The organism is Pseudoduganella sp. OTU4001, assembly GCF_038440195.1.
GTDB lineage: Bacteria > Pseudomonadota > Gammaproteobacteria > Burkholderiales > Burkholderiaceae_D > Rugamonas.
In genome coordinates this window covers 1-55660 of the sequence record NZ_JASATG010000036.1, presented here as the reverse complement: position 1 = coordinate 55660, position 55660 = coordinate 1, and the positions used below count along the sequence as shown (strand labels likewise).

The window sequence follows — 55660 nt, the reverse complement described above, 5'->3', positions numbered from 1 at the left end:
GAAATGGCAGCTCAAAGCCGACGCTGGCGCCGGCCAGCACGCAGGCGCGCAGCACTTCCGCCAATTGGCCGGCGTGCGCCTGCAAGCCGGCGCCATCCAGTTCTTCTATGGTTCGCATAGTGTGATCAGGTAATGGGCCGCATCCGGGCCGGGACAGGAAAAGCGCGTCGCGCCGTACAGGTGGAAGCGCAGGCAGTCGCCTTCCTGCAGGCGGTGGGTGGCGCCGTCGATGGTGTAATCGAGGACGCCTGACAGCATCCACATATGCTGCTCCAGGCCGCGCACCGGCGGCTGGGCGTAGTCGATCACGGCGCCGGGCGGCAGGCGGCCCTCGACCAGCTCCGCCGCGAAGCCGCGCGCCGGCGGCGACACCATGCGGCGCACGAAACCGCTGGCCGGATCGTGCCACTCGGCCTGCTCGGCGCGGCGGATCAGCTGTACCGGCGCCTGCTCCACTTCGGCGATCAGGCGCGACATCGGCATGCCGTACACGGCGCACAGCTTGCCCAGCATTTCCGCCGTGGGGCTGGTTTCACCGCGCTCCAGGCGCGACAAGGTGGCGCGGCTGATGCCGCTTTGCGTGGCCAGTTCTTCCAGCGACAGCGCGCGCTCCTCGCGCAGGCCCGCCAGACGCCGCACCAGGCGGTCTTCGAATGAATTTCCCATAATTGGGAATATATCCCAATTTTGAGATTTGCGCGACGAAAAAAAACCCGGCCGCAGCCGGGTTTCGTATTACATGATGTGCCGACCAAGCCACCACGCCACCGCCGCCACGAAGGCAGAAGCAGGAATGGTAAAGATCCAGGCCCACACGATATTGCCCGCCACGCCCCAACGCACGGCCGACATCTTCTGTGCCGAACCCACGCCGACGATCGCGCCGGTGATGGTGTGGGTGGTCGAGACTGGGACGCCCCAGAAAGACGCCATCAGCAGGGTGATCGCACCGCCGGTTTCGGCGCAGAAGCCGCCCACCGGTTTCAGTTTGGTGATCTTCTGGCCCATGGTCTTGACGATACGCCAGCCGCCGAACAGGGTGCCGAACGCGATCGCGCCGTAGCAGGAGATGATGACCCAGTCAGGCGGCGCCTTGGCGTCCGGCGACACATGGCCGGAAGCGATCAGCAGCATCCAGATGATACCCATGGTCTTCTGCGCGTCGTTACCGCCGTGGCCCAGCGAGTAGCCGGCCGCGGAAGCCAGCTGCAGGCGGCGGAACCAGGTATCGACCTTGCGCGGCGTCGATTTGACGAAGACCCAGGACACGATCAGCATGATCAGCGAGCCAAGCACGAAGCCCAGCAGCGGCGCCACCACGATGAAGGTCACGGTCTTGATCAGGCCACCGGAGATCAGAGCGCCGGTACCGGACTTGGCCACCGCCGCGCCCACCAGGCCGCCGATCAGCGCGTGCGAGGACGAGGACGGGATGCCGTAGTACCAGGTGATCAGGTTCCACACCACGGCCCCGACCAGTGCCCCGAAGATCACATAATGGTCAATCACCGAGGGTTCGATCGTCCCCTTGCCGATGGTGGTAGCCACCTTTAGGCCGACGATGAAGATCGCGATAAAGTTGAAGAAGGCGGCCATGGCCACCGCGGACTGCGGTTTCAGCACGCCGGTGGACACCACCGTGGCGATCGCATTCGCGGCATCATGGAAGCCGTTCATGAAGTCGAATATCAGTGCGAGGCCGACCAGTGCGACCAGCGCATAGATGCTAATTTCGATGTGGCTCATGAGAGTCTGTTTTTTTAGTTATGCGTTTTCGACGATGATGCCTTCGATGATGTTGGCAACATCTTCGCAGCGGTCGGTGACGGTTTCCAGGATTTCGTAGATAGCCTTCATCTTGATCAGGTTACGCACGTCCGGTTCGTCGCGGAACAGCTTGGACATGGCGGCGCGCATCACGTGGTCGGCGTCCGATTCCAGGCGGTCGATCTCTTCGCAAATGCCGACGATCTTGGAGGCGTTGTCCATGTTCGACAGCAGGGCCACGGCTTCCTTCACCTTTTCGCAGCAAGCCAGCACCAGTTCGGCCAGGCGCTTGGCTTCCGGGGTCACGGAGTGCAGGTCGTACAGCGACACGGTCTGGGCGGCATCTTCCATCAGGTCCAGGATGTCGTCCATGCGGGTGATCAGCTTATGGATGTCGTCGCGGTCCAGCGGGGTAATGAAGGTCTTGTGCAGCAGGTCGACCGCGGTGTAAGTGATCTTGTCTGCCTGTTTTTCGATGCTCTCGATGGCGTGCACGCGGTTTTCCAGGTCGTCGAAGTTGGCCATCAGGCCCAGCATTTCTTTGGCGCCCTTCACGCACAGTTCGGCGTGCTGGTTAAACATGTCAAAGAATTTGCCCTCCTGGGGCATCAAGCGTCCAAACATTTTTGTTCTCCGTTGGTTGATTCGTAGATACTGCAGCAAGGCCACCCAGCGCGGCCAGCGTGATAATCAGTCGCCTTGGTAGATCGACAGGTTACCGGTGTAATTGCCAAACTTGGTATATGCACCGATCCAGGTCAGGCGCACTGCCCCGATTGGACCGTTTCGCTGCTTGCCGATAATGATCTCGGCGGTGCCTTTATCCGGCGAGTCAGGGTTATAGACTTCGTCGCGATACAGGAAAATGATCACGTCCGCATCCTGCTCGATAGCGCCGGATTCGCGCAGGTCGGACATGACGGGTCGTTTGTTGGGGCGTTGTTCCAGCGAGCGGTTCAGCTGGGACAGTGCAATGACGGGGCAATGCAGCTCTTTGGCCAGGCCCTTCAGGGAACGCGAGATCTCGGAAATCTCGGCCGAGCGGTTGTCGCCCGGCTGGCTGCCCTGCATCAGCTGCAGGTAGTCGACCACGATCAGGCCCAGCTTGCCGCACTGGCGGGCCAGGCGGCGCGCACGGGCGCGCATCTCGATCGGGTTCAGGGCCGGGGTCTCGTCGATATAGACCTGGGCTTCATTCATTTTCTGGATGGCGTGCGTCAGGCGCGGCCAATCCTCGTCGATCAGTTTGCCGGTACGCAGGCGGTGCTGGTCCAGCAGGCCGACCGAACCCAGCATACGCATGGCCAGCTGCACGCCGCCCATCTCCATCGAGAACACGGCGACCGGCAGGCCGGCTTCCACCGCCACGTTTTCGGCGATGTTCATGGAGAACGCGGTCTTGCCCATGGAAGGACGGCCGGCCACCACCACCATGTCGCCCGGCTGCAGGCCGGAAGTCATCTTGTCCAGGTCGGTCCAGCCGGTCGGCACGCCGGTGATTTCGGAGCCGGAATCGCGCGAATACAGTTCGTCGATGCGCTCCACCACCTGGGTCAGCAGCGGCTGCACCGGCAGCCAGCCGGCGGCGCCGCGCGAACCGGCTTCGGCGATGGCGAAAATCTTGGCTTCCGCCTCGTCCAGGATCTGCTTGACGTCCTTGCCTTGCGGGCTGAAGGCATTGCCAGACACTTCGTCGGCCACGGTGATCAGCTTGCGCAGCACGCCGCGGTCACGCACGATTTCCGCATAACGGCGGATATTGGCTGCCGATGGCGTGTTCTGCGCCATGGCGTTCAGGTAGGCCATGCCGCCCACCTCTTCCGCCTTGCCCAGCATGCTCAGGGCCTCGAACACGGTCACCACGTCGGCCGGCTTGCCCGAGTTGATCAGGCGCACCATCTGCTCGAAGATGATGCGGTGGTCGTAGCGGTAGAAGTCTTCCGCGTTCATGAAGTCCGCGATACGGTCCCATGCCGCGTTATCACGCAGCAAACCACCGATAACAGATTGCTCTGCCTCGATCGAGTGCGGCGGAATGCGGAGGGAATCGACTTGTGGGTCGGACTGGGGTGCGGCGTTCATGGCGCGCATTATACCTGCTTCGGCAAGCTGGGAATAAACTCTGGAAATAAAAAAAGCCGGGAGAACCCGGCTTTTTTGATGTAGATACGACGCTGTATTAAGCAGCTTCGCCAACCACGGCTACGGTCACTTCCGCCACCACGTCGGTGTGCAGGGACACGGCAACTGGGAACTCGCCGACGGTCTTCAGAGGACCGGTTGGCAGGCGCACAGCGGACTTCTCAACAGCGAAACCAGCTTTGCTCAGGGCTTCAGCGATGTCGAAGTTGGTCACGGAACCGAACAGACGGCCGTCAACGCCGGCTTTCTGGGATACGGTCACGGTCATGCCGTTCAGCTTTTCGCCTTGGGCTTGGGCAGCAGCCAGCTTGGCGGCCGCAGCTTTTTCCAGTTCGGCGCGCTTGGCTTCGAATTCAGCAACAGCAGCAGCGGTAGCGCGGCGTGCCAGTTTCTGAGGGATCAGGAAGTTACGGGCGTAGCCGTCTTTCACTTTAACCACGTCGCCCAGGTTGCCGACGTTGATAACTTTTTCCAGCAGGATGATTTGCATAGTTTTCTCCAGGTACTTAGATCTGAGCCGCTAATTAAGCGTGGTGCAGATCGGTGTATGGCAGCAGGGCCAGGTAGCGTGCGCGCTTGATCGCGGTGTCAACTTGACGCTGGTAGTGCGCCTTGGTACCGGTCAGGCGTGCTGGCATGATCTTGCCGTTTTCCTGGATGAAATCTTTCAGGGTATCTACGTCTTTGTAGTCCACTTGCTCAACGCCAGCGGCGGTGAAGCGGCAGAACTTCTTGCGCTTGAACAGAGGGTTTTGTTGCTTGCGCTTTTCTTTCAGCTTGAGCTTGTTTTTGTCGAACTTTTTACCGAATGCCATTTTTGGCTCCTGTATTTAAAAATTGCGCTGTTTAAACAGCACGAAAATCAATGATGTGAAACACCAGGGTTCTGCTATTGCGGTTCTTCTTGGCCAGGAAGCCGGTGAACTCGTACAAGCCTCCCAGGGGCGCCTGACTGAATCGTTTCGACAGCTCACCGGCGGCAACCGCGGGAACTTCAAATTCGGTCAGTCGGGCGATACCTGCCTCTGTCTGCTGCGAACTGTGCTGCAAGCTTGCATTCACAATCGGCAGGCCGGCCGGGGTGTAACGAATTTCATCCCGTTCGGCGATCAGGGCGGTAACCCGGAGCTGGTTGTACAGACCGTCTCCTGTTCAGGAATTAGGCCGCTGCAGGAGCTGCTGGAGCTTCGGCGCGATGGCTCTTGGCCGCGTCTTCACGCTGGACCGACTTCATCATCGGGGAAGGAGCGGTTTCCGCTTTCTTCATCTTGACGGTCAGGTGACGCAGCACGGCATCATTGAATTTGAATGCGGTTTCCAGCTCAACCAGGGTCTCGTTGTCGCATTCGATGTTCAGGCAGATGTAGTGTGCCTTGGCCAGTTTCTGGATCGAGTAAGCCATTTGACGGCGGCCCCAATCTTCAACACGGTGGACGTTACCGCCGCGCGAGGTCACGCTGGCTTTGTAACGTTCGATCATCGCGGGCACTTGCTCGCTTTGGTCCGGGTGGACGATAAATACGATTTCGTAGTGACGCATTAATAACTCCCTTAAGGACTGTGAAAATAGCCCACCCCGGCGTCAAGACGGGTGTGGGAAGAGGTAAGCCCGCAAATATAGCAGACTTTGGCCGCCGGCTCAAGCTTTACTGACGCCGCGCAAATCGCCCTGGCCCGGCCGCTGGCATGCTGGGCCAGGGACCGCCCCGACCTCGCCTGGAAGCTTGTCGCCAGCCGCTCCCCGGAGGCTTTTCTGCGCCTGTTCTTTCCCGATGTCGCCGAAGCCGTCGACTGGGTCCGGGGATATTGGCTTCCAGACCACGAACTAGCTCCCGACAACGTGGCAGCCCATCCACGCCACCCTGATGTGGTGATCCTGGCATTTGACAGCGCACCGGACGCATAAAGACCGAACGCAGCGGGAGCTCTCCAAGCAATGGCTATGGCATCTGATGCATAAAAAAGATGGCACCTGGACGAACTTTTTGTACTGCAGGTGGTCTTAGGTCACCGTTTCGCTTCCCTGCCTGAATCCGCACTTCACAGCCTGAACCGGGCAAGTCCTGCTCAACTGGACGCCCTCTCCCTCGCAATGCTTGATGCGCGGACTCTCGAGGAGGCGTTAGAGACAGCCGGCCTAAACGCCTGATGCCTCCCCCTGCGGCGCCATGGCGGCCTGGCGATCGCGGGCGGACTGCAAAATACCGATCAGGAATCCCAGACCGGCCGCCAGCCAGATGACGGAGGCAATGACGTCGAAAGTCCAGACGCGGTTGGGAAACTTGTACAAATACGGCAACACCAGCAAGCCGCGCAGCAGGCACACCGCGGCCACCGTGCCCTGCACCATCTGCGCAAACGGCAGCCAGCGCAGGTAGCCGGCACCTGCCAGCGCGTACATGGCGCACACCAGCATCAGCAAACCAATCACCACCGCGCCGGCCGGCGCCAGCAATCCGCCGGCCTCGGCGGAGGCCACCACCTTGGGCGGCGCCTGCAGGAAGGCATACCACTCCGACCCCAGTAAAGGCGCCGCAAAATGGATCAAAGCGCCAAACAAAGAAATCCCCGCCGCCAGCAAGAAAGCAAACCGTCCCATCCTGCCCTCCAATGGTTATCGAATCGACATTAAGCCGAATATTTTCTGTCGATGCAACAAATTTGCTTGCAATTCGTTCCACACTGTACAAAAATACAGACTGTCTATATTCACAGTTCACCATAGCGCCATGATCAAGCTCACAGCACGCCAAGAAGAGATCCTCAACCTGATCAAGGAAGCGATCGAAAACACCGGTTTTCCTCCGACCCGCGCCGAAATCGCAGCCGAGCTGGGCTTCAAATCGGCCAACGCGGCGGAAGAACACCTGAAAGCGCTGCAGCGCAAAGGCGCCATTGAAATCACTGCCGGCACCTCGCGCGGCATCCGCCTGACCGGCAACTTCGGCGGCACCGCCACCGGTACCGGCGCAGCGATCGCCAGCACCGGCGCACCGGCTGCGCGCGGGGCGGCGCGCGCCAAAGTCGAATTCGACGATATGCCAGCCGTCCCGGCCGGCATGCTGGTCTCCCTGCCCCTGATCGGCCGTGTCGCCGCCGGTTCGCCGATCCTGGCGCAGGAAAACCTGGAAACCACCTACAGCGTCGACCCCAAGCTGTTCTCCGCCAAGCCCGACTTCCTGCTGAAAGTACGCGGCGAATCGATGCGCGACATCGGCATCATGGATGGCGACCTGCTGGCCGTGAAGAAAACCGACACCGCCCGCAACGGCCAAGTGGTGGTAGCCCGCATCGGCAACGACGTCACGGTCAAGACCTACCGCAAGACCGGCAGCACCATCGAACTGCTGCCGGAGAACCCGGACTTCAAGGTCATCACCGTCACCCCGGAAGACGACTTCGCCCTGGAAGGCCTGGCCGTCGGCCTGATGCGGACCTGGCACTGATGATCAAACTGTATGGCAGCGCCGAATCCGGCCACACCTTCAAGGTGCGGCTGCTGCTGGAAGTAGCAGCGCTGCCATACGAATACGAAGAAGTCGACCTGCGCATCGACCGTGAGGCGCGCCCCGAACCTTTCCGCAGTCTCGCCAAATACGGCGAAGTCCCATTGCTGGTGCACGACGGCCAGCCCTACGTCCAATCCAACGCCATCCTGCTGCACCTGGCGCAGCACACGCAAGCCTTCGGCGGCGAAACGCCGGAGCGCCTGGCGCGCTGCCGCGAATGGCTGTTCTGGGAAGCCAACCGCATCGGCACCTGCCTGCCCCACCTGCGCTTCGGCCAGCGCTTCGACCCGCAAGGCTATCCGCCCGGCGTACTCGAATGGATGCGCACCCGCTTTGATGCCGACATCGCCCGCCTGGATGAAGAACTGTCCGACGGCCGTGCCTTCCTGCTTGGCGATTCGCCCAGCATCGCCGATTGCGCGATCTGCGGCTATATGTTCTGGCCCGAGCAGGCCGGCGTCAGCTACCCGCCGCAGGTGACGGCATGGCTGGAGCGCATCCGCGCCCTGCCCGGCTGGCGCCATCCCTACGACATGCCCGGCGTCATCCCGTTTTAAACGCCCTGCTCCCTTATTTTTGCAGCCTGTCGCAATCGCGTGCAGCGCGCGCGGCAACAACGTTACTCTTCTTGCATGACAAATAAGTAAGGAGATAGCATGTTCGTCCGCCGCATCGGTTCCATCCTCTGCACCCTCGCCTTCGCATCCTCGGCCGCCTACGCCGCCGCCCCGCAGCAGCAATTCGCCAGCATGGGCGACCTGCAGCTCGAAAACAAGACCACCATCAACGACTGCGCCATCGGCTACCGCACCATCGGCACCCTGAACGCCGACAAATCCAACGCCATCCTGTTCACCACCTGGCACACCGGCACCAGCCGCGATGCCGCCGGACTATTGGCCAGCGGCGCCCTGTTCGATCCATCGCCCTGGTACATCATTGTCGTCGACGCGCTTGGCAACGGCGTCTCCTGCTCCCCATCGAACAGCAAAACGCAACCCGGACCCGCCTTCCCGCAATTCTCGATGCGCGACATAGTCGCCAGCCAGCACAAGCTGCTGACCGAAAAACTCGGCATCCAGCATGTGCGCGCCGTCATGGGTTACTCGATGGGCGGCATGCAGGCATTCCAGTGGGCTGTCAGCTATCCCGGCTTCATGGATGTCGCCATCCCGATCGCCGGCACACCGCGCCTGACCGCTTCCGACATGCTGTTCCTGCGCATCGTTGAAAAGTCCGTGGTCGACGAACCGGCATATGCCGGCGGCCGCTACGCCAAGAATCCCGCACTGCCGATGTATAACCTGCTGTTCGCCATGAACTTCGACAGCCCCGCGCACCGTTCCGCACGCACCGCACCGAAGGATTTCGAAAAATTCTTCCGCGAGAGTGCAGCCTCCGACAATGGCGGCACCGACGCCAACAACTCCCTGTGGCAGATCCGCGCCGTGCTGGGCCACGACGTCGCGCAAGGCGGCCAACTCGAAGACGCGGCAGGCCTTGCCAGGGCGCGCATCCATGCGATCAACGCCGCCCAGGACCACGTGGTCAACCCGGCGCCGGCCCTCGCCTTCGCCAAGCAGCGCAAGGAAGACGTGACCGTGCTCGACACCGACTGCGGCCACGCCGCCCTGCGCTGCGCCATGCCCGCCATGAAAGCCGTTGTGGAAAAAGCGCTACGCTAAGCCTGCAGTCTGTTCCGCGAATCCTGCATTTCGTCGCAGCCATGTTCCCCGCATGGCTGCTTGCAACATAAAGTTACATAACACCAAAAACACCTACGGGGAGATTAGATGTTCAAGCCTTTATGCATCGCAGCCGCGATGCTGGCAGCGCAGTCTGCGTTCGCCTTCGACAACCAGACCAACCACTACCGCTTGAGCATCGACAAGGATGCCAAACGCGCCCACGTCGAAGCCGACGTCTGGGTGGAAGGCCGCGAGCTCGTGCTGTTCAACTGCATGCCGATCCCGCAGCTGAAGAACGGCCAGGCCGACCTGATCGAAAAGCTGACCGTGCGCGACATGGCCGGCAATGCCGTCCAGCTGCACGACAAGGGCGAAGGCGAATACGAAGTGGATGGCGACCGCCGCCTGCGCCTGTCCTACGACATCCGCCTGGAGCATGACAAATACCAGTGGCCGGGCGGGAACGAGGAAGTGTCCTACCACACCGACGAAGGCGTGATGTCGGTCGGCTATCCGCTGTTCATCGTGCCGGGCGTGAAGATGCCCGGCCAGACCGAAGTCACCTTCAACCTTCCGGCGGGCTGGAAAGCCAACGCCCCGTTGCGCAGCGCCGGCAAGCCTGGCGTCTTTATCGCCGAGTCCCGCCGCGAACTGGTGAACAACGCCTACTTCTTTGGCACCGCGCGCGCCGAAAGCTTCAAAGCCGGCGGCGTGGACATGACCCTGGTCATGGGCAAGCAGTACTGGAAGCGCCGCGACTCCTTCATCTCGATGATCGACAAACAGATGAACAGCTACCAGAAGCTGTACGGCCGCGGCCCGGTAGCCGACCGCTTCCTGATCGTGATCAACCAAGGCGACACCGGCGACGGCGGCGCCTTCTCCGGATCCTTCAGCCAATACCTGAAAGACGACGGCAGCGACGTCTCGCGCCCGATCTGGGGCAAGGTGATGGCGCACGAGCTGGCCCACTTCTGGGACGGCCACTCGCTGGTGCCGAAGAACGAAAGCGAAGAATGGTTCAAGGAAGGCGTAAACGACTACGTCACCGTCGTCACCATGGCGCGCAACAAGCTGATCGACCGCAGCATGGTGATCCAGCAGCTGGAAAACCTCGCACGCGGCCAGAACGTCGCCCGCAATGTGCAAGGCCTGACCGTCACCGTGCGTGAAGCCGTGAAAGACAAGCACCGCAACTGGCTGCTGGTCTACGGCGGCGGCACGATTGCCGGCCTGGCGATGGATGTCGAACTGCGCAAGGCCAGCAAGGGCAAAGTCAGCCTGGATGACCTGCTGAAGGAGATGTACAAGGAATTTGGCCACAAGGGCAAGACTTACGACCAGGCCGACATCGTCCGCATCGGCAAGGCGATCAGCGGCGTCGACCTTGATCCCCTGCTGAACAACATTGTCGCCACCAGCAAGGCCCCTGACCTGGGCCCGCTGTTCAAAGACATTGGCCTGCGCCTCGAGCAGTTCGGCATGCTGGAAACCTACCTGCTGCGCGACCCAGCCGCCACGGCCGAGCAGAAAGCCCGCTACACCGCCATCTTCGGCCAGCCCTACTAACCACAGTCCAGCCCGTGTCCCACCATGGGGTCACACCCCAACCGGGACACGAGCTGTTCCATCGCATGGTTGAACCCGTGTCTCACTTGGGGTGTGACCCCAGGGTGGGACACGGGCTGAGCTGTATTAGTTGAGGGCGTTTTGGAAGTCGGCGATCAGGTCGGCGGTGTCTTCGATGCCGACGGAGACGCGGATCAGGCTGTCGGCGATGCCCATCGAGGCGCGGCGCTCGGGGCCCATCTCGAAGAAGATGGTGTGCGAGACGGGAATCACCAAGGTGCGGGTGTCGCCCAGGTTGGAAGTCGGGATCGCCAGCTTCAGCTTGTTCAGGTAGTCGAAGCAGTCGATGCCGTCTTTCAGTTCAAAACTCAGCAGGGATCCGAAATCCTTGAACAGCTCGGACGCAATGCCGTGCTGCGGGTGCGATTTCAGGCCGGGGTAATACACTGCGGCTACGCGCTCGTCGGCTTCCAGCATCTCGGCCAGCGCTCGCGCGTTGGCGCAAGTGCGGTCCATGCGCAGCGCCAGCGTTTCCGCGCCGACGGCGATGTGGTGCGCCGCCTCCGGGCCCAGCGAGGCGCCGAAATCGCGCAGCGCCTTGGCGCGGATCTGCACCAGGCCCCACTGCACGGCCGGATTCTTCTTGTAGTTCTCGAAAATATTCGGGAACTTGGTCCAGTCGTACGCGCCGGTATCGGTCAGCGCGCCGCCCAGCGCATTGCCATGGCCGCCAATCGACTTGGTCAGCGCATTCACCACCAGGCCCGCGCCCACATCCTTCGGGCGGAACAGGTATGGCGAGGTCATGGTGTTGTCCACGATGTACAGGATGCCGCGTTCGGCGCACAGCTGGCCGATGCGCTTCAGGTCCGCGATCTGGGTGCGCGGGTTGGCGATGGTCTCTACGAACACCATACGCGTTTCCGGCTTCAGCGCAGCCGCGACGTTGGCTACGTCGGTGGCGTCGACAAAGTCCACGCCCACACCCTGCCCCGCCACGGTCTGCCACAGCGAATTGGTATTCCCAAACAGGAACGACGACGACACGACATGGTCGCCGGCACGCAGCAGCGCCTGGAACACGGCGCCGATGGCGCCCATGCCAGTGGCGAAGCAAATCGTGCCCACGCCCTGCTCCATCTTGCTGACCTTATCCTCCAGCGCGGCAACCGTCGGGTTGCCCTGGCGGCCGTAGCGGAAGCCCGGCTCCTTGCCCTGGAAGACCGACGCCAATTGGCGCGCGTCGGCATAGCCGAAAGTCACCGAAGTGTGGATCGGCTTGTGCAGCGAGCCGTGTTCGATGCCTTTCTGGCGGTCGTTATGCAGGATGGTGGTCGTGAAGCCGTAGTTCTTCATCAGGATTCCGTATTGGCGGTGTTCAGGTTCAGCTGCGTGCGGGCCGCATCCTCCGCGACCTTGGCCTTCTTCGGATTGTGGCGTGCCTGTTCGATGCGGTCCAGGTACTCGGCCGACACGTCGCCGGTAATGTACTTGCCGTCGAAGCAGGAAGCTTCGAACTCGGTCAGCGCCGGGTTCACGTCGGCGATGGCTTTCTTCAGGTCTTCCAGGTCCTGGTAGACCAGCGCATCGGCGGTGATTTCCTTGCACACTTCTTCCACGGTGCGGCCATGGGCGATCAGTTCGTCGCGGGTCGGCATGTCGATGCCGTATACGTTCGGATACAGCACCGGTGGCGCGGCGGATGCGAAGATCACTTTCTTGGCGCCGCCTTCGCGCGCCATCTGCACGATTTCGCGCGAGGTGGTGCCGCGCACGATGGAGTCGTCCACCAGCAGTACGACCTTGTCCTTGAATTCGTCGCCGATGGCGTTCAGCTTCTGGCGCACGGACTTCTTGCGCATCGCCTGGCCCGGCATGATGAAGGTGCGGCCGATGTAGCGGTTCTTGATGAAGCCTTCGCGGTAATCCACGCCCAGGCGCATCGCCAGCTGGATCGCGGCAGGACGCGAGGAGTCAGGGATTGGCATCACGACGTCGATATCGACGGCCAGGCCTTCGCGCTTGATCTTGTCGGCCAGGTACTCGCCCATCTTCAGGCGGGTGTTGTACACGGAGGCGCCGTCGATCACGGAGTCAGGACGCGCCAGGTACACGTATTCGAACACGCAAGGGTTCAGCTTTGGATTGTCGGCGCACACTTGCGAGTGCAGCTTGTTGTCCATGTCGATGAAGATCGCTTCGCCCGGCAGCACGTCGCGCACGAAGCGGAAGCCCATGCCTTCCAGCGCCACGGATTCGGAAGCCACCATGTACTCCACGCCTTCCGGGGTTTCGTTGATACCCAGGCACAGCGGACGGATGCCGAACGGATCGCGGAAGGCCAGCATGCCGCTGCCTGCGATCTGCGCTACCGCAGCGTAACCGCCGCGCACGCGCTTGATCAGCACCGTTACGGCCTGGAAGATATTGGCCGGGGTCAGGGTGACGTCGGTGGAGGCTTTCTGGATTTCATGCGCCAGCACATTCAACAGCACTTCCGAATCGGAGTCGGTGTTGATGTGGCGGCGGTCGTTCTTGAACATCTCGTCCTTGAGCTGTTCCCAGTTGGTCAGGTTGCCGTTGTGCGCCAGGGTGATGCCGAACGGTGCGTTGACGTAGAAAGGCTGCGCTTCTTCTTCGCTGGAGGAGCCGGCGGTCGGGTAGCGGCAGTGGCCGATACCGGAGGTGCCGTTCAGCGAACGCATATTACGGGTGCGGAACACGTCGCGCACCAGGCCATTGGCCTTGTGCATGGAGAACGTATTGCTTTGGTTGGTCGCGATGCCTGCTGCGTCCTGGCCGCGGTGCTGCAACAGCAGCAGCGCGTCATACAGCATCTGGTTGACTGGTTGGTGGGATACGACGCCGACGATGCCACACATGGTGTGCTCCTAAACTTGGTACTGCGGATTTAAAGAATTCTAAAAATGGACATGCTGCGCCATCGCGGCAGGCAGGAAGGGTTTCACCGTTCGCACGCCGGATTCCGCCATGGGACTCAACAGCGCGTTTCTCCAAAAATCCTGTTTGGGGATGGAAGTCATCCCACACAATATGACGCCGGCCAGCACAATCACAATACCCCGGCCGAGGCCAAACAAGCCTCCCAGGCCGCGGTCTGCCAGCGTCAAGCCGCCGGCGGTGACCAGCGCATCGACCGCCATGGCCAGCAGGGCCATGAGGATGCGCACACCGATGAACAATGCAATGAAAGCAACGATCAGCCGCACCACCACGCCGGGAATCGCATCCGGCAGCATGGTGGCCAGCGTGGCGCTGTAGGCGTTGGCGACGACGAAGGCGACAATCCAGCCGGCCAGCGACAGGATCTCCTTCACCAGGCCGCGCATGGTACTGATGACGATGGATGCGATCAGCACGAAAATAACCAGGTAATCGAAAATCGTCACGTCAGTACAGCCTCAATCGTCGTTGTCAGGCCGGGGTCAGGCTGCCGTTCAGGCCCAGTTTGCCCAGCTTGGCTTTGACCTTCTCGGCTTCTTCCTTGTTCGGGAATGGGCCGACTCGCACGCTGGTCAATTCGCCGTTGGCGGTACTGACCTTTTGCGCATAGGACTTGATGCCCGCTTCATTCAGCTTGCGCTGCAACTCGTCCACTTTCTCTTTCGCGGCGAAGGCGGCAACCTTGATCACATATTTGGTCGCAGGCGCTGCTTCGGCAGGCTTGCCTTCCAGGATAGCCATCGCGCGCGCATCGTCGGATTGCGCTGGCTTGGTTTCCGGCTTGGCTTCTTTCTTTGGCTCGGGCTTTGGCTCGGTGTGCTTAGGCTCGGTCTTGGCGACCTTCGGTTCCGCCGGCTTTGGCTCGGCCGCTTTTGGCGGCTTCGCAGGTTCAGTCACGGCCGGTTTGCTTGGCACCTGGACAATCTCTTCGCCCTTGTCCAGCGCCGCACCTGCGGCAACCGGAGCGACGGTGCGCGACGTTGGCGCAGGCGCCGCCGAGGAAGGCTGGGTGACCGGTGCCGGCGGCGTCGCCGGGAACGGCACGGTGGTATCCGGCGCCTGAGCGGGAACGCTTTGCGCCGGTGCCGGCACCGGGCCGCCATTCAGCGGCTCGCCCGGCTTGTCCTTGGACGGCATATTGATGGCGATATCCGAAACCGACGATTTAGGCTCGGAATCCAGCAGCATCGGCAGGCCGATGGCGACTGCCAGCGCCAGCGCAATAGCGCCCACCAGGCGGCGGCGCGCGCGCTTCTTCTCAGGCAGAACGGGATCGGGGGCGTCTTTGCGGTTGCCGCTGCGGCGCGGGGCTGCGTCGGCGCCGGCGCTGGAAGCGCGTTTGGAACGGGCTTTATCGCTCAGGGACCGGTCGTCCTGAGCGCGGTAGTAGCCGCTGTCTTCACCAGCGGCATCTTGCTTGTCTTTGCCAAATTTCGATAACAAGCCCATGCGTGCTCTTCTCAGTCGAGTGCTCAGTGGAGTGAGGATTTTTTCGCCGCCATAACGCCTGCGACGGTCAGGAATGATCCAAAGACCACAATTCTATCATTCTCGCCCGCCCGGCTCATCGCATTTGCGAATGCCTGGCCTGGATCATCGAAAATATTGGCAGTTTTTTCATCCATTTTTGGCTCGATCGCCTGCACTTTGGCCGCCAGCTCCGATGCTGTGGCCGCGCGCGGCGATGGCAGGTTGGTCAAACACCAATGATCCACGCAAGGCGCCATGGCGGCAATCACGCCATCGATATCCTTGTCATGCATGGAACCGAATACCGCGTAGGTGTACGGCGCAAAGCCCATATTGCCCACGTTCTGTGCCAATGCGGCGGCAGCGTGAGGGTTGTGCGCCACGTCGTAGATCACGGTCGGACGGCCCGGCAGCACCTGGAAGCGGCCTGGCAGTTCGACGGTCACCAGGCCGGTGCGCGCATCCTGCGCGCCGACCGGCAGTTCCATCTTCAGCGCTTCCAGTGCCGCCAGTGCCGCGCAGGCGTTCAGCAGCTGGTTGGCGCCGCGCAGGCCAGGGTAGGCCAGCGAATTGCGGCGCATCGAACGGCCGCCGTAATTCCACTGTTGCTTGTCGCCGGCGTAGTTGAAGTCGCGGCCCATCAGCCACAGGTCGGCGCCGATTTCGGTCGCATGGTCGATCAGCGATTGCGGCGGCACCGGGTCGCTGCAAATCGCCGTTTTGCCGGTGCGGAAAATGCCCGCCTTTTCAAAGCCGATCTGCTCGCGCGTGCCGCCCAGGTAATCGACATGGTCGATATCGACGCTGGTAACGATCGACACGTCGGCGTCGATCACGTTGACCGCATCCAGGCGGCCGCCCAGGCCCACTTCCAGGATGGCCACATCCAGCTCCACCTGCGTCATCAGGTGCATGATGGCCAGCGTGGTGAATTCGAAATAAGTCAGCGAAATATCGCCCCTCGCCTGCTCCACGAAATTGAAGCTCGCCACCAGCAGCTCGTCGCTGGCCATATCGCCATTGATGCGCGCCCGCTCATTGAAGTGCAGGAAGTGCGGCTTGATGTACAGGCCGACGCGGTAGCCGGCCTGCAGCAGGATCGATTCCAGCATGGCGCAGGTCGAACCCTTGCCATTGGTCCCCGCCACCATGATGACCGGGCACTTGAATTGCAAGGCCATGCGTTCCTTGACGGCGCGCACGCGGTCCAGGCCCATGTTGATGACGGTTTCGGCATGGCGCGACTCGATCAGCGCAAGCCATTCTGGGAGGGTGTTCGGGAGTTGGGACATGATCGCCAGGGAGGGATTTTGGGCGCGCAGCGCGGAAGGCTGCGCGCGCCAGGTGAAACTTAAAGCTTAGGCCAGCACTTCGGCGGCCTGGTTCTGCATCAGGGCCAGCAGGCGTGCGATTTCTTCGCGCATCTGGCGGCGGTCCACGATCATGTCGATCGCGCCTTTGGTCAGCAGGAACTCGGAACGCTGGAAGCCTTCCGGCAGCTTTTCACGCACGGTGTTTTCGATCACGCGTGGACCGGCAAAGCCGATCAGTGCCTTCGGCTCGGCCATCACCACGTCGCCCATGAAGGCGAACGATGCGGACACGCCGCCCATGGTCGGGTCGGTCAGCACGGAGATGAACGGCAGCTTCTTCTCGGCCAGCTTGGTCAGCATGGCGGTGGTTTTCGCCATCTGCATCAGCGACAGCAGGCCTTCCTGCATACGTGCACCGCCGGTGGCGGTAATGCAGATGAACGGCACTTTCTGTTCCAGCGCTACCTGGGCCGCACGGGCGAAACGCTCGCCCACCACGGAGCCCATGGAGCCGCCCATGAATTCGAATTCGAAGCAGGCCACCACAACCGGCAGGCTCATGATCGAGCCGCCCATCGCGATCAGGGCATCGGTTTCGCCGGTGGCTTCCATCGCCTGCTTCAGGCGATCCGGGTATTTCTTGCTGTCTTTGAACTTCAGCGTGTCGACTGGCAGGGTTTCCTGGCCAATTTCATAACGGCCGCCGGCGTCCAGCAGCGCGTCCAGGCGCTCGCGGGCGCGGATACGCATATGGTGGTCACACTTCGGGCAGACATGCAGGTTCGACTCGAGGTCGGTACGGTACAGCACTGCCTCGCAGGATGGGCACTTGACCCACAGGCCTTCAGGCATTGTCTTGCGAGCGGCAGCTTCCGAGCGCTGGATGCGCGGGGGCAGCAATTTTTCCAACCAGCTCATAATTTCTCCTCTTGCACTAACTTAGGCCGGAAGTGTAGCCGTTTCTGCCTGTCCTGTCGAACAAAACAGGCAGAAAATTGCTTGCAGATCAACGAATTTCGTCTAGAGCCTGGCGGATACCCGAAACGAACGATCGTACTGATTTTGCAGCGTTTTCCGGCCCGGCGGCCTCGATCTCCTGGATGATGCGGCTGCCGATCACCACGGCATCGGCCACGCTGGCCACGGCACGCGCGGTTTCAGCATCGCGGATACCGAAACCGACGCCCAGCGGAAGCTGGACATGCTTGCGGATCATGTCCAGGCGGCGGGCTACATCTTCGGTGTCGATGTGGCCGGCGCCGGTCACGCCTTTCAGGGACACATAATACGTGAATCCGCTGCCGACGCGCGCCACCTGCTGCACGCGCTGTTCGGTCGAGGTGGGGGCCAGCAGGAAGATCAGGTCCTGGCCGGCGGCACGCATCTTGGCGGCGAATTCCTCGCACTCTTCGGGCGGATAGTCGACGATGATGGCGCCGTCGGCACCAGCGGCGGTACTGGCGTCGATGTAGGCGTCCACCCCGAGGCGTTCGATCGGGTTGGCATAGCCCATCAGGATCACGGGGGTGGTCTGGTTGGTCTTGCGGAATTCGCGCACGAAGTCGAAGCAGTGGCGGATGCCGACGCCCTTGGCCAGCGCGCGTTCGCAGGCGCGCTGGATGACGGGGCCTTCGGCCATCGGGTCAGAGAATGGGACACCGAGTTCCAGGATGTCGGCGCCGCCCTCCACCAGGGCGTGCATCAGTTCGACGGTTCGGCCGGGGTCCGGGTCACCGGCGGTGATGAAGGTGACCAGGGCTTTCTTGTTTTGCGCTTTCAGGGCGGCGAAGGTTGCTGCGATACGAGTCATCTTGGCAGCCCTCCTTAGAACTGCAGCCCGGCGCGCTGGGCGACGGTGTGCATGTCCTTGTCGCCACGGCCCGACAGGTTGGCCAGGATGATCTTATCCTTCGGCAGGGTCGCCGCCAGCTTGGCCGCGTAGGCCAACGCATGCGACGACTCCAGCGCAGGAATAATCCCCTCGATATGGCAGCAATCGTGGAAGGCTTTCAGCGCCTCGTCATCGGTGATCGACACATACTGCGCGCGCCCCGAATCCTTCAGGTGCGCATGCTCCGGCCCCACGCCAGGATAGTCCAGGCCGGCTGACACCGAATGCGTCTCGATAATCTGGCCGCCCTCGTCCTGCAGCAGGTAGGTGCGGTTGCCGTGCAGGACGCCAGGGTAGCCGGCCGTCAGCGAAGCGGCATGCTTGCCAGTGTCAAGCCCCTCGCCTGCCGCCTCCACGCCGACCAGCGCGGTGGACGCCTGGTCGATGTACGGGTAGAAGATACCCATCGCATTCGAACCGCCGCCAATGCAGGCGACGACATAGTCCGGCTGGCGGCCAGTCATCTCAGGCAGCTGCCACAGGCATTCCTCGCCGATCACGGACTGGAAATCGCGCACCATCATCGGGTACGGGTGCGGGCCCGCCACAGTGCCGATGATATAGAAAGTGTTTTCAATATTGGTGACCCAGTCGCGCATCGCCTCGTTCAGCGCATCCTTCAGGGTCTTCGAGCCGGATTCCACCGGCACTACGGTCGCGCCCAGCAGCTTCATACGATAGACGTTCTGCGCCTGGCGCTTGACGTCTTCGCTGCCCATATACACCACGCACTCCAGGCCGAAGCGCGCGCAAATGGTGGCGGTGGCGACGCCGTGCTGGCCGGCGCCGGTTTCCGCGATGATGCGCGGCTTGCCCATGCGCTTGGCCAAGAGCGCCTGGCCGATCACATTGTTGATCTTGTGCGCGCCGGTATGGTTCAGGTCTTCGCGCTTGAAGTAGATCTGCGCGCCGCCCAGCTGGTCGGACCAGCGCTTGGCGTGGTACACGGGCGAAGGACGGCCGACGAAGTGCTTGAGTTCATAGCGGAACTCTTCGAGGAACAGTTCGTCCTTGCTGTACTTGGCATACGCTTCGCGCAGCTCGGCCAGCGCATAGCTCAGGGTTTCGGCAACGAAGGAGCCGCCGTAAGGGCCGAAATGGCCGGAGGCGTCAGGCAGGTGGTAGGTGGAAGCGTGGAACAGGTGCGCTGGTGGCGCATCAACTGGGGTTTTCATGGTGCGGATCTTTCTCAAACGTGGCATCTGCTGCCCGCACGCCGCGAATGAACTCCGCGATCAGGCGAGCATCTTTGATGCCCTTGGCGCGCTCGACGCCACTTGAGACGTCAACCGCGTAAGGGCGAACGCTGGCCACTGCGCCAGTCACATTTTGCACGCTCAAGCCACCACTCAAAACGGCCCGATGCGCGAGATCTTTTGGGATTAGAGACCAATCGAAAACCTTTCCTGCGCCGCCATATGCATCCACGAAGGTGTCGAGCAGGAGGCCCGAGAACAAGCCACTGGATGCGCGGCAAAGTCGCTCATATTCTAGCAGTTCAGCGCCGCTTGTGTCGGGTTTGACGCGGAATACCCGCATGAAGGCGCGCCCGGCGGCGCGCGCTGCCTCGGCGCACTCCCCGGCGGTCTCGTCGCCATGGAATTGCAACAATGACACCGGCGCCACCGCGACCGTCGCAGCCACAGCCTCGGCGCCCGTGTTGACGAACAGCCCGACCGGCGTGACGAACGGCGGCAGCAGCGCAATCAGCTCGGCGGCGCGCTGCGGCGTGACGTAGCGCGGGCTCTTCTCGTAGAACACAAAGCCCACCGCATCGGCGCCCGCCTCCACGGCGGCCAGAACGTCTTCTTCGCGGGTCAGGCCGCAGATCTTGATGCGGGTGCGTAGCATGGCTTGTTCTCTTAGAAAGCTGGCAGGATGCTGGGCTCTTCGTGTGGCAAGCCCCACTTCTCGTCGTATTCGATTTTGGACAGGTACAGGCCGTCCGGCATGAAGGTCGGCGCGGCCTTGGTGCGGTCCTTCCCCGCCAGCAGCTCGCCCAGCCAGTCGGTGTTCTCGCGGCCTTGGCCGACGTAGACCAGCGAGCCGACCAGGTTGCGCACCATATGGTGCAGGAAGGCGTTGGCGCGCAGCGTGAACAGGATCATGTCGCCGTGGCGTTCGATCTCGATCATCTGCATCTCCTTGACCGGGGTCTTGGCCTGGCACATCGAGGCGCGGAAAGCGGTGAAGTCGTGCGTGCCGATCAGCGGCTTGACCGCCTGGCGCATGCGTTCCACGTCCAGCTGCCAATGCGTAAAGCCGGCGCGGCCCGCCAGCAGCGGCGAACGCACCTGGTGGTTGTACAGCAGGTAATGGTAAGTACGGGAACGGGCGCTGAAGCGGGAGTGGAATTCCTGCTCCGGCGTCGGCGCCTCCGGCAGGTAGCGCGCCCAGCGTACGCCGATCGATTCGGGCAGGAAGGCGTTGATACCGCGCACCCAGGCGTGTTCGGCGCGATCCAGTTCGGTATCGAAGTGCACTACCTGGTTCAGCGCATGTACGCCGGCGTCGGTACGGCCGGCGCAGGTCGTGCCCAGCTTGACGCAGGCGAAGCGCTCAATGGCTTCCTCCAGCTTGTTCTGCACGGTCTGGCCGTGCGGCTGGATCTGGTAGCCAAGCCAGTCGGCGCCGTTGTACTGGACTCCTAATGCGATGCGTTTCAAAATAAAAAATGCCCGGTCAGATTGATCTGTGACCGGGCATTATACGGCGAAACGCCGGGCCGACTAAGGCTTAGCCAAGTTGGGCGCGCATGGCGCTGGCGCGCGCGACCTGGTCGTCGCTGCCGCCGCGGATCACTTCATCCAGCAGCTCGCGGGCGCCTTCCTTGTCGCCGATTTCCTGGTAGGCCACGGCCAGATCCAGCTTGGTGTCCATTTCCATATGCAGCGCGGACATCTCTTCCTCGTTCTTCGGTTCGGCCGTCTCCTGGCCTGCACCGCCCAGGTCCAGGTCGATGCCGGACAGGTCGAAGTCGGCCGGCGCGGCGGCAGCAGGTGCTGCGGCTGGCTCGCCTGGCAGGTCCAGCGCGAAGTCGGCAGCGGACAGCGCTGGCTCTTCGGCTGGCGCCGCTGCCGGTGCGGCTGGTGCGTCAGCGCCTGGCAGCGAGAAGTCCATCATATCCAGTTCGGCCAGCGGGTCGGCGGCCGGTGCTGCGGCTGGCGCTTCGGCCTTGGTCTCGGCGCCTGGCAGGTCCAGGTTGAAGTCCATGCCGATATCGGCCATCGCGTCGGCAGCTGGCGCGGCTTCCACGGTTTCCACCTTGGCTGGCGCCTCGTCCAGACCCAGGTCGAAGGACATGTCCGGTGCTGCTTCCGCTGCCGCTGGCGCGGCTTCGGCTGCAGGCGCGGCGGTGGCCGGTTCGTCGAAGCTCAGGCCGCCCAGGTCGAAGTCCAGCGAATTGCTGTCGGCGACCTTCGGCGCCGGCTTTTCCTCTTCCAGCGAAGGCAGCGCGGTTGCGTCGCGGTCCAGGTCGAAGTCCATCAGGTTGGCTTCTTCCGCTGCCGGGGCGGCTGCTTCGGCGCTCAGGTCCAGGTCCAGGCCGCCGGCGTCGGCTGCCGGTTCAGCCATCGCCGGCGCCGCAGGCGCTGGCTCGGCGAACATGGCGGCAAAGTCATTCAGCTCGCTCGACTCGCTGGCCACGAACGGAGCGGCAGCGGCGCCGGCGGCAGCGGCGCCACCCAGGCCGGCGGCGGCCTTGGCTTGCGCTGCGCTGACGTACAGCGGATTGTCAGGATCAATGCCTGAACCCAGCGCGGCGGCTTGCGCCCACTCGTCGCCCGAACCCTTGGTCATCGAATACAGCTCGCCGGCCTGGGCTTCAAACGCGCGCGCATCCTTGCGGCCGGCGTAGATTTCCAGCAGCTTCAGGCGCACTGGGTGGCGTTCCGGATGGACGCGCAGGGCTTCCTTCAGGATTTCCTCCGCCTGCGCATCGCGGCCGTAAGCAATATACACATCGGCTTCCGCCACCGGATCGACTTCATTGGTGTCGAGCTGGCTGGCCGAAGGAGCGAAGTTGGAGTTGAACACGCTATTGCTGGTGTCCACGCTCTGGCCGCCGGTTTCAGCGAACAGGGAATGCGCGGTGGTGCCAGGGTCGCCCAGCACGCTGCTGTTTTCCGCCTTCGGCAGCGACAGCTGTTCGGCGGCCTTGCGGCGGCGCATAACCAGCAGCGCGGCGCCACCCAGCAGGGCAGCCAGTGCGGCGCCGATCAGCTGGATATTGTCCATGATGGTGTCGACCAGGCTTGGCTCGACCGGTGCTGGCGGCGGGGTCACCACGGTGCGTTTTGGCTTGGCTGGCTTGGCTGGCGCCTCCGCCGGCGCGGCGGCAGCTGGTGCGGCAGCGGCAGGCGCCGACGCAGCCGGTGCGTCCTTGGCCGGGCTGGCGGCGGCTGCAGCGGCAGCTGGCTCGCTGGCCTTGGTCTGCGCGTTGGCGGCGGCCTTGTTCTTCACCTCCATCAACTTCTCGAGGTCGTTGACGTTCTTCTCCAGCTCCTTGACGCGCGCGCTGGCATCGGCCATCTGGCGGTCCTTGGCGATCTTGTCTTCCACCGCGCCGGTCTTGCCCGGCTTGCTGGCGGCGTCGGTGGCCTTGGACAGCTTCAGCTGGTCTTTCGATTCGCTGACGGCGGTCGGGCGCTCCTTCACCTGGGCGGTGATCTTGCCGGTCTGGCTTTGCTGCGCTTCCGGCTCCCTGGCCGGGGTGGCAGCGGCGACCTGCCCTGCCAGCTTGGCACGGTAGGCGTTGAAATCGTTGGCGTGCGCCACCACGACACCGTGAGCTTCGCCCTGGCCGGTGCCCTTGATGGTGTTCGCATCCGGTACCGACAGGATGGTGCCGGACTTCAGGCGGTTCATATTATTGCCGGCGAAAGCGTCCGGATTGGCGCGGTAAAGCGCCACCAGCATCATGTCCAGCGAAACGTCGGCGGGCTTCAGGCGGCCGGCGATGCGGCCCAGGGTGTCGCCCTTGCGGACTTCGTAGCTGTCGGCAGCCGGCGCATCCTGCGCGGCAGCGTGGCGCGGCTCGGCTGGCGACGGTGCGCGGCTCGGCGCAGCGGCCGGTGCCGGCGCCGGCGCCGGGGGAGCGGCGCTTGGGGCAACGCTTGGGGCGGTGGCCGGTGCCGGCGTGCGGCGCACTTCCACCGGCGCGGCGACTTGCGGCGACTGGGTGGTGCGCAGGTCGGCCGGGTCCAGCAGGAAGGTGTATTCACGCACCAGGCGGCCATTGGTCCAGGTCAGCTCCAGCAGCATGTCAACGAACGGCTCGTTGATCGCCTGCGAGGAGGAAACGCGGATGTACTGGCGCGCGCCGCGTGCTTCCACTTCGAAGCGCAGGCTCAGCAAGGCCGGGTTGAAGTCGATATTGGCGGCACGGAAGGCCTCCGGCGAGGCCAGCTTGGCCACCAGCTCGGATGCTTCTTCAGGCGAAACGGCGGTCAGTTCGATTTCGGCGCGCAGCGGCTGTCCCAGCGAGGACAGCACTGTGAGCTTGCCAAGACCGGCTGCGTTGACGGAAAGAGGAGCGAGCACAGCGCCGCTGAGCATGGCAGCGGTCAGTGTTTTCAACGCGAACGAAGCGACCTTGGAAGGTTTTTGTACTGGCATAGTGGGCGACGAAATATAGTTAACGTGGAAAAAAAGTTACTTTCCCAGACGTCCAAACATAACATCATCAAATGATGCATGCAAGCATTACCCCTCTTGAGCTGCCTTTACTGTTTCGTTCATGCCGAAAATATTTTTTGATTCAAAGAAAAAAGCCGGATTTCCCTTTGAAATCCGGCTTTTAGAAAATACTTCTTAACTTGTTTATTAATCAGCAGGTATTACCTGCTTAATAACAAATTTATTTATCGAGCACGATGCGCAGCATGCGGCGCAGCGGCTCGGCGGCGCCCCACAGCAGCTGGTCGCCAACCGTGAAGGCGGACAGGTATTCGCCGCCCATCGACATCTTGCGCACGCGGCCGACCGGGATGGTCAGGCTGCCGGTGACGGCGGCCGGGGTCAGCTCCTTCATCGACGCCTCGCGGGTGTTCGGCACGAACTTCACCCACTGGTTGTCGCTGGCGATGATGTCGTTGACTTCATCCAGCGGCACATCCTTGCGCAGCTTGATGATCAGCGCCTGGCTGTGGCAGCGCATCGCACCGATACGCACGCACAGGCCATCGACCGGGATCGCGGAGGAACCAAAGCCCTCGCCGCGGCCCAGGATCTTGTTGGTCTCGGCGCCGCCCTTCCACTCTTCCTTCGACTGGCCGTTGCCCAGGTCCTTGTCGATCCACGGGATCAGGTTGCCGCCCAGCGGTACGCCGAACTGCTTCACTTCTTCCGGCGAGAAGCCGTGCTGGGTGGCCAGCACCTGCTTGTCGATTTCCAGGATGGCGGAGGCCGGGTTATCCAGCAGGTGCTTGACGGAGGCGTTGATGGTGCCGTACTGGGTCAGCAGCTCGCGCATGTGCTGCGCGCCGCCGCCGGACGCCGCCTGGTAGGTCATGGAGGTCATCCACTCCACCAGGTCCTGCTTGAACAGGCCGCCCAGGCCCATCAGCATGCACGACACGGTGCAGTTACCGCCGATGAAGTTCTTCACGCCCTTGGACATGGCGTCCTTGATCACGTTCAGGTTGACCGGGTCCAGCACGATCACGGAATCCTTGTCCATGCGCAGAGTCGAAGCGGCGTCGATCCAGTAGCCATTCCAGCCGGCTGCGCGCAGCTTCGGGAATACCTCGGTGGTGTAGTCGCCGCCCTGGCAGGAAATAATGATTTCGCAGCGTTTCAGTTCGTCGATGTTGGTGGCGTCCTTCAGGGTAGTCTCGTTCTTCGCCATCTTCGGCGCAGCGCCGCCGGTGTTCGAAGTGGAGAAGAATACCGGCTCAATGTGGGCGAAATCGCCCTCTTCCTGCATGCGTTGCATCAGGACCGAACCGACCATACCGCGCCAACCAACCAGACCTACGAGTTTCATTTTGCTTTCCTTTGGGTGTGAATTCTTTAAAGTGCCGCGACGACCGCGTCGCCCATCTGTTCGGTGCCCACCTTGGTGGTGCCCTCTTCGTAGATGTCCGGCGTGCGCAGGCCCTGTGCCAGGACCTTCTTGACAGCGTTCTCGATACGGTCGGCCTGCTCCGCGCGGTTCAGCGAATAGCGCAGCATCATGGCAGCCGACAGGATCGTGGCCAGCGGGTTGGCAATGCCCTTGCCCGCGATATCAGGAGCCGAGCCGTGCGATGGTTCGTACAGGCCCTTGTTGTTTGCATCCAGCGAAGCCGATGGCAGCATGCCGATCGAACCGGTCAGCATGGCAGCGGCGTCGGACAGGATGTCGCCGAACATATTGCCGGTCACGATGACGTCGAACTTCTTCGGCGCGCGCACCAGCTGCATCGCCGCGTTGTCCACGTACATATGGTCCAGCGCCACGTCGGGATATTCCTTGTGCACGTCGGTCACGATGTCTTTCCAGAACTGGAAAGTCTCCAGCACGTTCGCCTTGTCGACCGAGGTCAATCGCTTGCCGCGCTTTTGCGCCGCCTGGAACGCCACGTGCGCGATGCGGCGTATTTCGCCTTCCGCATAGCGCATGGTGTCGAAGCCTTCACGCTGGCCCTTGAACGGTCCGTCCGGGCATTCGCGCACGCCGCGCGGCTGGCCGAAGTAGATGTCGCCGGTCAGTTCGCGCACGATCAGGATGTCCAGGCCGGACACGACTTCCGGTTTCAGCGTGGAAGCGCCGGCCAGTTCCGGGTACAGGATGGCCGGACGCAGGTTGCCGAACAGACCCAGGTTCTTGCGCAGGCCGAGGATGGCCTGTTCCGGGCGCAGCGGACGGTCCAGCGTGTCGTACTTCCAGTCGCCCACGGCGCCGAACAGCACGGCGTCGGCGGCCTTGGCCAACGCCAGGGTCTCTTCCGGCAGCGGATGGCCCTTGGCTTCATAGCCGGCGCCACCGACCGGCGCGGTTTCCATTTCAAATTTTTCGTCGAGGGCGTTCAGGACCTTCACGGCCTGGGCCACGATTTCCGGGCCAATGCCGTCGCCCGGCAGGATTGCGATTTTCATTGTTCGATCTGTCTGTTCTGTTAGATAACGTTGGCCAGCCAGGGCTGGTTGACCAGGCGGCGCTCTTCGAACGCACGGATCTCGTCGGCATGGCGCAGGGTCAGGCCAATATCGTCGAGACCATTCATCAGGCAGTATTTGCGGAAGGCATCGACCTCGAACGGGTAGGAGATGGAGCCATTGCTGGTGCTGACGCGCTGCTGCTCAAGGTCCACCACCAGGCGGTAACCCGGGAAGGCCTTGACTTCATTGAACAGATGATCGATCTGCGCTTCGGTGAGGACGACCGGCAGCAGGCCGTTCTTGAAGCAGTTATTGAAGAAGATGTCCGCAAAGCTCGGCGCCAGGATGGCGCGGAAGCCGTACTGGTCGAGCGCCCACGGCGCATGTTCGCGCGAGGAGCCGCAGCCGAAGTTCTTGCGGGTCAACAGGATGGAGGCGCCCTGGTAGCGCTCCTGGTTCAGCACGAAGTCCGGATTGACGGGACGCTTGCTGTTGTCCATGCCCGGCTCGCCGTGGTCGAGATAGCGCCACTCGTCGAACAGGTTGGGACCAAATCCGGTGCGGTGGATCGACTTCAGGAATTGTTTGGGGATGATCGCGTCGGTATCGACGTTGGCGCGGTCAAGCGGTGCTACTAAACCTTCATAGACGGTAAATTTTTCCATGATTCTCTGCGATGGCGACGGCAGGCCTGCGTCTGGCGCAACACCTGCCGTCCAGCTTTTATTTGCCGGCGCTTTCTACTACTTGCCCGGCCCTTTGGACGTCCTTGCCGATGCCTGCAATGGTGTTGCAGCCGGTCAGGATGATGGCGGAGATAGCGATAGCGAATAGTTTTTTCATGATTTTGGACTCTTACTAGTTATTGTTAGCGGATGGATCGAACATCCACAAAATGGCCGGCGATACCGGCAGCCGCCGCCATGGCGGGAGACACCAGGTGGGTGCGTCCGCCCTGGCCTTGACGGCCTTCAAAGTTGCGGTTGGAGGTAGAAGCGCAGCGCTCGCCTGGTTCCAGGCGGTCGGCGTTCATGGCCAGGCACATCGAGCAGCCCGGTTCGCGCCATTCAAAGCCGGCGGCCTTGAAGATCGCGTCCAGGCCCTCGCGTTCGGCCTGCTCTTTCACCAGGCCGGAGCCCGGCACCACCAGCGCCAGCTTGACATTCGAAGCGCGCTGCTTGCCGCGCACCACGGCGGCGGCGGCGCGCAGGTCTTCGATGCGCGAGTTGGTGCAGGAGCCGATGAATACCTTGTCGATGCGGATGTCTTCGATGCGGGTATTCGGCGTCAGGTTCATGTAGACCAGGGCCTTTTCCATGGCGTCGCGCTTGACCGGGTCTTTTTCCTGGTCAGGATCCGGCACGCGGCCGTCGATGGCGGTCACCTGCTCGGGCGAGGTGCCCCAGGTGACCTGCGGGCGGATTTCCGCCGCGTCCAGCGTCACCACGAAATCGAATTTCGCGCCCGGATCGGTATGCAGGGTGCGCCAATAGGCCACCGCCTGTTCCCACTGCGGACCCACCGGCGAGAACGGACGGCCCTTGACGTAGTTGATGGTGGTGTCGTCGACGGCGATCATGCCGGCGCGCGCGCCCGCCTCGATCGCCATATTGCAGACCGTCATGCGGCCTTCCATCGACAGCGAACGGATCGCCGAGCCGGCGAATTCGATCGCATAGCCGGTGCCGCCCGCGGTGCCGATCTTGCCGATGATAGCCAGCACGATGTCCTTGGCGGTCACGCCGGCCGGCAGCACGCCGTCCACCTGCACCAGCATGGACTTGGACTTCTTGGCCAGCAGGGTCTGGGTCGCCAGCACGTGCTCCACTTCCGAGGTGCCGATGCCGTGCGCCAGCGCGCCGAACGCGCCGTGGGTCGAAGTGTGCGAATCGCCGCACACCACGGTCATGCCCGGCAGGGTCGCACCCTGCTCCGGCCCGATCACGTGCACGATGCCCTGGCGCTTGTCGTTCATGTTGAAGTAGGTCATGCCGACCGACTTGGTGTTCTTGTCCAGGGTTTCCACCTGCAGGCGCGAGACCGGGTCTTCGATGCCGTGCGAACGGTCGGTGGTCGGGACGTTGTGGTCCGCTACCGCCAGGTTGGCCGACAGCCGCCAAGGCGCGCGGCCGGCGCTGCGCAAGCCGTCGAATGCCTGCGGGCTGGTGACTTCGTGTACCAGGTGGCGGTCGATGTACAGGAGGGCGGTACCGTCTTCCTCAGTGCGTACTACGTGGGATTCCCAGAGTTTGTCGTAAAGCGTTTTCATGATGCTGCCTGATAAGGTGATCCGTTTGATTATGCCATATTTTGTGCAATGCAATAGCAAGCCGGTTTTTCGCCTTATGAGCAATCCAACTTAACAAATGCGATACAGCGCCGAATAAAAAAAGCCTGCAGCCCCTTTTTGGGAGGCTGCAGGCTTGTGTTGTTACTTTTTGCTTTGGTGGCTTTAGGCCGCCATGCGTACACTTCCCCTGCAACCGTCCATCAGGAACGATAGGCCAACTACTAGGACCAGGTCGCCCTCGGCGGAACGCGCGGTGCCGGTAATACCGTCCACCGACAGCGCGGTCATCGGTTTAATGACCAGGTCGGCAGTACCGTCCACGGCTGCCACGGCCAGGATGTAAGGTTGCGGCGAGTTGATGACGATGCCCACGCGCTCCGAGCATGGCTCGTAGCCCAGCGCATCGGCCAGCGAACGCACCGGCAGCGGACGGCCCTGGTCCTTGAGGACCGGCGCGCCGCCTACTTCCATGAAGGTTTCCGGCAGCTCGACCACGCGCTCAACCACCGCCATCGGCAGCGCCAGCAGCGCGCCGGAGGTGGACACCAGCATGGTCGGCACGATCGACAGTTCGATCGGCAGGCGGATGGCGAACTTGGTGCCCTTGCCCAGCTGCGATTCGATGTGGATCGCACCGCGGTTCTTTTCCACGGCGGTCTTCACCACGTCCATGCCGACGCCGCGGCCGGACACCGAGGAAGCCACTTCCTTGGTCGAGAAGCCCGGCAGGAATACCAGCTGGTAGCACTCGTCGTCGGTCAGGTTGGCGGTCGGCGAGATCAGGCCTTTTTCGCCTGCCTTGCGCTTCAGCGCGGCCGGATCCATGCCCTTGCCATCGTCCTGCAGCACGATCATGACGGAGTTGGCCTCCTGCCATGCCTTCAGGGAGATGTAGGCTTTCGGCGGCTTGCCGATGGCCATGCGGGCTTCCGGCCCTTCCACGCCGTGGTCCAGCGCATTGCGCAGCATATGCACCAGCGGATCGTACAGGCTGTCCACCACTACGCGGTCGACTTCGGTCTCCGCACCTTCGATGGTCAGCTCGACTTCCTTGCCCAGGTCCTTCGCCAGTTCGCGCACCAGGCGCGGGAACTTCTGGAACAGGCGGCCGACCGGCTGCATGCGGGTCGCCAGGGTGGCGCGCTGCAGTTCGGTGGAGTAGCGCGACGCGCGTTCCAGGGTTTCGGTCAGGGCCGACATCAACGTCGCCGCCTGGCCTTCGAATTTGAATTGCTGCAGGCGTTCCAGCAGCACGGCAGCCTGGTTGGCGGCCTGCACCGATTCGCCTGCCACTTCCAGCAGCGCGTCCAGCTTGACGGCGTCGATACGGATCGATTCTTCCTTGGCCGGCGCGGAACTTGGCTTGGCTTCGCCGGCCGGGCGCTCGCGCGCTTCCGGTGCGGCGGCCGGCGCGGCTTGCGCCGGCGTGCCGGCAACTGCGGCGTGGGCTGCGGCGACGCCTTCGGCGCGCAGGTCCGCCACTTCGGCGGCCGAACGCACGTGGGTGCCAGGCGGCACTACGGCTTCATACATGCCTTCCCAATCCAGGCCGTCGGCCGATGGCGCGGCGGCGGGCGCAGCGCTGGCGGCCGGTGCGGCGGCAGCGGCTGGAGCGGCAGCAGCCGGCGCAGGTGCGGCGGCCGGCTTGGCCTTGCCCGCGGCGGAGCTGGCCTTGCCTTCGATCGCATCCTTCAGGATCGCTTCCAGGTCGGCCGGCATTGGCGCCAGCGCGTCCGGCGCGGTGCCGTTATTCAGGTCGGTCAGCTGGTCGGCCACGAAGCCGGAGGCCTGCAGTGCCGCCTCGATCGACAGCGGCGTGACCGGCGCGGCGCCGGTGCGCAGCGCGTCGAACAGGTTCTCAGTCAGGTGGCAGGCCGACACCAGCGCGCCCAGGTTCATGAAGCCCGCGCCACCCTTGATGGTGTGGAACGAGCGGAAAACTGCGTTCAGCGTTTCTTTGTTGTCGGGGTCACGTTCGAGGCGCAGCAAGTGCTCTTCGACGTTGACGGCCAGGTCCATGGCCTCGACAACGAACTCCTTGAGCATATCGTCCATTAGAACCCCAGGTCGGCAAGCAGGTCATCGACGCTGTCCTGATTCAGGGCTTCCGAAGGCACGGAAGGACCCGACATCAGCGACACCTCTTTCTGTGCGATCTTCTCGCGCACATCGGCCGGCGCATTGTCTTTCAGCAGCTGCGCCAGCTCGGTTTCGACCTTCTTGGTAATGGCTACGACCTTCTTGATCAGCTGGCCGGTGATGTCCTGGAAGTCCTGCGCCATCATGATTTCCAGCAGGCGCGCTTTTTCCGCTTCCGTTGCTTCCGACACCTTGGCGGCGAAGGCGCGCGAGTCGCCGGCCAGGGTCTTGAATTCTTCGATGCTCAGCTTGCCCGCGAACAGGGCTGCCCAGCGCTCTTCCATTTCTTTCGATTGCTTGGACAGCACTTCCTGTGCCGGCATGCCGTCGTCCAGCGTGTTCAGCACCTTGTTGGCGGCCTGCTCGGTCAGCGAGGCGACGTATTCCAGGCGGTCCTGGGCGTCCACGATCTGGGTCGACGCCTCGGTCAGCGCCTTGTCGTAGCCCAGTTCGCGCAGCGAATCGTGCAGCAGGCGCACGATGCCGCCCAGGCGCTCGAACATGCCGTGCTGGTCGCCGTCGGCGTGCTCGCCGCCTTCGGCCGGCGCCGCTGCGGCGGCCGGGGCTGCAGCGGCCGGAGCCTGTGCCTTATTGGCGGCCGCTACTTCGTTAAACAGGTCTTCCAGCTCGTCCGAATCATTGGTGTCGGGAGCTGCCGCCGGTGCTGCGGCTGGTGCAGGCGCACTGGCCCGTTGCGCGGATACTTCCTCAAATAATGCATCGAAATCATCAGCGGCGTCGGTCATAATTCCTGCTTCTCCATAATTTTCAAAAGTTCCTGCGGCCGAAAACCTGTCATATTTGACGCTCGGCAATAAATAACGCACTCACGCGAGTGTAACAGGGGCGATGCCCTCTGTTCAATCACTTAGGCGAAGCCTCCGGGTCTGGCAAGTGTACTGTTGTATTTGCGGACAGTGTGAAATACCTGCTGCAAGCCCCTGAAATCGCGGGTTTTTGCGTTACCTCAGATAACACCATGGCAGTTTCTTGATAAATATCAACTCTTTACACCAGAACAATACGGATAAACGGGGCTACAATGAAGGAAGGACAAGACTCTTTTAATAGTTAAAGGAGGCTGAGATGTACCGGAAAATCCTGATAACGACGGACGGCTCGGCCGTTTCCAGCAAGACCGCCTGTGCCGGGGTCGAGTTTGCCCAGCAGCTGGGCGCGGAAGTGCTGGCCTTGTTCGTGGCGCCGGAGTACCAGTACCCGATCTACGTGGAGATTATCCCGCCCAGCTATCCCAGCGAGGAAGAATACCGGGCGGCGATGCAGCGTGCCGGCAACGAGCACGTGCAATCCATCCTCGAGTCCTGCGCCCGGAAAGGGGTGCGCGCCGAAGGCATGACCGCCTTTGCCGAAAGTGCGGCGCTGAAGATCGTCGACGTGGCCAGCCAGTGCAGCTGCGACCTGATCTTCATCGGCTCGCACGGCCGCAGCGGCTGGGGCCAGCTGCTGCTGGGCAGCGTGACCAACAAGGTGCTGTCGCACGCCAAGATCCCGGTGCTGGTGCACCGGCTGATCAAAGACCCGCGCCCGGCGTGAGCTGCCTGGCGTAACCACTCGCGCCGGCGGTTTTGGCCGGCGTGGGGAGAGAAGTATTGTTAACTGTTTTGAGGAACTATGATTCGAATTGTCATCGCAGACGACCACACCATCATGCGCGAAGGCCTCAAGCGCATTCTCGACGGGGCCCCTGACATCGACATCGTAGGCGAAGCCATCGACGGCTTCGAAGTCCTCAGCCACATCCGCCAGGGCGGCTTTGACCTGCTGCTGCTTGACCTGTCCATGCCGGGCCGCAGCGGTGTCGACCTGATCCGCCAGATCAAGAGCGAATCCCCCAAGCTGTCCATCCTCATCCTCACCATGCACGAGGAAGAGCAGTATGCCGTGCGCGCCATCCGCGCCGGCGCCCAGGGCTACCTGACCAAGGAAAGCGCCGGCACCCAGCTGGTGGGCGCGATCCGCAAGGTGGCCTCCGGCCGCCCCTACATTTCCACCGAAGTGGCCGAGCAACTCGCGCTGAACATCATGCAGCCGGCGGAAACCCTGCTGCACAAACAGCTGTCGGACCGCGAATTCGAAGTGTTTTCGCTGCTGGTGTCGGGAAAATCCATCACCGAAATCGCCAACGGCCTGCACCTGAGCGTGAAAACCGTCAGCACCCACAAGACCCGCATCATGCAAAAGATGGGCATGGCCTCGCTCTCCGAAATGGTCCAGTACGCTGTGGCGCACAAGCTGTTGACGCCCTTCAAGGCCTGATTGGCAATATTAGCGTTAGGATAATTCCTACCCCTCCCCTCTCCCCTCCTACGGGCATATTCAGTAACGGCTGATATTTTTCCCACAACCACGTTGGCATACTGAAACCATTCCGTTTGGGAACCAGGAGATCAGCATGCTCTCAACGCAACCCGTGTCCCATGAGGCCGGCCGCCAGCGGCAAGGCCGCCTGTGGTCCAACCTGAAAGAAGTGTGCGACTTGCTGCACCTGCCGCCGATTTCGATCAATTCGGAAGAGCTGCTGTTCCAGCATGTGCAATTTAAGACCGGGCAGCGCGTGCACACCATCGGCCAGCCGTTCGACATGCTGTACGTGGTGAATTCCGGCTTCCTGAAAACCGTGCTGATCGATGAGTTCGGCAACGAACAGGTGCTGGCCTTCCCGATGAAGGGCGACCTGATGGGCGTGGACGGCATCCACAACAAAACCTACTCGTCGGAAGCGGTGGCCCTGTCCGATTGCGACCTGGTGCTGCTGCCGTTCAAGAAGCTGACCACGCTGGGCCGCACCCACGTGGAGCTGGAGAACATGATGTACGGCGTGATGAGCCGCGAGCTGGTGCGCGAGCAGGCCATGATCGGCATGCTCGGTGCGCTGAGCGCCGAGGCGCGCGTGGCGCGCTTCCTGGTCACGCTGTCGGACCGTTTTTCGCAGATGGGCTATTCGAGCAAGCTGTTCAACCTGCGCATGACGCGCCACGAGATCGGCAGCTATCTCGGCCTGACGCTGGAAACGGTCAGCCGCACCCTGTCGGCCTTTAATGAAATCGGCCTGATCAGCGTCGACCAGCGCACCATCGGCATCAAGGATGTCGACGCCCTGAAGTCGCTGCGCCGCCTGCCACCGTCGCGCACCCGCAGCAAGCTACCCGCGCGCGCCAAGGCTGCCGCCACCGAGGCCACCGTGCCTTTGCTGGCGACTTTGTAAAGAGTACTACTCACCCAGCTTTGGCCCGCTTCGGCGGGCCTTTTTTTATTTGACAAGTATTGGATGCGTGCGCATAATGCAAATGCGAATCATTCTTATTTAAGGAAAAAAACAATGCAAACATCCGCCGCCCTCAAACCTGACGCTGCACCCGCGCCGGCCGCGCCGCAAGCCAGCCAACCGGTGCGCCGCTTCACCACCGCCGGCCTGATGCAAGACCAGCGCGAAGTCGAAATTGAACACGCCGGCCGCATCTACCGTCTTCGCATCACGCAGTTGAACAAGCTGATCCTCACTGCCTGACGCCGTACCGCCCCCAATCGCCAGCCAGCCGCCCGACCTGCGGTAGCCAGCCACCCCGAACTCCTGGAGTGATTACATGGCTATCGACCACAACGACCCCATCTTCCGCACCGACACCGCCGCCGCGCGCCACCCGGAACTGATGCTGTCCGCCGTGCTGCACCTGATGTCGCACTACACCGCCAATGCAGCCGCCGACGGCGGCTGCGTCAAGCTGGCATCCGTCATCGAACGCCACCTGAAAGCACTATCCGCCCTGCCCGAACTCGCGCCCGTATTGCGCGCCACCTGCCAGCAGCTGTGCGAACAGTGGGCCGCCGTGGTCGAACAAGCCCGCCCGCCGCAGGAACGCGCCAGCTTCCTGGCCCGCCTGATAGGCCGCCCTCGTCCAACCCAGCTCGCCATCTGAGGCCGCCATGTGCGACAAGCACAGCGCCGCGTCTGAAGCGGCCGCCGAACCGGCGCGCCGCCGCCGCATCTGGGACCTGCCCCACACCTGCCACTGCCCGCTGGTTGGCGTCGGCCTGCCGCTGGGCGTGCTGCGCAAGATCGTCACCAAGGCCGTCGGTGGCAAGGTGCTGGCCGACGACTACGAAGTGCACGTCGGCGCCGTCAGCGAATGCGGCCAGCGCAACAAGATTTCCGAAGCGGTGCAGAAAGAGCTCGAGCGCCGCTACGCCGTGGTGATCCAGCGCTTCCGCAGCGCACGCGATGCCGCGGCGCTGGAAGCGCTGTGGGTTGCCGCCGTCGCCAGCGGCGACGTGCCGGGCCCCTTTTGGGCCGGCCTCAGCCACCCGCATTGCACGCCCGAACTGCAGGAACGCATGTGCCGCGACCTGCACATGATCCAGCACCAGGCCGGCGCCGCAACGCGCGCCGACATCCAGCGCCTGCAAGCGCTCGAGCAAGCCAACGCCGCCCTCGAACGCGAGCTAGCGCGCCTGCAACAGCGCAGCAGCGTGTGGCAAGCCGAACGCCACGCCGAGCAGCAGCAGCACGCCGCCACGGTCATGCAGCTGCGCGCCCAGCTGGTCGGCCGCGAAAGCGTGATCGCCTCGCAGCGCCAGCAGCTGGAAGAGCTGCACGCCGCCATCCCCGGCCTCGCCACGCGCGAACGGCTGGCGCGCCAGCTGGCCGATGCCGAACAGCGCGTGCACGAACTGCGCGCCGAAGCCAGCGCCGCACGTGCCGCGCTCGCCGCCGCCGAAGCACGCGCCGCAGCGGCTTTGCAACCCTCGCCCGCCATGCAGGCAGCCGCCAGCACCACGGCCCAGCGCATCACGTTGCACGGCGTGCTGGCCGAGCGCGTATTGTGCGTCGGCGGCCGCGCCGGCAATGTCGCCGGCTACCGCGCCGTGATTGAAGAAACCGGCGCCGAATTCCTGCACCATGACGGCGGCCTGGAAGACAACGTCGCCCGCCTGGAGAGCAGCATGGCCGCCGCCGACCTGGTGATTTGCCAGACCGCCTGCATCAGCCACAGCGCCTACTGGCGCGTAAAGGATTTCTGCAAGCGCCACCAAAAGCGCTGCATCTTCGTCGACAACCCCAGCATTACCACCCTCCAGCGCGAAATTCAGGGGCTTGCCTGACTGCAAAACAGGCAAGCCCCGAATCTCAATAGACATCGCGGCGGTAGCGGCCGGTGCTGGCCAGGTCGGCCATGAAGGCGCTGCCGAACACATGCGTCAGCACCCGGTCGACGCCGGCGGCCATGCCTTCCAGGCTGCCGCAGACGTAGATCGCGGCACCTTGCGCCACCCACTCGCGCAGCGCGTCGGCCTGGCGCAGCAGCACATCCTGCACATACTCCTTGCCCTGCGGGCCGCGCGACCATGCCAGGTCAAGGCGCGGCAGCAGGCCGGCGTGCTGCCAGGCTTCCAGCTCTTCGTGGTAGAAGGCGTCATGCGCCGGATCGCGTTCGCCGAACAGCAGCCAGTTGCGCGCCTGGCCGGCGGCGGCGCGCGCCTTGAGGTGGCCACGCAGGCCGGCAATGCCGCTGCCGTTGCCGATCAGGATCAGCGGGCGCTCGGCATTGTCCTCCAACCGGAAGCGGCGGTGCTCGCGCAGGCGCAGCCGTACCGTGGCGCCCTCTTCGGCTTGCTGGGTGAGCCAGCCGGATGCCAGGCCGTGGCTGCCGTCGCCATGCCGGTGCAGGCGCACCAGCAGGTGCACGCGGCCATCGGCCGGGATCGAGGCGATCGAGTATTCGCGCGGGCGCTCGGGATCGGCCGGGGCGGCAACCTGCACCAGGTCGCCCGATTGCCAGGCCGGCAATGCGACGCCTTGTACGGCGGGCTCCAGCTCGAGGTGGTAGATCGGCGCGCCGGGGCTGCCGGGATTCAGGTGGCGCCGTGCGGCTAGCCGCCATTCGTCGAAGGCTGGAGCATCCCAGTCGGGGGCGTCGCTGGTGCCGGCCAGGTGGCTCAGTTGCTGGCGCCAGGCGGCGATTGCCGGGGCGGCGCTGCGGTCCACCTCCACGCGCGGGAACAGGGCTTGGGCGCCGCGTGCGGCCAGCCAGGCGTCAAGCATGCGGCCAAAGCCGCAGAAGCTGCTGTAGGCGCTGTCGCCCAGCGCCAGCACGGCGTAGTGCAGCTGGTCCAGCGACAGGTCGCTGCGCGCCATCAGGCGCTGCGCAAAACGTGCTGCGGCGTCTGGTGGGTCGCCCTCGCCGTACGTCGAGGTGAGGAACAGGATGCGTTCGGACGTTTGCAGCGCGGCGGCATCGAGTTCGTCGAAGTCGCACAGGTGGTTGGCGATGCCGGCCACGCGCAGGGTTTCACTGGTCTGGCGCGCCAGCAATTCGGCATTGCCGGTCTGGCTGGCGTAAGCCACCAGCCATGGCGATTCGCCCGCCGCAGCGCGCGCTGCCCTGGCGTCGGCGCGCGCGCGGCGTGCGCGCAGCCAGGGCAGCAGGCATACGATGCCGTAACCGGCGAACATGGCGGCGGTCAGGGCGAGGCGGGTCGGGTCGTTCGTAACAATCATTCTTCTTCAAGCATTTTCTGGAAGCGGCTGCTTAGGATTTCGCGCAAGCCTTTCCCTTCGCGCAGCAGGAAGCGTGCGGCCAGCTGCTTGCGCTCGGCCAGTGCCGGCCCCTCCTGCGGGCCAAGCACCGTCAGTGCGGTGGACCAGGCATCGGCCGCCATGGCGCTTTCATGCACCACCGTCACCGATGCCAGGGCATTGGTGATCGGCATGCCGCTGCGGGGATCAATCGTGTGCGGGCGCCTTGTGGCGTCCTGCATAAAGTATTTGCGGTAGTCGCCGGAGGTGGCGACCGCCAGGCCGTGCAGGGCGACGGCAATCTCGCCGCCTGCCACGGCCAGCGGGTCTTCCAGCGAGACCCACCATGGCTGCCCATCGGGCTTGAATCCGGCGCCGCGCAGCTCTCCGCCCACTTCCACCAGGTAGTGCCGCAAGCCCTGCCCTTCCAGGTAGCGCGCCAACTGGTCGACGCCAAAGCCTTTGGCGACGGCGGACAGATCGAGCTGCACGCCGCCAGGCTGGAAGGCGCGGCGGCGCGGAATGTCCAACTCCACCACGCGGCCCGCCATGCCGGCGCGCACCGTGGCGACGTCGCGCGCGCTCGGTGGCACGAAGCCGGCTTCGTCGTGGCGGCCTGTGGGACCAAAGCCCCACAGGTTGACCAGCACGCCGGCGCAGGGATCGCAAGCGCCGCCGGTCTCGCGCGCGACGCCAAGCGCATATTGCAGGACTTCGAAGAAGGCGGCCGGCAGCGTGTGCCAGGTGCAGGCGCCGGCGCGGTTGAAGCGGCCCAGGTCGGAGCCGGGTTCCCAGTGGCTCATCTCGGCCACCACCCGGTCCAGCTCAAGCTGCAGGCCGGCCTGCAGGTCCGCCGCGCGCAGCGGGGGCGCAACGGCTACGCGCACCGACCAGCTCGTCCCCATCGTGGCGCCGCCGAAATCGAGCACCTGCATCCCCGCCGGCGGCGGGTCGGCGCTGATCGTCGGCGGCAGGAGGACGCGTCGCACTGCTTACTGCGGCAGGACTTCCACGGTCGCCGCGTAAGTCACGCGGCGCGGCGGCATCTGGCGCTGCTGCGGCGGCTGGCCGGGCTGCGGTGCGGCGGCGGCAGGCCAGCTGCTCGACACCAGGTACATGCCCGCTTCCGGGATCTTGAAGCTGATCTCGCCCTTGGCATCGGTGCTCAGGCGGATCTCGCCCAGCGTGCCGCGGTATTTCACGCCGCCCGGGATCAGGCTGAAGGCCTGGTTGGCGGCTGGTTTGCCGTCCAGCAGGAAGCGCCAGGTGGCTTGCTCGCCCGCGCGCATATCGTTCGGATGCGTCAGCGGCACCAGCTCCAGGCCAACGCCAGTTGGCTTGAACACCGCTTCATCAGTCTTGTTGGCGCTGACGAAAGTCTCCAGGCGGCTGGAGGTACGCGATACGGTCAGTTCATCGGCCTTGGCCGGCACATTGGCCGCCATCTCGGCTTCCAGGCCGCGCCAGCGCTTCACTTCACCATTGACCTTCCAGCTTGCCATCACGGACTGGTTCACCAGCGCGATCTTGTAGGTACCCGGCTTGGCCATCTTTACATCGAAGGTCGAACGCAGGCGGCCGGTCAGGGCGTTCTGCATGTCCACCCTGGCGCCGTCCGGGCCGGTGATGGTGATGCCTTCCAGCTTCAGCGGCTGGTGGTCGATATCGAACAGGCCTTCCGAAATGGCGGCATCCACGGTGACCCAAGGCTCCTTGGAATCCACCAGCGAGGAAGAAGGCAGCAGCCATGGCTTATGCGCCTGGGCGCTGAAGGCGGCGCCGGCCAGGGCCAGCGCGATCAGGGTTTTAGTCAGCTTCATCGCGTGTCCTTATGGTTTGACTTGAACTACCACATCGCCCAGTTCTTCCTTGCCCTTGGCGGACAGGGATTGCGCCGATTTCGGCGGCCATGCCATCGGCACTTTCACCAGTTCGCGGCCGCCCGCCTCGCGCGCAGCTTCGATCACCAGCTGGTAATTGCCGGCCGGGAGCTTGTTCAGCGCGTCCTTGGCAACCGGGAAGCTCAAGGTGTGCTCGCCCGGGCCACGCGTTGCGCCGCTCACGCCGTCCATCGGCATGGCCACATCGCGGCCGGACTTGCGCCACCACTGGCGCATATCCTTCAGCCACTTGGCGCCGCCATTGTCCTTTTTCTTCACGTCGTACAACACGGCCAGGTTGGTCACCACTTTCTGGTCGGCGTTTTCCAGCCAGGCGGCGACATATGGGCGGTGGTACTCGGCCACGTTCAGCTGCGGCAGGTCGAATTTCAGGGTCAGGTCGGCCGCCATCGCGGACACGCTCACCAGCGGCAAGCCGACGGCGATGGAATAACGAAGTTTCATAACAAGTCCTTAATGGATATAGAGCAAAGCAATAACGCAAGGAATTACCACACCCAGGCCCACCATCGGCCAGGTGAACGGCCGCTTGGCCGCATGGAATTTCAGGATCAGCAAACCGGTAATGCAGAACACCAGGCAGGCCACGGCGAAAATATCGATGAACCAGTTCCAGGCCGCGCCGGTATTGCGGCCCTTGTGCACATCGTTCAGCCAGGAGATCCAGCCACGGTCGGTGTTTTCGAATTCCGCCGCGCCGTCTTCCAGGCCGATACGCACCCACGCATCGCCGCCCGCTTTCGGCAGCGGCAGATACACTTCATCGGCCGACCATTCGGCTTCGCGCCCGCCGGCCTTGAGCGACCAGGTATCGCGCAGCCACTGCTCCCCCGCTTCCGGCAGCGGCGCCTTTTCGCCGTCATGCCGGGCGGCGAAGGCCTGCAGCTCGCCCACCAGTGCCGCCGGTGCGGTGGCCTGCTTGCGCACCACGCTGGGCTTGGCTTCGATCTGGCTGGCGTGGTTCAGCGTGATGCCGGTGATGGCGAACAGGAACATGCCGAGCAGGCACATGGCCGAACTGACCCAATGCCATTCGTGCAGGAGTTTGAGCCAGACGGCGCGTTTGGCTTGGGATTCGGGGCTGCTCAAAACTGTAACTTTCGATAAGTGAATTCCAAGATGATAATCCAGCGGCCTTGCAAACGCAATTGAGAATCGTTATCATTTACATTCTTATACATTCCGCTTCGCCAGCCAGCTCCAGTTTTGCAGGATGCAGCCAGCCGTAAATCATCAACTGCATCAACTGGAGAGAATTTTGACCATCCGTAGCCGCAAGCACCCGCTGGCCACCCAGCCCCTGCTGAAACAATCCCTGCTCGCCATGGCCGCCGTCGGCCTGCCGCTGTCCGCCGCCGCCCAGGCGCAAGAAAAGACCATGGCCGAAGTCAAGGTCGAAGCTAGCGCCGAAACATCCTACAAGGCCGAGCGTGCATCGTCGCCGAAACTGACCGCGCCGCTGCTGGACACCCCGCAAACCATTTCCGTGATCAAGAAGGAAGTGCTGCAGGAGCAAGGCGCCTCCTCCATCGTGGAAGCACTGCGCAACACCCCGGGCATCACCCTGCAGCTGGGCGAGAACGGCAACACCAGCGCCGGCGACACCTTCCAGATGCGCGGTTTCGCCGCCCAGAACGCGATCTTCGTCGACGGTATCCGCGACCTGGGCGCGGTCAGCCGTGAAGCCTTCAATATCGAGCAGGTCGAAGTGTCCAAGGGCCCGGCCGGCGCCGACATCGGCCGCGGCGCGGCCAGCGGCTACATCAACCTGGTGTCCAAGCTGCCGGTGCGTGAAGATTCCACCGCCGCCTCGCTGGCCTTCACCCAGGGCGGCGTCAAGCGCGGCAGCGCCGATGTGACGCGCAGCTTCGGCAGCAGCGGCGCCTTCCGCCTGAACGCCATGGTGCAGGACGGCAGCGTCAAGGGCAGCAATGCGCTGGACCGTGAAAGCAAGGCCATTGCGCCATCGATCGCCTGGGGCCTGGGTTCGCCAACCCGCCTGTACCTGTTCTCGCAGCACGTGCGCCAGAACAACGTACCGGACGGCGGTATCCCGAGCGTCGGCATGGAAGGCTTCTACAACGCCGGCGAGGCGCTGCGCACCGCACCGCGCGTGGACCGCAATAACTGGTACGGCATCAAGGGCGATTACGAAGACGTCGACGCCGACATGGTCACCGCCAGGATCGAACACGAACTGGCGCCGAAGACCACGCTGACCAACACCACCCGCTGGGGCAAGTCCAGGATGGACCGCATCCTGACCGGCATCAACACCCTGACCATGGTCACCCCTGCCCCGTCGACCTGGACCGTGAGCCGTTCGCGCCAGAGCGTGCTGCAAGAGAACAAGATCCTGGCCAACACCACCAATGTGGTCAGCGAATTCGAACTGGGCGGTCTGCAGCACACCATCTCGACCGGTCTGGAACTGCTGAGCGAGCAGCAATTCGTGCCGGCGCGCCTGGCCTCCAGCCTGGGCACCGCACCGGCAGCCAACCTGTATGCGCCGAACCCGAACGATGCGCTGACCGGTTTCAAGCCGGCCCTGAGCGGCGGCTTCTCCAAGGGCCAGACCGACACCATCGGCGCCTACCTGTTCGATACCATCAAGCTGAACGAGCAGTGGCAGGTGAACGGCGGCGTGCGCTACGAGCGCTACGAGACCGAAACCAATATCGGCAGCCACAACACCACCACCAATGTGGTGACCGCCACCCACTTCGAGAAATCCGGCAAGCTGTCCAGCTTCAAGGCTGGCGTGGTGTACAAGCCGACCGTGGACGGCAGCGTCTACCTGGCCTTCGCCAACTCGCAGACCCCGCCAGGCAGCGCCAACTTCTCGCTGGCCGCGCAGAACACCAACAGCATCAACAGCGCTTCGCTCGACCCGCAAAAAACCACCAACGTGGAACTGGGCACCAAGTGGGACGTGATCCAGAAGCAGCTGGCCCTGACCGCCGCCCTGTACCGCACCACCAACAAGAACGAGTTCCCGCTGCTGGTGGATGCGGCGACCAACACCTACGCGCAGCTGGGCAAGCGCCAGGTGCAGGGCATCGAGCTGGGCGCGGTCGGCCAGATCACCAAAAACTGGAGCGTGACCGCCGGCCTGGCCACCATGGACACCGAGATCAAGGAAGGCCTGACCGGCGGCAATGCGCCGGGCGCGGTCAGCCGCTGGTCGCCGAAGTTCTCGGCCACCCTGTGGACCACCTACAAATTCGACGACAAGCTGAGCTTTGGCGGCGGTGCGCGCCACCAGGGCAAGCAGGTGCGCCTGATCGACGCGACCCAGGCGCCGGCCACCAGCAATATGCCGTCGATTCCGGCTTATACCGTGGTTGACCTGATGGGTTCGTACAAGCTGCAGAAGAACGTCAGCCTGCAGCTGAACGTGTACAACCTGTTCGACAAGTTCTACCTGAACTCGCTGAACAATAGCGGCGCCCGCGCTTCGCTCGGCGCGCCACGCTACGCGCAGCTGACCGCCAACTTCCAGTTCTAACGGTTGGTGGCGAAGAAATAGGCGGGCACGCAGCCCGCCTTTTTTTATTCAAACGCCGGAACTTGCATCCGGCCCCGGTGCACCGCCTTCGGTGCCCAGCGTACTTCCGCCCTGCCGCGACCCGCTTTCCGTGGCGCTTTGCCGGTTGCCCGGTAAAGGCCGGTCGGCGCGGCGGACCTGGCCTTCCGGAATCGTGCTGCTATTGATCTCCGGATGCTCAGTGTCGACCAGCACAAAATTTTGCTGGTTCTCCGTATCCTTGCTCGATTTGTCAGGCCGTCCCATGCTGGCCTCCTTGCTGCTTAGGAACTCAATACTTGTCACCGCCCTGCTTATTGCCCTGGTAGTCCTTACCCTGGTAGTCCTGGCTAGCCTGCTGGCCTTGCTCGGGCTGCTGCTCGGTGCGGCTGGCGTTGCCACGCGAACCGCTCTGGCGGTTGCCATCGTTCTTGTGGCTCATGCTGCCGGCGCGGCGTGCTTCCTCGGAAGTGAACTCGTGCGCCGTGCCCTTCTGGTGGGCGGCGCGGCCGCCTTCGGAAGCGATTTCGCGCTGGCGTTGCGGATCCATGGATGCAAAGCCGCGTGCGCTTTGTTTGCTGCCGGAAGGGCTGTCCTGCCGATTGCCCCGTTTATCGCCTTGGTTACTCGAAGCCATGATTCGTCCCCCTGCTTGGTTCGATGGAAAAGACTCCCACCCCTTGGTGTGTCGGCGCGGGAGAACTCATGTTAGTGCAAGCACTGTACAGGTAATATAGGACGTTCAGCGCGACAAATGTAGGATATCGCCTACCTAATTTCGATTGGGAAAATTTATACCTGCACAGTTGGCGGGCTAAGGCAGTTGTCACAGCAGCCGCAACGCTCTAGACCAGCCCCTTCATCGGCGAAATAATCGAGCAACAGCTTCCACCGGCAAAAGCCGCTTTGCGCGTAGGACACCATCCGGGTCAGGGCTTCCCGGTCACGCTCCTGCTTTTCGCGATAGTGTTCCGCTAGCCGTTCGAGGTCGAGCGGGCGCGGCGCCGCGCCATCGAGCCGGTATTGCAGCTTGCGGTCCTGGCGCAGCCACCCGCCTTCCTTCAGCAGCTTGAGCGCCACCTGGCTGCGTTTGTCGCGCGGCCGTTCGCCGCGCGCGGCAGCATCGTAGGCGGCGCGCAGCAAGGCGGCGTCCGGGTAATTCCGTGAAAGGAAGAACTGCTGCACGCGCTTGTCCTCGTGGAAGTAGAGCAAGGTGCAAGCTGCTGCGGCGCCATCGCGCCCAGCACGGCCGGCCTCCTGGTAATAGGCTTCCAGGCTGGCAGGCACCTGCAGGTGGGTCACGAAGCGGATGTCGGGCTTGTCGATGCCCATGCCGAAAGCATTGGTGGCCACCATCACGCGCCGCGCGCCGGACATGAACATTTCCTGGTTCTGGCGGCGTTCGGTGGCATGCAGCTTGCCGTGGTACAGCGCGACGCTTTCGCCGGCCTCCTCCAGCGCTGCCAGCAGGTCCTGCGCCGCCTTGACGGTGGCGGTGTAGATGATGCCGCTGCCCTGGTTTTCGCGCACCAGCCGCAGCGCCTCGGCCGCGCGCTCGCCGGCATTGGTTACCTGGCGCACGGCCAGGTGCAGGTTGGGCCGGTAGATGCCGGTGTTCACCACGCGCATGCCGGGCGCGCCCAGTTGCTGGCGGATATCGTCCACCACGTCGTCGGTGGCGGTGGCGGTCAGCGCCAGCACCGGCGGACGGCCCAGGGCGTCGAGCGCGGCGCCGATATCGAGGTAGGCCGGGCGGAAGTCGTGGCCCCAGCGCGAGATGCAATGCGATTCGTCGACCACCACCAGGCCGATGTCGGCCTTATGCAGCAGCGACATGAAGTCCGGCGTCGCCAGCCGTTCCGGCGTGCAGAACACGATGCGCTCTTGCCGCTCGCGCAAGCCTTGCAGCGCTTCTGCCTGCTCGCCGGCGGGGATTTTGCTGTTGAGCTGGTCGGCCGGCAAGCCGATATCGTCCAGTTTTTCCACCTGGTCCTTCATCAGCGAGATCAGGGGCGATACCACCACCGTGCTGCCCTTCAGCAGCGCCGCCGGGATCTGGTAGCACAGCGACTTGCCGCTGCCGGTCGGCATGATGGCCAGCGTATCGCGCCCCGCCAGCACGCTGTCGATCACTTGCTGCTGGCCCGGGCGCAGCTGTTCCATGCCGAACACGTCGCGCAACATTTTACGGATTTGAAGATGAGTAGCCATGCGGGGCACGGTAACCCGATTGCTGGTAAGATGTCGGCGTCCTAAGTAACATACCGAGCGGCAATATGTCCTTCTCCATCACTGAAACCACCTACAGCACCGATACCCCGGAAGCCAAGCGCGCCATGTACGAAGACCTGCGTTCGCAGCTGACCGGCCTGGTGCAAGGCGAGCATGACTGGATTGCCAACACGGCCAATGCCAGTTCGCTGGTGTTCAACACCATGCCGGGCCTGAACTGGGCCGGCTTCTACTTCATGCAGGGTCCGGATGAACTGGTGCTGGGCCCGTTCCAGGGCAAGCCAGCCTGCATCCGCATCAAGAAAGGCCGCGGCGTATGCGGCAGCACCGTTGAAAAGCGCACGACCATCGTGGTGGAAGACGTGCATGCCTTCCCTGGCCATATCGCCTGCGACGCCGCCTCGCGCTCGGAACTGGTGGTGCCGGTGTTCGGCCACGATGGCGAAGTGATCGGCGTGTTCGACCTCGACAGCCCGCGCCCGGGCCGCTTCGACGCGGTCGATGCGGAAGGCATCGAATCGCTGGTGCGCATCCTCGAACAATCGCGCCGCTGATCTGCCTCAAAAACCGTCCCGGTCGCGCTTGACTGGGGCGCGTGCCGGCGCCTAGCCTGTCCTTTAGGGAGGGCTAGCCATGAACCACACTGCCTACGAAGAAGATTTCATCCCCTGGGTCGAAACCCAGGCTGCCTTGCTGCGCGACCGCAAGTTCGAATTGCTCGACATCCCCAATCTTTACGAGGAGTTGACCAGCATGGCATCGCACATCCGCCACCAGCTTGCCAGCCGCCTGTGCGTGCTGGAAGTGCATCTGCTCAAATGCCGTTACCAACCGGTTCGCAAGTCGCGCAGCTGGCGCAAGACAATGCTGGAGCAACGCACGCGCATCGAATTGCTGATCAAACGCTACCCCAGCCTGCGGCAAGACCTCGCTGACGAGGCCGCAAGCGTATACCCGTCCGCTGCGCGCAAGGCGGCACGCGAAACTGGTCTGGCGCAGACCGTTTTGCCGGCCATCTTGCCTTTCGCGGTAGACGAACTATTGGATTTTGACTACGAGCCTTAAGCCAGCAACGCAGCGCCCATCGAACCCGCTTCGCTGGCGGCGCGTTCGAGCAGCGCGGCGAGGTCGGGGAAAGTTGCCAGGCAGTGCACCATGTCGGCGCGGCGCACCAGGTAATCGTCCTGCGGCGCCGGCAGCGGCGAGAGTACCGGGCTCAAGTGGCGGGCCAGCAGCAGCGTATCGCGCAGGCCGGACGGCGGCAGGCTGATTGCGCCATCGCGCAGGGAAATGATGGCCGCTGCGACCGGTTCCGGCACCTGCAGCTTGCGCAGCACTTCGCGCGCCACGATTTCCTGCACCGGGCCCATGCGCGGCCCCAGTTCCTCCAGCACGCCCGGCACCTGGTCGGCGCGCGACAGCAGGTAGAAATTCCCCGCCTCATGCACGATGCCGGCAAACAGCGCGGTATCGGGATCGGTGCGCGTGATATGGCGCGCCACCTGGTAGGCGATGGCAGCGACGTGGGCCGAATATTTCCATAACTGCTCGGCCTGCGCGCGCAGCTGCGGATCGCGCAGGCGCGCGCCGAACTGGCGCACCACCATGGCGGCCGCCAGCGAATACAGGTTGCGGTAGCCCAGGCGCAGTACGGCAGCGCGGGCGCTGGTGACCGGCTGGCCCTGGCGCTGGAACACCGCGCTATTGGCCAGCGCTACCGCGCGTGCGGCCAGCACCGGCTCGGCCAGTACCTTGCGGCTTATTTCGTCGTCGTGGCAATCAGAGTCGGCCAGCGCCAGCTGCAATGCCAGGGCGGCATTGACGCTGGTGGGGAACACCAGTTCCCCACGCTGCACTTCCGAAATGATGGTGGCAAGATCCCTGAGCTTTTCCATGCAGGAAATTATACCGAGGCGGCGCGCAATGCGCGCACATTGCCTCCCATGCGTCGCGCCGCCGAGGCCGTGCGCGCGGCCGGCGCCGCCACCCGCTCCTCATTACCCAGCGTGAAGATGCTGATCGATTTCACCAGCATTTGCGCCTGGTCCTGCAGGCTGGCCGAGGCTGCGGCGGTCTGTTCCACCAGCGCCGCGTTCTGCTGCGTGGTGTCGTCCATCTGCGTCACCGCCATATTGATCTGCTCGATGCCGTTGCCCTGCTCGGCCGAGGCGGTGGCGATTTCCTGCATGATGACGGTGATGCTTTGCACGCTGTTCAGCACTTCCTGCATGGCGTGCCCCGCCTCGCCCACCAGGCGGTTGCCCTGCTCGACCCGGTCCACGCTGTGGTTGATCAGGTCCTTGATCTCCTTGGCGGCCGAGGCCGAACGCTGCGCCAGGTTGCGCACTTCGGAAGCCACCACGGCGAAACCGCGGCCCTGCTCGCCCGCCCGCGCCGCTTCCACCGCCGCGTTCAGCGCCAGGATATTGGTCTGGAAGGCAATGCCATCGATCACGCCGATGATGTCGACAATCTTGCGCGAGCTGTCATTGATCTCTCCCATGGTCTGCACCACTTGCGACACCACCTCGCCGCCCTTGCTGGCGACATTGGAGGCGTTGTGCACCAGGTTGTTGGCCTGGCGCGCGTTGTCGGCGTTCTGCTTGACGGTGGAGGTCAGTTCCTCCATCGACGAGGCGGTCTCTTCCAGGTTGGACGCTTGCGATTCCAGGCGCGACGACACATCGGCATTACCGGTGGCAATATCGCGGCTGGCCGCATTGATCTGGTCGACGCTGGCGCGCACGTCGGACACGATGCCGCGCAGGCTTTCGCTCATGGTCTTGAGCGAGCGCAGCAACTGGCCCACTTCATTGGGCGGGCCCACGTCGAAATCGTTATCCAGCTTGCCTTTCGCCACTTCGTCGGCCACCGTGATGGCGTTCTGCAGCGGCACCGTCACCGAACGCGCGATCAGCAGGCAAATCCAGGCCGCCAGGACAAACAGGCCGACCATCGACACGATCATGATCCAGCGCTGGCGGGTGAAGCCGCTGACTTTATCCGTCAGCATCAGGTCCAGTTCCTTGGCCGCCGCTTCATTCAGGGCGAACTGCAGGTCGATGGCGGCCGTGGTTTTGGCCACCCACTCCTCGCCGGAGTAGCTTAGCGGATCGGCCTTGACGATCTGCTCCGTCCCAAGCTCGACGATCTTGCTCGCCGCATCCCCCGCATCACGCATACGCGCACCGAGCTTGGCTTCGATGTCCGGATTGGCGGCAGCGGCCTTGCTGAAGGCGGTCATGGTCTGGTCCAGGCGATCCGTCACGCGCGCCATGATGGAGGCGATCACCATGCGGTCTTCCGCCGTGGCTTCCTTTTTCGCCAGCAGGCCGGCCCCCTTGGCGCGGGTCTTGCCGGTTTCTTCGGTCAGCCACGGCAGCTGGTAGAACATAGCCTGGATCAGCTGGTAGCTGTCCTTGTCGGGATCGAGGCTGAGCCCGTAGGCATCGCCAATCAGCTCGTTAATCTTGAGCAGCTTGGGCATCAGGCCGGTGTGGCCCGCATAGCTTTGCGGTACGGTCAGCTTGCCCTCGGCCACTCCGCTGCGCAGCGTCTGCCACTCCTGCTTGGCGGCGCTGAAGGCGCCGATGATGGCCTTGTCGCCCAGTGCAGCCACAGCCTTCTCCAGCCGCTCATAGGCGGCATCGGCTTCCTGCTGTTTGGCGCGGCGTTTTTCCGCCGCCGCTTGCACCCCGCCCAGCACCAGCGCGGACAGGCCGCGATGCTGCTGGGTGTATTGCACGACCTTGAGGCCATCGACCACCACGGGCAAGCCTTCGTGTTCGCCCTGGTAAGCGTCGAGCACCTTGCCGGCCTCGTGCATATACAGGTAAGCCGGGATAATCGCCAGCAAGGCAGCGATCAGGCCGAGAATCATGAACTTGTGGCCCAGCTTGAGCTGGCCAAGAAGAGAGGTAGGATTCATGGCATTTTCCCAAAGTAAAGATCGGTAGAGGGGTGCGCACAGCACTGCGGCCCCCCTTGCTTTGATCATATGCCGAATTAATGCCGGGCGTTACAATTAGTGAGAATTGACTATAAAAATCTCTTTCCTGACCACCAGATCTGTTGCAGGCGCGCGAAACATTTGCCAATGAAGAATTTAACTTTCATGATGCTATCGCCACTGCTTTGCTATAGTGCGGCTATGAAATTTCTTTTGCCGCTCCTGTCGCTGCTTTTCGCGCTGCCGCCAGCGGCCAGGGCCGACACCATCACCGTCTACACCAGTGCCAATTTCGCGCCCCTGGTGATCGACGGCAGCCGCGGTATCTATCATGATGCAATTGACTATCTGAACAAGCAGGCGCCGCAGGGCACCAGCTTCCGCCTGGCCTACTTGCCGCGCAAACGCCTGCAAATGCGCCTGGAAGATGGCACGCTGGACGGCATTGTGATCGGCATGATGCCGCAGTGGTTCGACGATATAGCTCAGAAGAAATACCTGTGGACCATGCCGTTCGCGGTCGACCGTTTTGTCCTGGTGTCGCGCACGGAGCGGCCGCTGCAGCCCGACGTCCCCGGCTCACTCAGCGGCAAGTCAATCGGCCTCACCCTGGGCTATGTCTACCCCGGCATCGACGAGTGGATCCAGCGCCACGGCCTGGTGCGCCAGGACGCCATGAGCGAGGAAATCAACCTGGAAAAACTGCGCCGCGGGCGCATCGATTGCGTCGCCGTGTCGGAGTCGGTGGCGCGCTACTTCGTACGCCTGCATTCCCTGAACGGCAGCCTGACCTTCGTCGACCTGCCGGGCCGCGCCACCGAGCGCCGCTTCCTGGTGCCGCTGGGCCGCAACGACCTGTACGACACGCTGCTGCCGATCGTCAAACGCATGCGCGACGATCCGCAGTGGCTGCGCGCTACGGCCCGCTATCAGTAATTCAGGCGCAGCTGCACGCCGTAGGTGCGCGGCTCGTTCACCACGGCGGTGAAGTTGTTGAAGTCGATCGCATTCACCGCCACCACCTTGTTGGCCAGGTTGCGCACGAAGGCCGCCACCTCATAGCGGTCGCGCCCATCGCGGTAGCCCAGGCGCAGGCCGCCATCCACCAGGGGACGCGCCTTGTACTCCACCGCTTCGTAAATGAAGAAGTTATATTTGCCGCGGTAGGCCCAGTCGGTATAGGCATACAGCTCGCCGTCGCGCCAGGGCTGGCTGTAGCGCAGCGTGGCATTGGCGATCCAGCGCGGCGAGCGCGGCAGCGGGTTGCCATTGATGAACACGATATTGGCCGCCGTCGGGCGCGGGTCGAGCACCGTGCAGCCATTGCCGCAGGGGACCACGAACAGGCCCGGGTCGCGGATTTCGGTGTCGTTGAAGCTGGCGCCCAGGCTGGCGGTCCATTCGCTGCTGGGGCGCGCCAGCCATTCGAACTCGACGCCCTGCCCGCGCACCTTGGCCGCGTTCACCAGCCGGTTCTGGTTGACCGTGCCGCTGCCGGCCGTCAGCTGCATATCGTCCACCGTGTAGCGGAACAGCGCCACGCCGAGGCGCTGGCGGCGCTGGGCGAAGTCGAGCTTCCAGCCGGCTTCCCAGCTCAGGGCCTGCTCGGCGCGCGCCACGCTGATGCTGTTGCCGAACAGGATGCGGCCCTGGATCGATGGCGCGCGGTAGCCGGTCGCCACCCGCGCGTAAAGAGTGCTGTCGGGCGCCAGTTCCTTGGTGGCGCCCAGGTCCCAACTGAGGTCGTTGCCGCGCGGGTCGGCTGTCAGGCCCGGAATCGGCACGCCGCCCGGCGCCGGTTGCGGGCGCGTGGCGAAGAATTCCTTGCGGTCCCTGGTGTAGCGCAGGCCGGCCCGCAGCAGCAGGCCGGGCTGCGCGCGCCAGGTCATGGCGCCAAAGGCGGCAGCGGAGCGGCTGTCCTGGCGCTGCCAGGCGTAGCCATTCTGCACATTGCCATTGAAGGAATCGAAGTTGAAGCTGTCGATGCGGATCTTCTCGCGGAAGCCGTACACGCCGGCCAGCCAGCTCCAGGGCTGCGCCGGATCGGACTCCAGCCTTAGCTCCTGCGTCAGCTGCTTGTGCCCGGGCAGCGCATCGGCCGTCTCGGACGGGAAAGGGATGCGGCCCGGCCCCATCGGCGCATGGGCCAGCGAACCGTAGCCGGCGTCGACGTCGGCGCGGCTGAAGAAACGCGCCCGCTCCCAGGCTGAAATCGCATGCAGGCTGAGGCCATCGAACTGCCAGCGCAGGCGCAGGCTGGCGCCGCGCGTATTGAGGAACTGGTAGTTCATGCCGTCGGTCGGCAAGCTGGCGTAGTCGAAACCGGGCACCAGGGCATTGCTGCCCTTCTGCAGCACGTTGGCGCGGAACAGCGTGGCGCGGCCGGCCATGCGCCGCCCGTGGCCGTTCAGCAGTGCGCTGAAGGCAGCGCTGGGCTGGTACAGCAGCTGCAGCCGCGCCGCGTTGTCGTGGTAGCCCTCGAACTCTTTGGTCGGCGCACCGGGCCGGTCATTGAACACGCGGTTGTCGCGGTGCTGGCTTTGCAGCGAGACGCGCAGCGCCAGCGCCTCGCCCAGCGGCGTGTTATAGGCGCCGTCCATATTGCGCAGGCTGTCCTTGCCGTAGCCGGCGTTCAGGTAGCCCTCGCGCTTGAGCACCGGGCGCGCCGATTCGAACTTCACCACGCCGCCCGGCGCATTGCGCCCGAACAGGCTGCCCTGCGGGCCGCGCAGCACTTCCACCTGCTGCAGGTCGAACAGCGGGAAGGATTTCAGCAGCGGGCTTTCCTGCACCACCTCGTCGTACACCACGCTGACCGGCTGCGCGGCATTGAGGTCGAAGTCGGTGTTGCCCAGGCCGCGCAGGTAAAAGCGCGGGAAGGAGCGGCCGAAATCGGATTCGACATGCAGGCTGGGCAGGCGCGAGGCGAGGTAGCGCAGGTCGCGTCCGCTGGCGGCCAGTACGTCGAGCGCTTCGCCGCGCAGGATCGAGACATTGAACGGCACTTCCTGCACCGGTTCCGGCCGGCGCTGGGCCGTCACATATACGCTGGGCAAGCCGTCGCCGGGAGTGTCTTGCGCTCCTGCCTGCGCCGCCGCGGCCAGCCCGGCCATCACCATCGTCCACTTTGTGCGCATGCTGTCTCCCCGCGTGGCTGACTGTCTTGACTGATGCTAGCAGACAAGGCTCAGCATGGCATAATGCCAGTTCCCGATTTTCAATTTCCCGTAGGCAATGTTCGCTCCCCGTCCGCTGCTGCGCAGTGTCCTGTTCGCCTGCCTGTGCGCTGCCGGCACTATCGCATCGGCGCAACAGCGGCCCGGCTTGGTGTCGTTTGCGCGCATCGCGGTGCCGGACGACGTGCCGGCCCACCTCAGCACGGCCATGGTGCAGGACGGCCAGGGTTTGCTGTGGATCGGCACCCAGGACGGGCTGGTGCGCTACGACGGCTATGGCTACAAGGTGTTCCGCCCGCGCCCCGGCGATCCGCAGGCGCTGGGCGGCAGCTACATCCGCAGCCTGCACACGGCGCGCGACGGCCGGCTGTGGGCCGGCACCATCAGCAGCGGCCTGTCGGTATTCGACCCGCGCACCGAGCGCTTCACCCAGTACCGCCACGACCCGCAGCGCAAGGACAGCCTGGCCAACGACCGCGTCGAGAGCATCGCCGAACTGGCCGGCGGCACGCTGTGGCTGGCCACCGACGGCGGCCTGTCGGTGCTCGATCCGGCCAGCGGCAAATTCAGCCACTACCGCCATATCGAGGGCGACCGCAACAGCCTGGCCAACGACCAGTTGCGCGCCGTGCTGCTCGACCGCGAAGGCCGGCTGTGGGTGGCCGGCCAGGCCGGCCTGCAGCGCTGGCTCGGCGATGGCCGCTTTTCGGCGCCGGTCGGCCCGGCCAACGCGATCCGCCTGTTCCAGGACAGCCAGGGCCGCATCTGGATCGCCAGCGGGCGCGAAGGCGCCGCCGTCTACGACCCGGCCAGCGGCAGCGTGCGCGCGGTGCCGGGCCTGAGCCACTACTGGATCTACAGCATCGCCGAACCGGTGCCCGGTGAGATCTGGCTCGGCACCTTCGGTTACGGCATCGACGTGGTCGACAGCGCCAGCCTGGCCGTGGTGGAGCGCCTGCGCCACGACAGCACCGGCGTCTCCAGCATCGGCAACGACCGCATCGGCGCGCTGCTGGTGGACCGCTCCGGCATTGCCTGGGCCGGCACCTGGGGCGGCGGCCTGGCGCGCCACGACCCGGCCAGCCGCGCCTTCCTCAAGCTGCGCCACAGCCCCGCCAACCCGCACGGCCCGAGCCACCCCGCCATCGTGCGCGCGCTGGAAGCGGCCGACGGCCGCCTGTGGCTGGGTACCAACGGCAACGGCGTCGACGTGATGGATGGCGCGGGCAAGCTGGCGGCCGGCTTCCGGCCCGACGCCAAGCGCCCCGACGCGCTGGCCGACGGTGCGGTCACCTGCCTGGCGCAAGGACCGGACGGCAGCATGTGGGTCGCCACCCTGGACGGCACGCTGCACCGCCAGCGTCCGGGCCAGAGCGGCTTCCAGCGCTACGGCACCGCACAAGGCCTGCCGGGCGGGCCGATCCGCACCATGGTGTTCGGCGCCGACGGCGCGCTGTGGGCCGGCGCCCTGCATGGCCTGGCGCGCATCGGCGCCGACGGCGCCATCAGCGCCTGGCGCCACGACCCGGCCGACCACGGCACCCTGTCCGGCCGCGAGGTCGAGGCGCTGGCCTTCACGCCGGACGGCACGCTGTGGGTCGGCACCAACGACGGCCTCAACGCCTTCGACACGCGCAGCGGCCGCGCCCAGCGCATCCGGCGCGAGCCGGCGCGCGTCGACAGCCTGCCCGACAACTGGGTGCCCGACCTGATGGTCGACCGGGACGGCCAGCTCTGGCTGGCGACCCAGGCCGGCGTCGCCATCCTGCGCTCCTTCGACGGCCAGACCGCGCGCTTCGACCACCTGTCGGCGCGCCTCAAGCTGCCGGCCCACCCGCCCGAATCGCTGCTGCAGGATGCGCAAGGCCAGGTCTGGCTGGGCGGCCGCGTGCGCATCGATCCGCTGACCTGGCGCTGGCGCAGCTTCGACCGCGCCGACGGCAATGAATTCCGCACCCTGTACTTCGCCAGCCGCGCCCGCACGCGCGACGGCGACCTGCTGTTCGGTTCGCCGGAAGGCTTGCTGCGCGTGCGCCCGCAGCTGCTGCGGCGCTGGGAATACAAGCCGGCCGTCACCGCCACCGCGCTGTCGATCGACGGCGTCGAGCAGCCCGGCGCCGGCGTGCTCGGTGCGCGCACCCTGCTGCCGGGGCAGCGCGACCTGCGCCTGGAGTTCGCCGCGCCCGACTTCAGCGCGCCCGAGCAGCAGCAATACCGCTACCGCCTGGACGGCTACGACGCCGGCTGGGTCAATGTCGATGCGCGCCAGCGGGTGGCGGCCTACTCGCACCTGCCACCCGGCGACTACCAGCTGCGGGTGCAGGCCAGCAACCGCACCGGCCAGTGGAGCCCGCGGGAATGGCAGCTGCAGCTGCACGTGCAGCCGGCCTTCTATCAGAGCTGGTGGTTCCGCAGCGCCATGTGGCTGTTGGGCGCGCTGGGCGTATTCGGCCTGTTCCGCCTGCGCCTGCACCAGTTGCGCCGGCGCGGCAAGCTGCTGGAAAAACTGGTGGCCGAGCGCACCGCCGAACTGGAAGCGGCCTCGCGCCGCCTGGAACAGGCCAGCCTGACCGACCCGCTGACCGGCCTGCACAACCGGCGCTACCTGGAGCAGACCATCCAGGCCGACTTCGACCTGGCGGCGCGCCGCCACCGCAACCTGCCGCCCGAGCCGCATGCCGACTTGGTGCTGTTCATGCTCGACCTGGACCACTTCAAGCGCGTCAACGACGAATACGGCCACGCCGCCGGCGACGCCGTGCTGCAGCAGACCGCCAAGGTGCTGCGCCAGTGCATGCGCAGCTCCGACCACATCGTGCGCTGGGGCGGCGAGGAATTCCTGCTGGTGGCGCGCTTTATCGACCGCGACGACGCGCCGGCGCTGGCGGAAAAGATCCGCCAGGCCATCGCCGCCCATGACTTCGCCATTCCCGGCGGCCAGGTGCTGCGCAAGACGGTATCGATCGGCTTCGCCGCTTTCCCCGGCATGCCGGGCCGCCCCAGCGCACTGACGCCGGAATCGCTGCAGCGCCTGGCCGACGCCGCGCTGTATGCGGCCAAGCACACCTGGCGCGACGCCTGGGTCGGGGTGCAGGCGCGCAGCGGCGAAGCCGGCCTGTCGCGCTTCCTGGCCGATCCCACCAGCGCGGTGGAAGCTGGCGACGTCGAACTATTGGTGCCGCAGCAGCGCGGCCGTGTCGTGAACTGGCATTGAGCGCGCGCTCACAGGCTGGTGGCGCTCGCCACCAGCAAATCCAGCTTCAATTCGCTGCGCACCGCCTGCTGGCCGGAGCGCGCGGGATGAAAGCGCAAGTCCAGCAATGCGGCTTGCACCCTGCCGGTATCGGCCTCGCTTAGCCGGTGCGGCCCGGTCTCGGCGCGCTCCACCGCGCCTTGTTCATCGATCCAGAAATGCACCGTGAGATTGACGGGTGGGACGTCCGGCAGCAACAGGACGCGGCCACGCAATCCGTCGGCCACGCTGGCCGGTGTGGTAATCGGCGGCCCTGCTGCCGGC

General features: G+C 64.0%; 55 protein-coding genes (1 of these 55 cut by a window edge). 15 read left to right on the top strand and 40 right to left on the bottom strand.

Annotated features, from left to right (window positions below; genetic code table 11):
- From AAHE99_RS23035 to AAHE99_RS22990, 10 genes are all read right to left on the bottom strand, one after another.
- Positions 1-118 carry the beginning of a GNAT family N-acetyltransferase gene (locus AAHE99_RS23035; protein WP_342119733.1) on the bottom strand. 854 nt of this gene lie to the left of the window's left edge, so only the first 118 of its 972 coding nucleotides appear in the window; it begins with the start codon at positions 116-118; the stop codon falls past the left edge of the window.
- Positions 106-666 carry a helix-turn-helix domain-containing protein gene (locus AAHE99_RS23030; RefSeq protein ID WP_342119732.1) on the bottom strand — a complete coding sequence of 187 codons (561 nt, stop codon included), beginning with the start codon at positions 664-666 and terminating at the stop codon, positions 106-108. Before AAHE99_RS23030 ends, AAHE99_RS23035 begins: the two co-directional genes overlap by 13 nt.
- A 69-nt stretch (positions 667-735) precedes the next feature.
- The gene (locus tag AAHE99_RS23025; protein ID WP_342119731.1) at positions 736-1746 is read right to left on the bottom strand and encodes an inorganic phosphate transporter; all 1011 of its coding nucleotides are present in this window, start codon (positions 1744-1746) and stop codon (positions 736-738) included.
- Positions 1747-1764: 18 nt separating this feature from the next.
- Positions 1765-2391, bottom strand: coding sequence for a DUF47 domain-containing protein (locus AAHE99_RS23020; RefSeq protein WP_342119729.1), 627 nt, complete (start codon positions 2389-2391; stop codon positions 1765-1767).
- A 66-nt stretch (positions 2392-2457) separates the two neighbouring features.
- Positions 2458-3849: a replicative DNA helicase gene (locus AAHE99_RS23015; RefSeq protein ID WP_342119741.1), complete on the bottom strand. Its 1392-nt coding sequence runs from the start codon at positions 3847-3849 to the stop codon at positions 2458-2460.
- Between the two features lie 97 nt (positions 3850-3946).
- Entirely contained in the window at positions 3947-4399 is a 453-nt protein-coding gene (rplI, locus tag AAHE99_RS23010) for a 50S ribosomal protein L9 (RefSeq protein ID WP_342119728.1), read from the bottom strand.
- 34 nt (positions 4400-4433) lie between these two features.
- Positions 4434-4724, bottom strand: coding sequence for a 30S ribosomal protein S18 (gene rpsR, locus AAHE99_RS23005; RefSeq protein ID WP_057259638.1), 291 nt, complete (start codon positions 4722-4724; stop codon positions 4434-4436).
- A 31-nt stretch (positions 4725-4755) separates the two neighbouring features.
- A complete protein-coding gene (gene priB / locus AAHE99_RS23000) occupies positions 4756-5049 on the bottom strand; it encodes a primosomal replication protein N (RefSeq protein WP_028104934.1) in 294 nt (97 codons plus the stop codon).
- Between the two features lie 19 nt (positions 5050-5068).
- On the bottom strand, positions 5069-5449 hold the full coding sequence (rpsF, locus tag AAHE99_RS22995; protein ID WP_028104933.1) for a 30S ribosomal protein S6: 381 nt from the start codon (positions 5447-5449) through the stop codon (positions 5069-5071).
- Between the two features lie 597 nt (positions 5450-6046).
- Positions 6047-6508, bottom strand: coding sequence for a hypothetical protein (locus AAHE99_RS22990; protein ID WP_342119725.1), 462 nt, complete (start codon positions 6506-6508; stop codon positions 6047-6049).
- 130 nt (positions 6509-6638) lie between these two features.
- On the opposite strand from AAHE99_RS22990, the gene lexA reads away from it, so the two are divergent.
- The 4 genes from lexA to AAHE99_RS22970 all read left to right on the top strand — a co-directional run bounded on the left by lexA (position 6639) and on the right by AAHE99_RS22970 (position 10675).
- Positions 6639-7355, top strand: coding sequence for a transcriptional repressor LexA (lexA, locus tag AAHE99_RS22985; RefSeq protein WP_342119723.1), 717 nt, complete (start codon positions 6639-6641; stop codon positions 7353-7355).
- The gene (locus AAHE99_RS22980; protein ID WP_342119722.1) at positions 7355-7975 is read left to right on the top strand and encodes a glutathione S-transferase family protein; all 621 of its coding nucleotides are present in this window, start codon (positions 7355-7357) and stop codon (positions 7973-7975) included. Before lexA ends, AAHE99_RS22980 begins: the two co-directional genes overlap by 1 nt.
- Positions 7976-8074: 99 nt before the next feature.
- A complete protein-coding gene (locus AAHE99_RS22975) occupies positions 8075-9103 on the top strand; it encodes an alpha/beta fold hydrolase (protein WP_342119721.1) in 1029 nt (342 codons plus the stop codon).
- A gap of 108 nt (positions 9104-9211) precedes the next feature.
- Complete coding sequence (locus AAHE99_RS22970) at positions 9212-10675, top strand: M61 family metallopeptidase (protein WP_342119719.1); 1464 nt, start codon at positions 9212-9214, stop codon at positions 10673-10675.
- Positions 10676-10801: 126 nt separating this feature from the next.
- On the opposite strand, the gene AAHE99_RS22965 is transcribed toward AAHE99_RS22970, so the two are convergent.
- The 18 genes from AAHE99_RS22965 to AAHE99_RS22880 form a co-directional block, all read right to left on the bottom strand.
- The gene (locus AAHE99_RS22965) at positions 10802-12031 is read right to left on the bottom strand and encodes a cystathionine gamma-synthase family protein (RefSeq protein ID WP_342119717.1); all 1230 of its coding nucleotides are present in this window, start codon (positions 12029-12031) and stop codon (positions 10802-10804) included.
- Complete coding sequence (gene purF, locus AAHE99_RS22960) at positions 12031-13557, bottom strand: amidophosphoribosyltransferase (RefSeq protein ID WP_342119716.1); 1527 nt, start codon at positions 13555-13557, stop codon at positions 12031-12033. Before purF ends, AAHE99_RS22965 begins: the two co-directional genes overlap by 1 nt.
- Positions 13558-13596: 39 nt before the next feature.
- Positions 13597-14085: a CvpA family protein gene (locus AAHE99_RS22955; protein ID WP_342119715.1), complete on the bottom strand. Its 489-nt coding sequence runs from the start codon at positions 14083-14085 to the stop codon at positions 13597-13599.
- 25 nt (positions 14086-14110) lie between these two features.
- Entirely contained in the window at positions 14111-15088 is a 978-nt protein-coding gene (locus tag AAHE99_RS22950; protein ID WP_342119714.1) for an SPOR domain-containing protein, read from the bottom strand.
- 23 nt (positions 15089-15111) lie between these two features.
- Complete coding sequence (folC, locus tag AAHE99_RS22945; protein WP_342119713.1) at positions 15112-16401, bottom strand: bifunctional tetrahydrofolate synthase/dihydrofolate synthase; 1290 nt, start codon at positions 16399-16401, stop codon at positions 15112-15114.
- A 66-nt stretch (positions 16402-16467) separates the two neighbouring features.
- A complete protein-coding gene (accD, locus tag AAHE99_RS22940) occupies positions 16468-17340 on the bottom strand; it encodes an acetyl-CoA carboxylase, carboxyltransferase subunit beta (RefSeq protein ID WP_342119712.1) in 873 nt (290 codons plus the stop codon).
- A gap of 88 nt (positions 17341-17428) precedes the next feature.
- A complete protein-coding gene (gene trpA / locus AAHE99_RS22935) occupies positions 17429-18232 on the bottom strand; it encodes a tryptophan synthase subunit alpha (protein ID WP_342119711.1) in 804 nt (267 codons plus the stop codon).
- A gap of 14 nt (positions 18233-18246) precedes the next feature.
- Positions 18247-19488 (bottom strand): tryptophan synthase subunit beta, encoded by a 1242-nt coding sequence (trpB, locus tag AAHE99_RS22930; RefSeq protein ID WP_342119710.1) that lies wholly within the window; start codon positions 19486-19488, stop codon positions 18247-18249.
- Positions 19472-20164 (bottom strand): phosphoribosylanthranilate isomerase, encoded by a 693-nt coding sequence (locus AAHE99_RS22925; RefSeq protein WP_342119708.1) that lies wholly within the window; start codon positions 20162-20164, stop codon positions 19472-19474. The genes trpB and AAHE99_RS22925 overlap by 17 nt, the downstream gene beginning before the upstream one ends.
- An 11-nt stretch (positions 20165-20175) precedes the next feature.
- Positions 20176-20979, bottom strand: a complete 804-nt coding sequence (gene truA, locus AAHE99_RS22920) for a tRNA pseudouridine(38-40) synthase TruA (RefSeq protein ID WP_342119706.1) — start codon at positions 20977-20979, stop codon at positions 20176-20178.
- A gap of 70 nt (positions 20980-21049) precedes the next feature.
- On the bottom strand, positions 21050-23929 hold the full coding sequence (locus AAHE99_RS22915) for a FimV/HubP family polar landmark protein (protein ID WP_342119705.1): 2880 nt from the start codon (positions 23927-23929) through the stop codon (positions 21050-21052).
- A gap of 241 nt (positions 23930-24170) precedes the next feature.
- Positions 24171-25298, bottom strand: coding sequence for an aspartate-semialdehyde dehydrogenase (asd, locus tag AAHE99_RS22910; RefSeq protein ID WP_342119704.1), 1128 nt, complete (start codon positions 25296-25298; stop codon positions 24171-24173).
- Between the two features lie 26 nt (positions 25299-25324).
- Positions 25325-26392: a 3-isopropylmalate dehydrogenase gene (gene leuB / locus AAHE99_RS22905; protein WP_342119703.1), complete on the bottom strand. Its 1068-nt coding sequence runs from the start codon at positions 26390-26392 to the stop codon at positions 25325-25327.
- A 20-nt stretch (positions 26393-26412) separates the two neighbouring features.
- Positions 26413-27060, bottom strand: a complete 648-nt coding sequence (gene leuD / locus AAHE99_RS22900; RefSeq protein WP_342119702.1) for a 3-isopropylmalate dehydratase small subunit — start codon at positions 27058-27060, stop codon at positions 26413-26415.
- 58 nt (positions 27061-27118) lie between these two features.
- Entirely contained in the window at positions 27119-27238 is a 120-nt protein-coding gene (locus tag AAHE99_RS22895) for an entericidin A/B family lipoprotein (protein WP_342119701.1), read from the bottom strand.
- A 25-nt stretch (positions 27239-27263) separates the two neighbouring features.
- Entirely contained in the window at positions 27264-28667 is a 1404-nt protein-coding gene (leuC, locus tag AAHE99_RS22890; RefSeq protein ID WP_342119737.1) for a 3-isopropylmalate dehydratase large subunit, read from the bottom strand.
- 180 nt (positions 28668-28847) lie between these two features.
- Positions 28848-30740: a chemotaxis protein CheA gene (locus AAHE99_RS22885; RefSeq protein WP_342119700.1), complete on the bottom strand. Its 1893-nt coding sequence runs from the start codon at positions 30738-30740 to the stop codon at positions 28848-28850.
- A complete protein-coding gene (locus AAHE99_RS22880) occupies positions 30740-31570 on the bottom strand; it encodes a protein phosphatase CheZ (protein ID WP_342119698.1) in 831 nt (276 codons plus the stop codon). The genes AAHE99_RS22885 and AAHE99_RS22880 overlap by 1 nt, the downstream gene beginning before the upstream one ends.
- Positions 31571-31910: 340 nt before the next feature.
- On the opposite strand from AAHE99_RS22880, the gene AAHE99_RS22875 reads away from it, so the two are divergent.
- From AAHE99_RS22875 to AAHE99_RS22850, 6 genes are all read left to right on the top strand, one after another.
- Complete coding sequence (locus AAHE99_RS22875) at positions 31911-32378, top strand: universal stress protein (RefSeq protein WP_342119697.1); 468 nt, start codon at positions 31911-31913, stop codon at positions 32376-32378.
- A gap of 78 nt (positions 32379-32456) precedes the next feature.
- On the top strand, positions 32457-33101 hold the full coding sequence (locus AAHE99_RS22870) for a response regulator transcription factor (protein WP_342119696.1): 645 nt from the start codon (positions 32457-32459) through the stop codon (positions 33099-33101).
- A 136-nt stretch (positions 33102-33237) separates the two neighbouring features.
- On the top strand, positions 33238-34050 hold the full coding sequence (locus tag AAHE99_RS22865; RefSeq protein ID WP_342119695.1) for a Crp/Fnr family transcriptional regulator: 813 nt from the start codon (positions 33238-33240) through the stop codon (positions 34048-34050).
- A gap of 114 nt (positions 34051-34164) precedes the next feature.
- Positions 34165-34353 (top strand): hemin uptake protein HemP, encoded by a 189-nt coding sequence (gene hemP / locus AAHE99_RS22860; protein WP_342119694.1) that lies wholly within the window; start codon positions 34165-34167, stop codon positions 34351-34353.
- Between the two features lie 76 nt (positions 34354-34429).
- Positions 34430-34762, top strand: coding sequence for a hypothetical protein (locus AAHE99_RS22855; protein WP_342119693.1), 333 nt, complete (start codon positions 34430-34432; stop codon positions 34760-34762).
- Between the two features lie 7 nt (positions 34763-34769).
- Positions 34770-35945: a DUF2325 domain-containing protein gene (locus tag AAHE99_RS22850; RefSeq protein ID WP_342119692.1), complete on the top strand. Its 1176-nt coding sequence runs from the start codon at positions 34770-34772 to the stop codon at positions 35943-35945.
- Positions 35946-35970: 25 nt separating this feature from the next.
- On the opposite strand, the gene AAHE99_RS22845 is transcribed toward AAHE99_RS22850, so the two are convergent.
- Genes AAHE99_RS22845 through AAHE99_RS22825 form a run of 5 tightly spaced genes read right to left on the bottom strand, consistent with a single transcriptional unit; the run spans position 35971 to position 40349 of the window.
- Entirely contained in the window at positions 35971-37341 is a 1371-nt protein-coding gene (locus AAHE99_RS22845; RefSeq protein WP_342119691.1) for a sulfite reductase subunit alpha, read from the bottom strand.
- Positions 37338-38348 carry an FAD:protein FMN transferase gene (locus AAHE99_RS22840; RefSeq protein WP_342119689.1) on the bottom strand — a complete coding sequence of 337 codons (1011 nt, stop codon included), beginning with the start codon at positions 38346-38348 and terminating at the stop codon, positions 37338-37340. Before AAHE99_RS22840 ends, AAHE99_RS22845 begins: the two co-directional genes overlap by 4 nt.
- Before the next feature lie 3 nt (positions 38349-38351).
- Entirely contained in the window at positions 38352-39179 is an 828-nt protein-coding gene (locus AAHE99_RS22835) for a DUF4198 domain-containing protein (protein WP_342119688.1), read from the bottom strand.
- A 9-nt stretch (positions 39180-39188) separates the two neighbouring features.
- Positions 39189-39704, bottom strand: coding sequence for a DUF2271 domain-containing protein (locus tag AAHE99_RS22830; protein WP_342119687.1), 516 nt, complete (start codon positions 39702-39704; stop codon positions 39189-39191).
- Between the two features lie 9 nt (positions 39705-39713).
- Positions 39714-40349, bottom strand: a complete 636-nt coding sequence (locus AAHE99_RS22825; RefSeq protein ID WP_342119686.1) for a PepSY-associated TM helix domain-containing protein — start codon at positions 40347-40349, stop codon at positions 39714-39716.
- 169 nt (positions 40350-40518) lie between these two features.
- Between AAHE99_RS22825 and AAHE99_RS22820 the strand changes: the two genes are divergently transcribed.
- Positions 40519-42768, top strand: coding sequence for a catecholate siderophore receptor Fiu (locus AAHE99_RS22820; protein ID WP_342119684.1), 2250 nt, complete (start codon positions 40519-40521; stop codon positions 42766-42768).
- Between the two features lie 48 nt (positions 42769-42816).
- On the opposite strand, the gene AAHE99_RS22815 is transcribed toward AAHE99_RS22820, so the two are convergent.
- From AAHE99_RS22815 to AAHE99_RS22805, 3 genes are all read right to left on the bottom strand, one after another.
- On the bottom strand, positions 42817-43053 hold the full coding sequence (locus AAHE99_RS22815; protein ID WP_342119683.1) for a hypothetical protein: 237 nt from the start codon (positions 43051-43053) through the stop codon (positions 42817-42819).
- A gap of 25 nt (positions 43054-43078) precedes the next feature.
- A complete protein-coding gene (locus AAHE99_RS22810) occupies positions 43079-43423 on the bottom strand; it encodes a KGG domain-containing protein (protein WP_342119682.1) in 345 nt (114 codons plus the stop codon).
- A gap of 155 nt (positions 43424-43578) precedes the next feature.
- Positions 43579-44997 carry a RecQ family ATP-dependent DNA helicase gene (locus AAHE99_RS22805; RefSeq protein WP_342119681.1) on the bottom strand — a complete coding sequence of 473 codons (1419 nt, stop codon included), beginning with the start codon at positions 44995-44997 and terminating at the stop codon, positions 43579-43581.
- Positions 44998-45062: 65 nt separating this feature from the next.
- Between AAHE99_RS22805 and AAHE99_RS22800 the strand changes: the two genes are divergently transcribed.
- Together AAHE99_RS22800 and AAHE99_RS22795 are read left to right on the top strand one after the other, a co-directional pair.
- Positions 45063-45572 carry a GAF domain-containing protein gene (locus AAHE99_RS22800; protein ID WP_342119680.1) on the top strand — a complete coding sequence of 170 codons (510 nt, stop codon included), beginning with the start codon at positions 45063-45065 and terminating at the stop codon, positions 45570-45572.
- Between the two features lie 79 nt (positions 45573-45651).
- Positions 45652-46083 (top strand): DUF29 domain-containing protein, encoded by a 432-nt coding sequence (locus tag AAHE99_RS22795; protein ID WP_342119679.1) that lies wholly within the window; start codon positions 45652-45654, stop codon positions 46081-46083.
- Here AAHE99_RS22795 and AAHE99_RS22790 read toward each other — a convergent pair.
- Entirely contained in the window at positions 46080-46913 is an 834-nt protein-coding gene (locus AAHE99_RS22790) for an HDOD domain-containing protein (RefSeq protein ID WP_342119678.1), read from the bottom strand. The two genes, AAHE99_RS22795 and AAHE99_RS22790, sit on opposite strands and share 4 nt — an antisense overlap.
- Positions 46914-46921: 8 nt before the next feature.
- Entirely contained in the window at positions 46922-48946 is a 2025-nt protein-coding gene (locus tag AAHE99_RS22785) for a methyl-accepting chemotaxis protein (protein ID WP_342119677.1), read from the bottom strand.
- A gap of 222 nt (positions 48947-49168) precedes the next feature.
- Between AAHE99_RS22785 and AAHE99_RS22780 the strand changes: the two genes are divergently transcribed.
- Positions 49169-49903: a substrate-binding periplasmic protein gene (locus AAHE99_RS22780; RefSeq protein ID WP_342119676.1), complete on the top strand. Its 735-nt coding sequence runs from the start codon at positions 49169-49171 to the stop codon at positions 49901-49903.
- Here the strand turns inward: AAHE99_RS22780 and AAHE99_RS22775 are convergent.
- A complete protein-coding gene (locus AAHE99_RS22775; protein WP_342119675.1) occupies positions 49897-52104 on the bottom strand; it encodes a TonB-dependent receptor in 2208 nt (735 codons plus the stop codon). The genes AAHE99_RS22780 and AAHE99_RS22775 overlap by 7 nt on opposite strands.
- A gap of 97 nt (positions 52105-52201) precedes the next feature.
- Between AAHE99_RS22775 and AAHE99_RS22770 the strand changes: the two genes are divergently transcribed.
- Positions 52202-55357, top strand: a complete 3156-nt coding sequence (locus AAHE99_RS22770) for a ligand-binding sensor domain-containing diguanylate cyclase (RefSeq protein ID WP_342119674.1) — start codon at positions 52202-52204, stop codon at positions 55355-55357.
- A gap of 8 nt (positions 55358-55365) precedes the next feature.
- Here AAHE99_RS22770 and AAHE99_RS22765 read toward each other — a convergent pair.
- Positions 55366-55660: energy transducer TonB (locus tag AAHE99_RS22765; RefSeq protein ID WP_342119673.1), on the bottom strand; the 295-nt coding region annotated here is incomplete at its 5' end.

Excerpts from the sequence above, each read along its gene's own strand:
- AAHE99_RS22950 (WP_342119714.1), bottom strand. The coding sequence starts at position 15,088 with ATGGGCTTGTTATCGAAATTTGGCAAAGACAAGCAAGATGCCGCTGGT.
- trpB (WP_342119710.1), bottom strand. The coding sequence starts at position 19,488 with ATGAAAACCCCAGTTGATGCGCCACCAGCGCACCTGTTCCACGCTTCC.
- AAHE99_RS22880 (WP_342119698.1), bottom strand. The coding sequence starts at position 31,570 with ATGACCGACGCCGCTGATGATTTCGATGCATTATTTGAGGAAGTATCC.
- AAHE99_RS22895 (WP_342119701.1), bottom strand. The coding sequence starts at position 27,238 with ATGAAAAAACTATTCGCTATCGCTATCTCCGCCATCATCCTGACCGGC.
- AAHE99_RS22830 (WP_342119687.1), bottom strand. The coding sequence starts at position 39,704 with ATGAAACTTCGTTATTCCATCGCCGTCGGCTTGCCGCTGGTGAGCGTG.
- AAHE99_RS23025 (WP_342119731.1), bottom strand. The coding sequence starts at position 1,746 with ATGAGCCACATCGAAATTAGCATCTATGCGCTGGTCGCACTGGTCGGC.
- accD (WP_342119712.1), bottom strand. The coding sequence starts at position 17,340 with ATGAGCTGGTTGGAAAAATTGCTGCCCCCGCGCATCCAGCGCTCGGAA.
- AAHE99_RS22815 (WP_342119683.1), bottom strand. The coding sequence starts at position 43,053 with ATGGGACGGCCTGACAAATCGAGCAAGGATACGGAGAACCAGCAAAAT.
- AAHE99_RS22865 (WP_342119695.1), top strand. The coding sequence starts at position 33,238 with ATGCTCTCAACGCAACCCGTGTCCCATGAGGCCGGCCGCCAGCGGCAA.
- AAHE99_RS22980 (WP_342119722.1), top strand. The coding sequence starts at position 7,355 with ATGATCAAACTGTATGGCAGCGCCGAATCCGGCCACACCTTCAAGGTG.
- lexA (WP_342119723.1), top strand. The coding sequence starts at position 6,639 with ATGATCAAGCTCACAGCACGCCAAGAAGAGATCCTCAACCTGATCAAG.
- AAHE99_RS22795 (WP_342119679.1), top strand. The coding sequence starts at position 45,652 with ATGAACCACACTGCCTACGAAGAAGATTTCATCCCCTGGGTCGAAACC.
- rplI (WP_342119728.1), bottom strand. The coding sequence starts at position 4,399 with ATGCAAATCATCCTGCTGGAAAAAGTTATCAACGTCGGCAACCTGGGC.
- folC (WP_342119713.1), bottom strand. The coding sequence starts at position 16,401 with ATGTCCCAACTCCCGAACACCCTCCCAGAATGGCTTGCGCTGATCGAG.
- rpsF (WP_028104933.1), bottom strand. The coding sequence starts at position 5,449 with ATGCGTCACTACGAAATCGTATTTATCGTCCACCCGGACCAAAGCGAG.
- trpA (WP_342119711.1), bottom strand. The coding sequence starts at position 18,232 with ATGACTCGTATCGCAGCAACCTTCGCCGCCCTGAAAGCGCAAAACAAG.
- AAHE99_RS22990 (WP_342119725.1), bottom strand. The coding sequence starts at position 6,508 with ATGGGACGGTTTGCTTTCTTGCTGGCGGCGGGGATTTCTTTGTTTGGC.
- AAHE99_RS22775 (WP_342119675.1), bottom strand. The coding sequence starts at position 52,104 with ATGCGCACAAAGTGGACGATGGTGATGGCCGGGCTGGCCGCGGCGGCG.
- AAHE99_RS22805 (WP_342119681.1), bottom strand. The coding sequence starts at position 44,997 with ATGGCTACTCATCTTCAAATCCGTAAAATGTTGCGCGACGTGTTCGGC.
- AAHE99_RS22785 (WP_342119677.1), bottom strand. The coding sequence starts at position 48,946 with ATGAATCCTACCTCTCTTCTTGGCCAGCTCAAGCTGGGCCACAAGTTC.
- AAHE99_RS22915 (WP_342119705.1), bottom strand. The coding sequence starts at position 23,929 with ATGCCAGTACAAAAACCTTCCAAGGTCGCTTCGTTCGCGTTGAAAACA.
- AAHE99_RS22975 (WP_342119721.1), top strand. The coding sequence starts at position 8,075 with ATGTTCGTCCGCCGCATCGGTTCCATCCTCTGCACCCTCGCCTTCGCA.
- AAHE99_RS22970 (WP_342119719.1), top strand. The coding sequence starts at position 9,212 with ATGTTCAAGCCTTTATGCATCGCAGCCGCGATGCTGGCAGCGCAGTCT.
- AAHE99_RS22770 (WP_342119674.1), top strand. The coding sequence starts at position 52,202 with ATGTTCGCTCCCCGTCCGCTGCTGCGCAGTGTCCTGTTCGCCTGCCTG.
- leuB (WP_342119703.1), bottom strand. The coding sequence starts at position 26,392 with ATGAAAATCGCAATCCTGCCGGGCGACGGCATTGGCCCGGAAATCGTG.
- AAHE99_RS22965 (WP_342119717.1), bottom strand. The coding sequence starts at position 12,031 with ATGAAGAACTACGGCTTCACGACCACCATCCTGCATAACGACCGCCAG.
- AAHE99_RS22835 (WP_342119688.1), bottom strand. The coding sequence starts at position 39,179 with ATGAAGCTGACTAAAACCCTGATCGCGCTGGCCCTGGCCGGCGCCGCC.
- AAHE99_RS23020 (WP_342119729.1), bottom strand. The coding sequence starts at position 2,391 with ATGTTTGGACGCTTGATGCCCCAGGAGGGCAAATTCTTTGACATGTTT.
- AAHE99_RS22850 (WP_342119692.1), top strand. The coding sequence starts at position 34,770 with ATGTGCGACAAGCACAGCGCCGCGTCTGAAGCGGCCGCCGAACCGGCG.
- purF (WP_342119716.1), bottom strand. The coding sequence starts at position 13,557 with ATGTGTGGCATCGTCGGCGTCGTATCCCACCAACCAGTCAACCAGATG.
- AAHE99_RS22870 (WP_342119696.1), top strand. The coding sequence starts at position 32,457 with ATGATTCGAATTGTCATCGCAGACGACCACACCATCATGCGCGAAGGC.
- AAHE99_RS22810 (WP_342119682.1), bottom strand. The coding sequence starts at position 43,423 with ATGGCTTCGAGTAACCAAGGCGATAAACGGGGCAATCGGCAGGACAGC.
- AAHE99_RS22855 (WP_342119693.1), top strand. The coding sequence starts at position 34,430 with ATGGCTATCGACCACAACGACCCCATCTTCCGCACCGACACCGCCGCC.
- AAHE99_RS22800 (WP_342119680.1), top strand. The coding sequence starts at position 45,063 with ATGTCCTTCTCCATCACTGAAACCACCTACAGCACCGATACCCCGGAA.
- AAHE99_RS22790 (WP_342119678.1), bottom strand. The coding sequence starts at position 46,913 with ATGGAAAAGCTCAGGGATCTTGCCACCATCATTTCGGAAGTGCAGCGT.
- AAHE99_RS22885 (WP_342119700.1), bottom strand. The coding sequence starts at position 30,740 with ATGGACGATATGCTCAAGGAGTTCGTTGTCGAGGCCATGGACCTGGCC.
- AAHE99_RS23015 (WP_342119741.1), bottom strand. The coding sequence starts at position 3,849 with ATGAACGCCGCACCCCAGTCCGACCCACAAGTCGATTCCCTCCGCATT.
- AAHE99_RS23030 (WP_342119732.1), bottom strand. The coding sequence starts at position 666 with ATGGGAAATTCATTCGAAGACCGCCTGGTGCGGCGTCTGGCGGGCCTG.
- AAHE99_RS22875 (WP_342119697.1), top strand. The coding sequence starts at position 31,911 with ATGTACCGGAAAATCCTGATAACGACGGACGGCTCGGCCGTTTCCAGC.
- AAHE99_RS22925 (WP_342119708.1), bottom strand. The coding sequence starts at position 20,164 with ATGCTACGCACCCGCATCAAGATCTGCGGCCTGACCCGCGAAGAAGAC.
- asd (WP_342119704.1), bottom strand. The coding sequence starts at position 25,298 with ATGAAACTCGTAGGTCTGGTTGGTTGGCGCGGTATGGTCGGTTCGGTC.
- leuD (WP_342119702.1), bottom strand. The coding sequence starts at position 27,060 with ATGGAAAAATTTACCGTCTATGAAGGTTTAGTAGCACCGCTTGACCGC.
- hemP (WP_342119694.1), top strand. The coding sequence starts at position 34,165 with ATGCAAACATCCGCCGCCCTCAAACCTGACGCTGCACCCGCGCCGGCC.
- AAHE99_RS22845 (WP_342119691.1), bottom strand. The coding sequence starts at position 37,341 with ATGATTGTTACGAACGACCCGACCCGCCTCGCCCTGACCGCCGCCATG.
- rpsR (WP_057259638.1), bottom strand. The coding sequence starts at position 4,724 with ATGGCATTCGGTAAAAAGTTCGACAAAAACAAGCTCAAGCTGAAAGAA.
- AAHE99_RS22780 (WP_342119676.1), top strand. The coding sequence starts at position 49,169 with ATGAAATTTCTTTTGCCGCTCCTGTCGCTGCTTTTCGCGCTGCCGCCA.